We start from the raw sequence: 57,671 nt of genomic DNA, 5'->3' as shown, positions 1-57,671 counted from the left end.
AGGAGCACATCACTCAGGTGTGATCGGGAAGGCACCACGGTTTCGAGGACGAGGTCAAAGTTGCCGCTGAGCAGGGCCACGAACCGGACGTCGGGGCGCAGCGCCAAGGCGCGGGCCACGGAATCCGCGGCACCCACGGCACAACTCACCTGCATCAGGACGGGAAATCCAAGGCCACACCGCAGCGGATCTGGCATGGCAGTCACCCGGACGCTGCCAGAAGCGAAGAGCCGCTTTGCGCGTCGCGAAACTGTCGACTCGGAGACTCCCATGGCGGTAGAGATCTGTTGCCACGACGCGCGAGGGGCGACCTGCAGCGCGGCCACCAGCTGGCGGTCGACCTGGTCGAGCACCTCTCCGGGACGCGCAGCGATCGGTGAGTGTGCCCGACTCCCCGTGGGCGATCCGGTGACCATGTCACGCAGCGTGTCAGAACCCTGCCGCCGGCGCAAGGCCCGGATGACGGAAAGGTGCGGAAGCATGCACGTAGACGGCGGAATCATGCATCGAGGGTTGCCAAGTGACCGGAAGCCTGCCACCCTCGGCTGAGACCTACACATGGTCCTAGACCGTGGAAAGGCGGACTCCCATGGCTGTCTCGCAGAACCTGTCAGCGCCGAAGCGCCCCTGGCTGCTCGTTGCGGGGGACACCGTGCTCATGCGTCCGAGCCGCTGCGAGCCCCGGCTTCGAGAGTTGATCCGGTCAGCCGACACAGCCTTTGCCAACCTCGAGGCCCCTCTGACCTCCCGGGGTGTCCCGGCTGAGAAGGCCGCGACACACCGGGCCGACCCCGACTGCGCACAGTGGTTGCTGGACCTGGGGTTCACGGCTGTGACCTTGGCCAACAATCACGCCCTGGACTACGGTCCTGCCGGGCTCGAGGACACGATCCAGGCACTGCGGCAGGCCGGCATCGCCCACGTGGGTGCTGGAGCATCCTCGCAGGAGGCCTTGGCGCCGCTCGTGACGCAAACGAGTTCAGGTTCGGTGGCAGTCATCGGCCTCTGCGCTGCGCTACCGCCGGGATTCGCGGCTACCGACACGCGACCCGGAGTTGCACCCCTGCGGGTCCTGCAACAGGTGTCAGTTGACCCAGCACTGGCGGCCGAGCAACCAGGCATGGCTCCCTTTGTCCACACGTCAGTACATCCCCCGGACCTGCTCGCTGCCTGCGAGTCCGTGAGGAGGGCCCGCGAAAGTGCGGATGTGGTGATCGTCGCTGTCCACTGGGGCATCCCGCACGGCTTTGCAGCGCCGTCCTACGGCCCACTCGCCGAGTACCAGCAACCGGTGGGGCGAGCGTTGATTGACGCTGGAGCCACCCTGGTGATCGGGCACCACCCACACCTGGTGCAACACGTTGAGAGGTATGCGGGGGGATTGATCGCTTACTCGGTTGGGAACTTCATGTTCCACAACTGGGACCGCTTCAGTGGCCAGGGACCTGACCAAAGCGCCGCGAGCACACCGGCGGGCGCCGAGACTGGCCTGTTTCCCCTCCAAATTCCTAGCGCCCCGTACCGGAGCTCGTTCGGGGCGGCCGAGACGCTGGACTCGGTCGTCGTCCTACTCACGTCCCCCAGCGAGGGTCCTGTGTCGGTCCAGTTCGTGCCCACCACCATGACGAATGGAGATCCTGTGATACCTACGGCCAATCAATGTCAGGCCATCCTCGACCGACTCGATCGGGGCTCCTCCACAACTTCAGGAGACCTAGCGCTACGACTGCGCACGGACCTGGTCCCAGGTGCGGTCGTGGGGGAGGTTCGCCTCAATGGATAACGCGACAACAGGCGGTTTGACCTTCTACGCTGCCGCCGGCACGTTTGACGCCCACGAGAAGGGAATGCAACACGGCTCCGGACTGCTCGTCTCCAACGGTCAGATCGTCGCTGTAGGGTCTCCTGGGAACGTCTGCCCACCAGATGCCCAGGTGGTAGACCTGGGGAGCACATTTATCGTGCCCGGCTTTTTCGACGCCCACACGCACATCACAATCCGACCTGGCGAAGGAGACCAGCACGGGCAGATGGCTCAGCCGCCAGCTTGGCAGGCGATACGGGGCGTGGCCAACTTGCAGGCAATGCTCAAATCTGGCGTCACAACCGCACGGATTATGACTGAGGAAGCGGATATTGATTTCCACTTCAAGGCAGCTGTTGCAAACGGCGAGGTGGCCGGGCCAACGCTACGCGTGGCGGGTCGAGGACTGAGCCCGCCGGGCAAGCACGGAGGAGCTGTGGCCGGTGTTCAAGGGCGGGCGGACCTCAGTGCCGCTGTCGCGGCCAACGCCGCCAAGGGTGCCGACCACATCAAGATCTTCACGACCGGGGGGGTCTCCTCAACGGACACCTCCCTGGATGAGTCCAACTACTCCGCAGAAGAGATCGCGGCCATCGTGGACACGGCTGCCGAACACAGCCTGACCGTCTCGGCACATGCTCACGGCGGCCCGGGGGTCGACCTCGCGGTGGCAAACGGCATTCATTCGATCGAGCATGGTGCGTTGCTCACGGCAGACAGCGTCCGCAGGATAGTGGAAGCCGGCGTCTGGATTGTCCTGACCAATACGATCCTGTTCCATCCCAATGGGATCGAACAGGGCGATGCGCAAGACCCGCGCATCTTGGCAAAGGTGCAGCAGGCCCGAGCGTCAATGGAAAGGGCCATCGAACTCATCCGAGCGGAAGGTGCTCGAGTGGCACTGGGCACGGACTCCATGCACGGGCTGTTCGGCTATGAGCTCCAGTGGCTCACTGAACACGGGTACACCGTAGAAGAGGCGCTCCTGGCGGCGACTCGCAGCGCCGCCGAGCTCGCCGGTGTCGACAACATCGGGCGTCTTGCCCCCGGTTCACAGGCCGATTTCTCCGTTCTTGACCGCGACCCCTTCGAGCACATCTCAGCGGTCTATGACATCCGTGCCGTCTACCGCGCCGGCCGCCAAGTGGTCGCTCCAGACGGCTACACCCGCCCTGCCCCTCTCTCGGCAACACTCCCTGAAGGAGAGCCCAATGAATGAAGCGGCACCATCGACCGCACCGTCCGTACCCTCAGCAGCCGCGCAGCGAGATGTTCGCTACCTCGTTCCCGGGCCGATGCACCTGACAGACCTGGGTAGCAGGGAGCTCGATAGGCGTGAGCAGAAGCTTCAGGACTGGGCACTTCCCGGCACACGGGTAACCGTCAAAGCCGTGGACGCCGGGCCGGCATCGATCGAGTCCATGTACGAGGAATACCTCAGCATCCCTGCCATGGCCCAGCTGGCTGTGAACGCACAACAAGATGGTGCCCACGCTGCCATCATCGGATGCTTCGGAGACCCCGGTCTCGATGGTCTCCGGGAGGTAACGGACATGCTGGTCGTCGGGCCAGCTGCAGCATCCATTGCCATGGCCACCACCTTGGGCCATCGGTTCGGCATCGTGACCGTCACAGACAGCATCATTCCTGCCCTCAGGCGCCTCACGTGGGAGGCGGGTGCGTTGGACTCCTTGGCCTCGATCCGCTCTATCAAGACTTCCGTCATTGACCTCAACAAGGACCACGACGCTGGGGTCCACAAGATGATGGAGGAGGGACGTCGGAGCGTCGAGGACGACGGCGCCGACACCTTGATCCTCGGTTGCATGAGCATGGGCTTCCTGGATGTCGCCGAGCAGATGACCGAGTCCCTTGGTGTGCCGGTCATCAATCCGTCGCGGGTCGCCCTTCACATGGCAGAAGCGACGCTCGCCCTCGGCCTCACGCACAGTCGGCGAGCGTTCATGGAGCCGCCCAAAATCACGGCCGGCAAGCACTTGAGCGAGCTCTACTTGCAGGGTGAGCGGCTGTGAACGGCAACAGGTCTCCGCGACGAGGCCGCAGAACTGTCACTGCCAGCCTGCTAGGCGCCATTCTGGCGGTGGCGCTGCCCTTGGCTGCGTCCGCTGACGCCACGCTGGACACGGCACAGACCCAGGTGGTGCTGGACGCGAGCGGGTCTGCCCAGGTCGAGATCAACTACCGCATCACCGGTTCGGCAGATGGAGAGACGGCTCAGACAGTCAGCTTCTCCTCGTTGAACTTCGATGGCGCGGTAGTCGATGACCTACGGGTCACAGCAGCGGGAACGCCGTTGCAGTTCGAGTCCGAGCTCGTGAACGCCAAGACGACCACTGTGGTCACCTTGCCTGAGGCTCTGGAGCCAGGGCAGGACCAGGACCTCGTGTTGGCTTACGTGGTCCCGAGCGCAGGCTCCATCGACGGCGAAGAACTGACCACGAACGTGCCGATCTTGGCCATGGACAATCCTGCGGCTTCCTCTGCGCCCGGTACGTTTACGGCCACAGTTGAGATGCCCGCGGGCCACTCCCGGGTGGAGGGGTTTCCCTCCAACACCTCGGACGTGACGGAGGCAGGCGAAGCCACAGTGCTGCACTACAGCCTGCCCGCTGTGCCCGCTGTTCTGCGCACTGTGAGCACCGAAGGCGAGCCATCGTGGTGGACAACGGAAGCGCTCATGGAGACACTCCTCGGTTTGTCCATCATTGCTGGGATCGTCGCACTCTACTTCGGCTTCGTGCGCCCGCATCGTCGGAATGCCACAGGAACCGACCAACACAGCCCGCAGGCTGACACTTCTCGCGGGTCAATCCACGCTGACAAGAACCGAGGTCTGTGATGTCAATTTTCGATGCAGGTTTCATTATGTGGGGCTACTTCCTATTCTATGCGCTCCTGACCGCGGCTTACTTGGTCTGGATGGTGAAGAAGAACAAGACCGAACGCCCCCGCGCTGGTCGCGACATTTCGGTGGGCGGTGACCAGTCATGACCGAGACTCTCGTAATCGGCGCGTATCTCGTGCTCACGCTCGGCTTGGGATATTTGGGTCTGCGCCTGACCAGGAATGACCAAGATTTCTACATCGCTGGAGGCAAGCTGGGGTGGGCTGTTGGCGGTGCCAGTATCGCCGCCACCCAAATGAGCTCTGGTCTCTTCATTGGGACCATCGGCGTCATCTACGCCGTCGGTTGGTCTTTTGCTTGGGTGGTGTTCGTCTTCCCGCTGGCGTACTGGCTCATGGTGGCAGTCATTGCTCCGAGGTTCACCAGGGAGCGCAAGGTATCCCTCCCCGACTTCATCGCCACCCGGTACTACAGCAGTGCAGCCCGGGTCATTGCGGCCATCATTATCCTGATTGCCTTCGTCGTCTACATCTCTGCCCAGGTGATCGCTGGCGGACTCATCGGTAACGCATTGTTCGGGATCCCAGTCCAGACCGGAATGATTGGGTTCATGCTCATCGTGCTGGCATACACCGCCATCGGTGGGATGGTCGCCGTGGTCTACACGGACTTCCTTCAGATGATGATCATGATCGCCGGCGCCGCCCTGGCCATCCCGATCGTCCTGTCCCACACCGGCGGATTCGGTTCGATGCTAACCCTGGTGGACAGTGCCGCCCCCATCACCTTTACCTGGGAGGGTATAGCGCCTTCTTTGCTGATCACCCTCGGACTGGCCTTCTTCCTTGGGGCTGTCGCACGTCCAGAGCAGTTGGTGCGCTTCTACGCCATGAAGGACATGGCCACGATCCGAAAAGGGGTTGGCTTCGTCATCGTCCTGGTAGGGGTGGCGCACTCGCTGGTCTTCATCCTTGCTCTGGGAACCCGAGTGCTGTTCCCGTCCCTGAGCACTGGGGACAGTGCCATGCCAGTCCTAGCCGTCAACGCCTTGCCGCTCTTCCTGGGCACACTGCTCCTTGTCGCAGTGGCGTCGGCCATGATGTCGACCATCTCGTCAGTGCTCCTCGTGGCAGGAACCGCCCTGTCACACGACATCTACGGCACCGTTCGACCCCACAGCTCACCAGCGCGGCGACTGATGATCGGTCGTATCGGCACAGTTGTCGTCGGGCTGGTCCCGCTGGCCATGGTCCTATCGGGCTTCGGCGCAGGTGAGCTCGTGCAGTTCATCGTCGCGCTGTTCAGCGCCCTCATGGGAGCAGTGTTCCTGGTCCCCGTGGTGGCAGGCGTGCTCTGGCGGCGTGCCACGCGTGAAGGGGCCATCACCTCAATGGTGGGAGGACTGCTGGGGACCGTCGGATGGAGGCTCTTCGGGGACACCGCCACGATCGATCCTGTGGTGCCCGGCTTCCTCGCGTCACTGGGGCTCATGATCGTCGTCAGCCTCCTGACCCCCGCCCCACCACTGGCAGCAACAGCCCCGTTCTTCGACACTCCCACCGATGCGCGCCCCGCGGCAACCGAGCGGACCGAGACCGGGGTAAGCAATGAGTAAAGCGGCAGCATTGAACGTTTCCATCGAGAGAATCCAGAGAGACATCGAACACCTCGCCACGCTGGGACAGACCCCATCCGGAGGCGTGAGCCGCACCAGCTTTTCCTCAGCAGACAAGCAGATGCGACAGTGGCTCCACGGCCAGTGTCAAGAGCACGGCCTAACAATGCGAACGGACGGGATCGGGAACATCTTCATTCGGGCCGAAGGTATGAATGTGCCTAAGGCGGCCCCCGTCTGTGCTGGATCGCACCTAGACAGTGTCCCCGAAGGCGGTCGATACGACGGGATCGTTGGATCCGTGGCAGCGCTCGAAGTGCTCCGCGTCCTCGGCCAAGCCGCACCGGCCCTGCAACGGCCCGTAGAAGTCGTGATCTTCGCCGACGAAGAAGGCAATTACCACCACCTGCTCGGCTCGACCGCGCTGGTCGATAACTTTACCTGGGAGGAACTCCAGCAACTTCGTGGACGGGAGGGAGATCTGCTCGTGGATGCGCTCTCGGCTATGGACTGGGACCCACGCCACGCCACACGCACGGCACTATCATCTCACGATGTGCACGCCTTCGTGGAACTGCACATTGAACAGGGGCCCGTCCTGGAAGAGAGCCATACGGACATAGGTATCGTGACGTCGATCGTCGGTCTCGCCGGTGGACAACTGGACTTCGTAGGAAGTCAGGACCACGCCGGGACAACCCCGATGCGCCTGCGGCGCGATCCCATGCAGGCGGCCGGCTCCTTCCTGGGGCAATTGGCACGCATCGCTTCCGGAACTAGTAGCACCGCCGTCCTGACCTGTGGCCTCATGGAGATCGAACCAGGCGGCACGAACGTCGTTCCAAGGCTTGCGCGCCTGCACCTTGACTTCCGCGACCCCGACCCGGACGTCCTGTCCCAGCTCGAGCAACGCATCATTGACTGCGCTTCTAATGCAGCGAACCAGTACGGCGTTGAGGCCAGTTTCCGGCGGATGAGCGTAACTGCCCCCGTCCCTCTTGACCCGCATATACGAGCTTTGCTTCGAGAGGTTGCTCTTGGGCGCAACCTCAGCGTGACCGACATCCCATCCGGGGCGGGCCACGACGCACAAAACATGGCCCGGCTCACGCCAACAGCCATGATCTTTATCCCCAGCGCGGGAGGCAAGAGCCATAGCCCACAAGAACACAGCAGCTGGCAGGACATCGAACATGGTGCGAACGTGCTACTAGATGGGGTAGTACGTCTTGCGCAGGCCTGATCGGAGTGCTTGTGCCGCCGCGACCATCTCGGTCTCGGCCTTCGGGACGTGCGCCTGTGACACCGGTGGCGATCACCACGGCGTTGGACGCGGCCATCGAGGCCTCGAAGCGCGGGTGAAGATAGGTCGCGTCCAGGTACACGTACGCGGATGCGGCGTGGTCCAGCCGGTGGGTGCGGAACGTTCCGGCCGACTCATCCGGGCCCGCGAAGGTCCTGGACACCTCGGACTTGCAGGTCCGGGTGCCACCCAGCGCGACGACCAGGTCGTCGACGGAGCGGGTGGACACCCCCGGACGTAGGCCTCCATCACCGCCGCGACAACGCGCAGTCGACACGGACACATCCCCACCCTTGGTGGTGGGCAGTTTCGACCGGACCCGTTGTGTCGGGGGTCCGTTTGGCGGCCCGCTCGTGCCGGGCGGCGCCAATCGCCTCGGTAGTCTCGGTCTCGATCAGCTCCTGCAGCACCATGCGCACGCGCAACTCCACTACGGGACTTCTACGGTTGATCAGATCCGCGCAGAAGCAAGGTGCTTCGCTGGGGTCCGGAATACCCGTTTGCTCGGCAGGCCAGGGATCCGCGGGCGTCAGCGCCCTCGCGGCCTCGCCAATCCTCAAGGCCATGCGAAAGGCTTCCACAACCAGTCTCGGGATGCCGGGAGCTCACTCCGATGTGTTCCCTGACGCGACCAAGACGTCTCCCAACGCCGAGCCCGTAGAGATGCCGGGGCATGTCACATCGCGTGTGCAGCGCCCCATGGGGTCGCAGGCACGCCTGGGCACCGCATCGACGAGGGCCTCGCGTGGGTTTGTGCGTAGGTGAACGAGGCGACTCAACTGGGCCAACGGGTGCCGTGAGTGTGCACGACTGGCGCGCCAGCGTGACCGAGGTCACACCTAGACCTGTTGTTCGGACCGGCTCCACGCGCTATTGTCTACGACAAACGTTTCCGACAAACGTTTCCGACAAACGATTCCACAGGCGAAGGGCGGATCATGACAGAACGTTTGGCTATAGAGGAGATTGAGGTGCACGTCCTGCAGGTTCCGCTGCAGAAGACCTTCTGGATGTCCACCGAGGCGTACACCACCGCTGGCCAGGTGTTCGTGACGCTCCGAACGGCTGAGGGCCTCGTCGGCTACGGTCAGGCCCACGGCAACCCGTTGGACGAGATCGCGAAGGTCATCCGGGAGGACCTGTCGCCAATCCTGCTGGGATCGAGCGCTTGGGACGTACGAGCACTCTGGCAGCGCATGTTCGAGACCACCTTCCGCCGTACAAAGGCGGTCACCACCGGTCAGCCTCACTTTGGCAACCGGGGTAGGTATCAAATGATGGCTGCAATCGCCGCGGTCGACATCGCGATGTGGGATCTTCGCGCCAAGGCAGCCGACGTGCCGCTGCACCGTCTCCTTGGCACGGATCGGAATACGGTGCCCGCCTATGCCTCCGGGGGCTATTACCCTAGCGCGGATCGTGACGAACTGGGAATCGACGGCCTGATCAACGAGATCGGCTCCTATGTCGAGGCTGGTTTCGACACGGCGAAGATGAAGGTCGGCCGTGTACCGGCTAACGACGTCAAGCGTGTCGCCGCCGTTCGGGACACCTTCCCGGACATCAGGTTGCTCGTTGATGCCAACGGCGCGTGGACGTTCACGGAGGCAGCGCTCGCCGCTCGAGGGTTCTCCGAGTTGGGGGTGGCTTGGCTGGAGGAGCCGTTGGCCTGGTTCGCCAACGCTGCAGATCTGGGTCGTCTAGCCGAGATCAGCCCGGTCCCGTTGGCCGGCGGGGAGCAGGAACCGCATAAGTGGTCGTGCGTGCCGCTCGTGGAGCAAGGCGGCTTGCGCTACCTCCAACTGGACTGCACCAGGGCTGGCGGCATCACCGAGTGGCTCGAGGCGGCGGCTTTCGCGACGCAGAAGGACGTGGGCCTGGCTCCCCACCACGACCCGCAGATTCACGCGCACCTTCTTGCTGCTTGCGGCGATGACGTGATCCAGGAGACCTTCCCCAACCCGGTGCGGGACCCCCTGTGGGATGAGTTCTTCCTAAGCAAGCCCACCTTGCGAGACGGCGTGGTGCATCTCCCCGCCGCGCCGGGCCTGGGGTTCGAACCAGACCCAGCGATGCTCCGCAGGTGGAGCGTGGCCTCTTGGACCTGCTCCAGCGACGCCGGTGAGGTGCAGGTGCGCGAGGGCGCTAGCCAGTTCGCCGTTCAGTGACCGGGTTCGTCCTGGGCACACCCACGGATGTTGTTCATCGCCGATAGGGACCGCCTCAAAGCGGTCGCAGACAACTCAAGGAAGAGAGAAAGCGAATGCGCACAAAGACAACTACAGGTTCTGCCCGCCAGTTGCGGACTGCCCTGATCGCTGCACCGCTCCTGCTGGCTGTCGCCGCTTGTGGCGGGATCGACCCCGACACGGAAACCGCTGATGGCAGCGAGGACACGGGCGGTCAGGAAGGCGCCGCGTCGGGTGAAGCCATCACTACTGGGTGGGGACCGAGCAACGGACAGTGGTACCTGTACGGTGCGCAATCCATGTCGATCGTTGCGGAGGCATCTGGCCTGGATATCACCGTACGAGAGAGCGCCGGCAGCGAGGAGAACGCCATCCGCATGGACCGGGGTGAGCTGGATGTGGGCATGCTGGACGCTAACGGTGCGGATGAAGCGCTCGGAGAGGACCACGACCTGACCACTCTGTTCCCACTGTCAGTTGTCGTATGGCAGATGGTCGTGGGTGAGGACACCGACATTCAGACCTTGGAGGACCTCGACGGCGCAGCGTTCAACCCGGGGCCTGTGGGTGGTGCCAGCGCGATGGTGACCGTCGAAGTGTTCGAAGAGGGTCTGGGCCTAGACGTCGACTGGTTCGAGGCCACCGCTCCCGATGCCCAGTCTGCCTACCAGGGACGGCAGATCGAAGGGTTTGCCCTCCGGGGAGCTGGCGTGCAGGCCGACGGCGCCGTCCTGGAGGTCGACTCCGCCCGACCCGTACGGCTGCTCTCCTTCACCGAAGAGCAGATGGATGCCGCTGTTGAGGTCAATCCCGACCTTTCTCCGGCCACGATTCCGGCCTCCACCTACGACACCGAAGAGGACATCCTGGCCATCGGTTATTGGGGCGTCGTGGTGGGTGCCTCGGTCGACTTTGACGAAGACCAAGCCTATCAGATGACGAAGTCATTCTGGGAGGAGCTTGACACCATTGGTGAGCAGTTGCCGCAGGTGGAAGGGATGACTCCCGAGGATGCCGTTAACGAGGCCCTCATGCCGCTGCATCCCGGTGCCGTGCGTTACTACGAAGAAATGGGTATCGACGTTCCGGACGAAATCAAGGTGCAAGGATAACCCGTGGCGGTGACCCGGGTTCTCCGTGAGCTCTCGCCGATAGTGGCAGAGAGGAGGCGGTTGTGAGGGCAACGACCGAAGAGCAAGAGAGACAGAGAGCTGTCCCTCAAGGGGAGGTGGCTGCAGCGGCTGATTTGCATGCGCACTCTCGGCCCCAATGGCGCATCATCGCGTTGGCTGTCGTCGGTGTGGCGACCGTGGTATTCCATTTCTACACAGCCGGTGCCGGCCCGCTCACGAGTTTCCGGCAGACTTCGGTGCACGTCTTGGCAGCCACGACGATGTGCCTACTGAACAACTGGGATGGCAAGGGAGTTCCAGGCACCCCACGGGCCCGCGTGGCTGGGGCGCTGGCCGTGGCCCATCTGGCAGTCATCATCACGGGTACCGTGTACGTCCTCGCCAACTTTCAGCGCATTGCTTTCGAGTTCGGCTATGCGCGGCCCACGACCGTGGACATTGTACTGGGCACGCTTGTGCTCATGACATTGTTTGCTGCGGCTCGTCGCAGTATTGGATGGGCGTTTCCTATCATCACCGGCATACTCTTCGCTTACGGGCTCTGGGGACATAACGCGCCTGGTGTACTTTCGCACGCAGGGTCGTCCTACACCGACCTGATCGCGGACGGCTTCATTAGTCCACTCGGAATCTTTGGAGCTATCACCGCCACCGCGGCCACTGATATCGCCATCTTCATCATTCTCGGCGGGTTGCTCATGGCCACCGGCGGCGGTGATGGGTTCCTCAAACTGGCCCTTGTCATCGCCGGTCGCCGCCGCGGCGGACCCGGCAAGGTCGTTGTAGTCTCGAGCGCCCTGTTCGGAATGATCAACGGCAGCGCTGTGGCGAACACTGCCAGCACGGGGTCGATCACGATCCCAATGATGAAGCGCTACGGCTTTAAGCCTCGATTTGCCGCTGCCATCGAGGCGGCGGCCTCCACGGGAGGCCAGTGGACACCACCGATCATGGGCGCGGTCGTCTTCCTCATGGCTCAGCTCCTGAGCATTCCATTTTATCAACTAGCGGCGGCAGCCATCATTCCCGCCGTGATCTTTTATATCGCGTTCTTCACTACGGTGCATACCGAAGCGAACAAGTACGGCTTAGTCGGCATCCCCCGTGACCAGATACCCCGCATCAAGGAGTTCTGGGACGAGTTGGTCATCCTTTTCCCGCCAGTTATTGTCCTTATTTACATGATCGTCGAGCGCTATCCAGTCCGCATGGCTGGGTTCAGCGCCGTGGTCACCCTGCTGATTTCAGCCACGCTCGTTCAGTTGCTCTGGAAGCGAACCTCACTACGTTCCTACGGCGGTATGCTCGTCACCGGCTGTGTGCAGGCTGCGAGCACTATCGGCGTGATTGGTGTTCTTGTTGCTGGCTCACAAGTTATCGTGGCCGTCGTCGGGACCACCGCCCTGGGGCTGAGTCTTGGCCAGCTAATATTCCAGTTCGCCACCGTGTCTCTCTTCGGCGCCCTCGTGATGGCCGCAATTATCAACATCGTGCTGGGTCTGAGTTTGCCTACGGTGCCCTCCTACCTGATCGCAATTGCCATAACGAGTGCGGCACTCCAGAATCTGGGCATGGAACCCATCGCGGTCCATTTCTTCGCGTTGTACTACGCGACCCTGGGCGGGCTCACACCACCGATTGGGGCGACCGCGTTCGTGGCCGCGGCTATCGCCGGGACCGGGTGGCTTGGTGTCTCGCTGACTGCGATGCGCCTGTGCGCAATTGCGTTCGTGATGCCATTCATATTCGCCGTCCGCCCGGAGTTGCTACTGGTTGGCGAGCCTATGGCGATCGCCGAAGTGGCAATCTCCACGACTGCTGGGGCCGTGGCACTGAGTGTAGCGATGACCGGCTACGGGTCCCGGCGGTTGCGAAGCTGGGAAATTGTCCTGCTCGGCTCCGGGGCGCTGGCCCTGCTCCTGCCTGGGACATTCACGAATGTAATCGGCGCTCTTGTCGTCGCTGCAATAATCGCACTGCACTTCATCATCCGAGACGTTCCCGCATCGACCGTTGAGGATCAGCCGCCCGAACCGGGACCCGGTAAATTGCCTCGCGGGACACGTGTACATGTAAACGAGAAGAAAGGAATGGCATGAAGCTGGAGACACTGGAAACTATCCCCGTCGTTGCCAAACTGCCGAAGGTCTTCCAAGGCTCGTACTACAAGATGGACAGCCGGGCCACTCTTGTAACCCGAATCAGAACGGATGACGGCGTCACGGCCGAGGTCTACAACGGTGACGAGGTCAACACCCAGCACGAGATCGCACGCATCATGCAAGAAGAACTGTGGCCGCGCATCGTCGGCATGGACCCGCTACAGATCCAGGCGGTCCGCGCGGCGATGCTGCCGGTCACCTTCGACATCCTCCGGGACCGTAACCTGGTCACGATGGCGATCGGAGCGATCGACACCGCCCTTTGGGACATCGTGGGCAAGGTCGCTGGACTGCCGCTGGCCCAACTGTGGGGCGGCTACACCGACCGGCTTCCGGTGATCGGCATCGGGGGGTACTACAGCGATGACATCGGCGACCTCGCCCGCGAGGTCGAGGACTACCTCGAGTTGGGCATCAACGGTTCGAAGATGAAAGTCGGCTCGGAGTCCCCAACCCAGGACGCCGAACGCTTCCTGGCCATGCGCCGCGCAGGGGGAGAGGACTTCGTTCTGATGGCCGATGCCAATCAAGGTTACGAGCCACAGGACGCCGTCGCGTTCGCCGACGCCGTCTCAGACCACGGACTGCGCTGGTTCGAGGAACCAGTGCGCTGGTACAACGACCGCCGCTGGATGCGGGACGTGCGGTTCAAGGCAAGTGTCCCGGTCGCCGCCGGGCAGAGCGAACACTCCCGGGCCGGAGCCAGGGACCTGATGTTGGAGGGGGCCATCGACGTATGCAACTACGATGCCTCTTGGTCCGGTGGCCCTACCGAGTGGCTGGCCGTAGCAGGGACTGCACGCTCGTTCGGAGTTCAGATGGCCCACCACGAGGAGCCTCACATCGCCATCCATCTTCTGGCATCTCAGCCACACGGCACCTTCGTGGAGTGCTTCCACCCCGACCGTGACCCCATCTTCTGGCAGATGCTCGCCAACCGGCCTGAGCTAGACGGCAGCGGATACCCCGTGCCCTCCGGGGCCGGCTTCGGTCTTGAGTTGGACTGGGACTGGATCGGGAGTCACCGCGTGGATCGCTAGAGTCCAGTGCCAGGTGGCATGCTCTTCCCACTGACCAGGTCAAATGAGGAGGTGCTATGGGAGGCATCCGGGACGTGGCTCGCCATGCGGGCGTGGCCCCGTCCTCGGTGACGCGAGTACTCAATGGGTACCCCAACATCAGCGAGGACTTGCGAGCACGAGTCATGGCCGCCATCGAAGCGTGCGACTACAAACCCGATGCGGTGGCTTCCGGACTACGGCGAGGCGTGACGCGCACCATCGGCATCGTGGTCAGCGACATCGTCAACCCGCTGTTCGCCGAAATCGTCGAGGGACTGGAAGAACGCTTACGAGAGGACGGCTACTGGTTCGTGCTCGCCCACTCCCACGGCGATCCCGAGCATGACGTCGAGAGCATCCGCCTACTCCAGCAGCGCCGCGTCGACGGCCTTGTCCTTTCGGTCGCCGACGAAACGCAGCCCGCCCTCCTCGACATCTTGTCACGACTGCGTCTGCCGGTAGTGCTACTCGACCGGGAGATCGAGGGGTGGACCGAGGCGAGTGCGGTCCTATCGGACCACCGGCCGGGCGTGGCTCAGGTAACCGGCGACCTCTTGGATGCTGGCCACACCAGAGTGGCGCTGATTAGCGGATCAGCAGAAACGCGACCCGGGAGAGAGCGCTTGGCAGGCTTCCGCGAGGCGTTCATGGCCCGAGGCCTATCCCCAGACTCTGACATAGTGCAGACCGGTGCCATGTCAGTGCGCGCCGGCCAGGACGCCGCAAGAGAGGTCCTGTCGCGTCACCCAAGACCTACTGCCATCATCACCGGCGCAAACCTGCAACTGGTCGGTGTGCTCAAGACGATGCAAGAGCTCGGTCTGAGGGTCGGCAAAGACGTGGCTTTGGCCGCTTGTGACGACGTCCCCATCGCCTCCCTCTACGCCCCGCCCATCACCGTCGTCGCTCGGGACACTAGACAACTCGGCCGCGAGGCAGCAGACCTCCTTCTAGAACGATTGGGCGATCCCGCCAGACCTGCACGGACGATCCACTTGCCTACGCACGTGCTGACACGGGCATCCACACAAACGTTGGGAGCACCTGAAGCCGGGCCGACTACTCCGGTCGCCCCGCAGCAACCCTAGCCTTGACCCCTTCGATGGAAACCAGTCAAGCGGCGTGGGGCGGCAGCCGTGGGCTAGTCCTCCGGCTACGGAGGATTTGACCGAAGGGCGCTGTGGCGCCGCTAGCGGTGTACCGACGACAGGCGCGGGCCGGCGTGGAGTACCCCAGTGGGGCTCTTCGTCGGCCGACCTGCCTCAGAGCTCGCGTACTTTGTGACATACGCCGCGTGCTGGCCGAGCGTGACGTCCCCGTCCGAGAGTAGGGGTGAGCTGAAGCTCGATGGGGGACACTTGGCCATATGCGCTAGCTACCCGCAGGCTGTCTCGACATCGGCACTAGCCTGGTCGGGATAGATCTGAGGCGGTGCGAGGGTCAGCACAGCCCCCGGGGCCAGGGGGACACCGGGGGTTGTGCTGACGTGTGCTCAGGCCTGGTGGGCAGCTTCCCACTGGTTGATCAGGTCCTGGGGGAGTCGGCCTCGCTTGGGGTAGTCGATGCCTTGCTCGTCCAGCCATGACTTGATGGCCTTGGTCTGGGAGGGGTCACGGCGGGCGCTGCTGCCTGCTCCGGGCTGGCGACGACCACCTACACGACGTCCAGCGTTCACGTACTTCTGGATCGTGTCGGCGAACTCGTCGGCCTCCTGCTGGGAGAGGTCGATCTCGTACTCCGCTCCGAGGAAGGCGAACTTGACGGTCTGGCCGTCCTCGCCGAGCTCGGTCCCGGACAGGTCCGAGACAAGGATGGTCTGTACCTTTTGCGCCACTGTGGCTCCTACAGGGTTGGGGGGAAAGGGACGCCCGATCCTACGCGGTCGTGAACTATCCAAGGACACACGTTGAGGCTCAGCGCCGGAGTGCGCCCGGAATGGTGACGGCGGGCGGAGGGTTGGACAGCACAACCATGTCGAACCCCCGGCCCCGGCCCCTGGGGTGATTCGGTAGAGGCCGCTGCACTTCTTGGCCAGGAGGAGGCTGCCCTGCGTGCTCGACTGTCGCGATTGACTGCGGACATGAGTTCCCTCATCGAGGCGTCGCGTGACTCCAATGCTGATGACGAGCACGACCCCGAGGGCCAGACGATTGCCTTCGAGCGGGCCCAGCTGGCGGCGATCACTGATCAGGCTCGGGAGCACTTGGGCGAGGTGGAGGCTACGCTCGACCGCGTCGTGGAGGGGACGTATGGGATCTGCCAGGTCTGCCGCGAACCGATTGACCCGGCACGGCTACAGGCAAGACCGACCGCACGGACCTGCGTCCGGCACGCTCCTGCCAGAGGGCCGTGCCACGCCATGACCGACTTGCCGACACCGGGTGAACCGACCCACGAGCCATGAAGCCGTCCAGGGTTCCTCACCCAGCGCGGCAAAGTAGTGCGTCGGCCATGATGAGGCGCGAGCACGTCCGTGGTCGGGCTCTCCTCCAGTCTTGGCGTGCGGAGCATGCCTGGCACGAGGTCGCTCGCAAGGACCGTGTGAGAGGCTGCGGCAGCACCAAGATTAGGACCCAAGACCACCCTTGCTACGTTGATCATGCTTGGGCGGACTGCAAAGGAGCGCCCCGAGAATGTGCTCGCCTAGGTCGACCGTCCCAGCACCCGCACCGGCTCGAGCGGAAGGTGAACGGCTGCCCTGCCGCGCAGGGTGACGATCGATCAGGCCGACAGGGAGGTGGACCGATGACGCTGACATTTGCGCAGATCCTGGACAGCGCAAGGATCGACCCTGCGGATGCTTTGGTGATCCGGCACGCCTATGTACGGGAGCACAGGGACGGGATCCATGGCGACTCTTCCGATTCGGAGATCATGGCCTACACGAGGCGCCAATCGGCCGACAACCGCGCGTTTGTGTCCCCGCCCAAGATCTGGGTAGTACTGCTGCCCGAAGGTGGGGACCGGGCTCGCCTGTAGGCGGTGGTTCGTAACCATGGTGAGGCGTCGAATGACGGACAAAGGCGCACCTTCCATCTGGAGCGGTCGGAGCTCCTGAGCGACCTCCGATCGCGCCTGGTCATCGGGTGGGCGTCGCCGCGCACCTGGGCCCTCAAGGCTACGACGGCAGCGCGATATCCGGTGCTGGAGATCGTCGACGCCGCACCCGTCTACTTCCCCGGGTTCGACGCACTCACCCTTGACTACCCTCAACTGCTAGCGATGGTCCGTGAGCACCGTTACGCCACATGGCGGACCGCTCTGTCATCGGTCATCGGCATCTACCTCATCACTGACACCCGTGACGGTCGGCACTACGTAGGTAAAGCCGACGGCTCGGACAGTTTGCTACAGCGCTGGGCCGCCTATGCGTCGAACGGCCATGGAGGCAACGTGGAGCTCCGGGGCCGGGACCCAGCGAGCTTCCGCTTCTCCGTTCTGCGCATCTTCGACCCCTCTACGCCAACCCGTGAGATCAACACGGCGGAGGGCCACTTCAAGCACGCGCTGGATTCTCGCCGGCACGGACTCAACCGCAACTGACGACTTCGCCGACCGCATGCCGGCCGCTGACAACCTCTGAAGATGAATGCCAGAACCACCGTGCATCGGACAGATGCGACCTCTCCAGCCCTCGAGCGCGCAACGCCGGGATCAGCAGGCGCCGCGCTGACCTGGCCTAGAGTGGAATGGGTGCGCAGCTCCGAAAGAGAGGAGGCGCTCGTGGCCGCGATCTCGTTCACCCTCGCGGGTCAGCAGTTCGAGTTGTCGGACGCCGACGTGCGAACGCGCGTCGCGAAGCATCATCCTGACCAGATCCGCCAGTACTGGGTCGACATCGACGGCATCCAATGGCCCGTCAAGCAAGTGCTGTCGCTGGCCACCGGCCTGGCCAAAAGTGAATTCCAGTCGCAGAGCGCCCAACGCTTGCTCGCAAAGCTGGGCTTCACCATCGGAAAGGGCAACGACGTGGTCGCTGTCCCGGCTGGTAAAACTCGGCCTTCCCCGAAGGGGACTACCTCGCCAGATCGGGTTCGGGCACCGGCGGTAGCCGACGTAGTGCTGGTCGGCTGCGTCAAGAGCAAACGCGCGAGCGGGGCACCGGCCCAGGACCTCTACACCTCGGACTACTTCGCGAAGATGCGCGTCTACGCTGAGAGCACGGGCAAACCCTGGTACATCCTCTCCGCCGAGCACGGCCTGGTTGCTCCCGACGAATGGCTGGAGCCGTACGACTGCTACCTCGCCACGAGGGGCCCCGCCTATCAGGCGGACTGGGGCCGCAAGGTGGCGCGACAGCTGGAGCAGGCCCTCGGCCCGCTCCGGGGCCGAATCTTCGACATCCACGCTGGTTCGACGTACATCAAGGCCGTCGACGCCGCTGTGAGTCCAAAGGGTGCCGTCATCATCGACCAGCTCAAAGGGTTGTCAATTGGACAGCGCCTCTCCTGGTACCTCCACCGGCCAACCGCGTCCACCGGCGACGCGGCTGAGATCGTCGCGCAGCTCTCTGACCACTCACGGGCGAGGGCGCTCGATGACGTCCTGAAGACGGCTGGCAATGGCCTGCGATCTCCTGGCATGTACAGCTGGTGGGTCGACGACGCCGGGGCAAGCGACCTATCCGCGGGCCTCGAACACGAGATCGCTCCGGGCCTCATCTACGCCGGACTCGCCGGAGCAACGCGCAAGAGCGGCGCGACCTCATCGAACACCCTCTGGGGACGCATAACCACCATGCACCTCGGCAAGAAGAACGAGTTCTCCACTCTGCGTCGAAGCCTCGGCTCCATCCTGGCCCACGCGAATGGACAACCGACCATCGACGAAGCAAGACTCACGCTCTGGATGCATGCCCACCTTCGCGTCGTGCTCATCCCGGTGGCGAATGCGCACACGCTCGATGACCTTGAGACCAACATCCTCAGCGAGCTGGATCCACCGTTGAACCTCGCGAAGGTTGCCCGGACTCCGCTCCGACAGCGGCTCTCGGCGCTGCGAAAGCAATACGCACAATGACGCCGGAGCCGGCCGGACATGATACGACTTCGCCCCCTCGGGTCCCACCCCCTCGTGGGACGTCGCCAGCGGCGTGAGTTGCCACGCGCGACGCGGCAGTACAGGATAATTCGCGGGCCCACCGTGGGGCCTCGGAAGCTAAGCGCGGGGACGAGCGCGTCCCGGCCGCCGAACCCGGAAGTTGTCTCGCCGCGCTTGGTGGGGCAGTGGCCTGAGCTAACCGTGGTGCCATGTGGTCGACGAGCTCAGCCCTCCGGCTTCGCGTCACCCGATTCAGAGGGTTCATTCATCAGCGCCCACAGCTCGCGGTCTTGCGCTTCGTACCCCGGCCGACCAACAGTCTCGAATGGATGTTCCGGCAGAACGAACGCGTACCCGGAGTTGTTCAGCTTCTCGCCCCTCGTCCCTTCACGCATCGACTCGACGATGCGCTCGACGATCTCCGGGTCGACGCTGCGCATGTGGCGGCGCGTGCTCTCGATCTCTTCCTCGGACGCCGGGGGCACGTCCTGCTGCCGCTGCAGCTGACTCTTGCCCTCGATGTGCTCACCCAGGCGCAGCTGCCAGCCGATCTGGTGCACGTGTCCGATAACGGCACGGACGGCCTCCGCATCGGCCGTCTCCTGCGGCGTGACCGGCTCGCCCGCCGCCGTCACGTCAACGTAGAACCCGCGCTGCTTGAGCACGTTGTGCTCGCGTTTCCACTCCTGAATGGTGCCCAGTACCCGGGCGTTCTCCTCGCGGTCCGGCATCTCGGCGTCGAACCAATACTCCTCGCTCACTAGGAAGGCGTGCACCGCCTCGAGCTTGAGGACGTGCTGCCCCCACAGTTCCCTGAGGCCCTGATCCACGAATGATTCACCCTCGGGTGCATCCGCCATGCGGACCCGCCGCTCATGGAGGGCGATCGCCTTCCCCGACTCCTCCATGCCCAGGATGGCCAGCGACCGCGCGAGCGGCACATTGTCCCTTTCAAGCATCGCCAGCGCCGCCTGCAGAAGCCGGTCGGCGTTCGCGAGGAGGGCGTCCTGCAGCGCGATGACCTGGGCGGGCGAAAGGTCTGCGGGGAGATGCTGCTTGCGGGCCATGCGATCAGTCTGACGCGGACCACCGACCGTCGGGGTCCCGGGGCCCAGCGTCAGCAGCTTTGTGAGGATCAGGCCCCTAGCTAGTGCGCGGCCACACTGAGTCCAGTGCGGCAGTAGCGGTCGTTTCGGGGACCCGGCAGTCGCTCGGGTTCGGAGCCTGGCGTCCAGCCGTCGACGGTCAGGTCGATCAGTCGCATGCCTGGCTCCGGCGCTGCGTTTGCTGCCGCGGAGGGCAATGTCGGCGGCCTGACGTTGGCCTTCGCCCCCGAGCGTCAGGCGTGGCGGAACGAGGGAAGCGATACTTGCTGGGTGGAGCACACTGAGGACGGGCAGCCATTCCTGATAGTCCCGGTTGGTGACTCTGCAGACAGCCGACTCTTCATCGAGCTCTCGAGCTACGGATCAGACCTTGCCGAGGCCCGCCACGCCCTCCACCTGGCGATCCGGGGCTTTGAGGAGGAATCGGATCTCGCTGATGCCAGTCGGCATCTGGTGGGGCTTGCTGTGGTCGCCTACTGTCGCGCGGTCTTGCACTCGAACGTTCGCGGCCGGCTGACCGACCACGTGGCCGTTCCCGATGGCTTCGTCCGCGTGCACGATCTAGTCAAGACGTACAGGAACGCGACGGTTGCTCACTCGCAGTCCGAACTCGCCGTCACGTATGCGGTCGGCGTGCTCGAAACGGACACCCTGAGAGTCCGAGACGTGACAGGACCCACGGTGCTTGTTCCGCTGCCGAACCGCGTTGTCCGCGACTTCCTGGAATTGATCGATGTCATGGAGCGTCGACTCGACCTGATCATCGAGCCTGTTCGTCATCGGTTGATGAAGAAGCTGGGCGAGTTGGACCGTCGCCGGGTGGAGGCGGCTGTACGGCCAGAGATCACGGAGAAGTGGGCGCACGAGTTCAACCCGAGGACCAAGCGACCGCGCTACCCCTCCGGCCACACTCTCTACTGGGATGTCGCCGATTACGAAGCCGTAGACGAATGACTCAGGGGGTTCGATCCGAACCCAGGCGGCGGCCGAGTGACCCGCTCCCGGACCTATCGACCCGTGCAAGCCGGCCTTGCTGTGAGGTGTTCATGAGGATCAAGGGCGCCAAGTTGTCGATCGTCTGGCGACCTCGAAGACCGCGTCGATCTCGCGAGCGCTCAACTGTGCTGGCAGCCCATGCAGGTACTGACTAATGCGCTTGCGTCGGACCACTACTACGCGCCCGTCCTCGGGCTGCTTCTTGACGGTGAAGCCCTTATGCGCACCCATTACAGCGATGACACCAAGGGCCACGACGGGGAACCCGGCCTGCTGGGTCAGCAGTCTCGACGCTCGGCGCGCCTCGTGACGGCTGTTGCGGATGTAGGGCACGCGCTGCCCATTGACCATGAACGTGTCACCACCCACCCACACTGAGGTGTGCGGATGGTGTTTGGCGTTCACGGTGAATACCCCGGCAGGTCCAATGACGACGTGATCGATGTCGGAGCCTCGATCCCCGACGGGCACGGCGTGAAGGAGACGCCACTGCGGACCGAGTCTGCCGAGCTGCTCAGCAACGGCCTGTTCGCCGTCGGCGCCGATACGCCATGCACGCTCATCCGTCCTTGCTCCGACGAGGCGGGACAGGCCGTGTCGGAACCACCCTTGTGCTTCGCGTTCGGCAAGTGCTCGTTCCCGGGCGGCAGCTCCGGCTTGGGCCGCGCTGAGGTCCTCCCAAGTTGGCGGGCCATGGGGAGGTTCTGGATCAGGGATCTCAACACTCGTCTCCGAGGGGGTCGGGGCCGGTGTGACGGGTAGCGCAGCAGCTCTGCCAGACTCGATCGAAGCAAGGTGCTGGGCGAGCGCCTTCTCCAGCAATGGCAGGTTGGACAAGTCGTCCGAGTGATACTGCCCCGTCTTGAGGTCGAGATACCCAAGAGCCGTCCCGCCTGGTGTCTGGGCGTATAGCCGCTCCTGCCCGTAGCGAGCCCACCGTCGAACAGTCCAATCGGTCATGTCGTCTGCCTCCCTCCGACGGACGCATCCTGACACCGCCGGGCCGGCCGTGCCTGCCGACCTCCACTCCCCAGCACCTGGAGTAGGTGCAAAGACAGCGGCGTGTGCGTGCGCGCGCCCTTGACGCCTACAGGCCAGCTTCGCCTCGGGGATACCTTGCCATCTGGGCCGCCGCTGACTGTCTCTGCCGTACGATCAGTCCATGCCCGACCGCGAACCCGATGGCTGGCTGGACAATGTTGCGCTGCTCGGGTCCGATGAGCCGGTGAAAGTTGTTCTTGAAGAACGTCGGGGTAACGAACTGATTCTTCGTCAGGTCGATCCAGGTGAGCCGACTCCGCCCCGTATCCCTATGTTCAACGGCGACCGATTGGTCGTGATGACAGCAGTCAGTCATATCGGCATTCATTCCAGTGGCGAGGTAGGCGCCATAGCGGACCTCATTCATTCGATGCGTGTCGTTCCAGTTCGACGCGAGGGATCGACCGTTTACGGGCGATCCCTACGGCTAGGCGAGGCGGACGACGGCCAGCGCATTCACATCCGTCCGGGTGACACTATTGCCTTTGAGGCCGGCGCCATAGTCGCTGAGCTCGACGCGATCGATGCTCGCGAAGATCCTACACAGTCTGGATACGTACCTCTATCGGGTGTGTTGTCGGCTTGGTTTCACATCGGTTCTAGTGATTGGCCGGCTGAACTGGTGCGATACGCGCTCGCCGCAGCCAGACGGCTTGACATGACCAATGAACTGCTGATTGAGGTGCAGTCGCTCGAAGACGAGGTAAACGCTGACCCACAGATGCCGGGTCCGCAGGTGAGGCGGCGCCTGTTCAACGTCCTTGGCTCCGTGGAGCTCGCGGTCATCTCCCTGGGTCGCGGTGTGTCCATGATTCTGGACCTTCCGAGGAAGTTCGGGATCGAGTGCGACTTGCCGGAGTCCCTGCTTACCGTCCAGCCCGCGCTCAACGCAATCCGCAACGCGTATGAGCACATCGAGGACCGAGCTCTTGGCACCGTCCACGGAACACCCTCTGAGGACGCGCTGACCATCTTCGGCTACGAGCGTCTGCTTAGCGAAGACGTCATCACCTATGGGACTCACACCCTCGACCTCGCAGGGGAAGTGCCGGGCCTGCTCGCCGAGGCTCGCGTGACGCTGAAGGGAATGGTATCGACGGCAGTGCCGCCGAGAGTCACCCTAGCCGAGTGAGTACCACCTGGCTGCAGGCGGGCGTGCAGGCAGCGGGCGACCCAGGGACTATCGCGTCCTCCGTCCGCGGCACGAGTCGGACGAGCGTAGCCGTCCTCAGGCAGAAGAGTCGGGCGCGCCCAAGGCCACCGTCCCCACCCGGCAACTGTGGGCTCGGCCATAGGGCGTCGCGCAGTGCAGCCGGGAGTCGGGATCTCAGGCCCCAGATCGCCTAATGAGCTCCGCGACCGCTTCGGCAAGATCGCCCAAGTCCTGTACGACCGTCTTGGAGAAGGCCTTCGGGTCGGAGCCCTCCTTGCTTTGGAAGTTCCGCGCACGGTCGGCAATGGCCTGAACTCGGGCTAGGTGCTCCACCAACTCGCTCACCCCGCCACTGTAGATGTGCCGTGGTACGGAACTTTCGACGTCTACGGCATCGGCGTGCCGCACGCTCCCCGCGGCAAATGAGTGTGTTCTGCGCTCGTCTTCTTGCAGCACCGGTATCAGTGCTGGGGAGACTCGGGGTCGGTGAGCTCTACTGTCTGCCCGTCGGGGTCTCGAACGACGAATGACCAGTAGCCGACCCAGAAGGGTTCGGGTCTGAGCGTCTCCACGCCGGCGCTCTTGAGCTTCGCGACGGCGGATCTGAAGGCGGCTGGTGCCAGCGCGATGGAGATGGATCTGACGTGTTCGGTTTTCGGTGCCCCCGACAGTTGGCCGTGGCTCCAGCCGGGTTGGAAGGCCCAGCTCTGAGGTCGGGTCAACGAGTCGGCACGCCGAAACGACAGCTGCACGCAGTCGTGCTGGAACGCGATGTCCTCCGGTCCATCCCAGATCAGGGTGAGTCCCACCTGTCCTCCGTAGAACTCGCGGGTGGCGCTGATGTCGGTGCAGTACTCGTACGCGAACCAGGTGGCCATGTCGGCGACGGTATCGCGCTGCGTCGTCCCAGCCCCGCCCCCGCGTATGCAGCGTGAACCACGTCTTGACCGCACCGGATGACGAGGTCGGCCACGTCGCTGATCCTCAACCAAAGCGGCGGCGGCTGAGGGGTGCGGCACTCTCAGCGGGGTTGGAGCTTGCCTTGCGTCAGGTGGTGGCGGTGAGCTGGTGATGCGTTTCGTACAGTCGCCAGAATGCCTGCGTCGGCAGCGGATCGGTGTCCAGTGAGCTCTCGAAGTAGGTCAGGTGGGTGATCCATCCGGGCAGGTATGAGCCGGTCAGGTCATCGAGCTCGGTGTGTCGCAGGTGCAGCAGGCACTGTTCCTCAGCGTCCTGCTCATCCGCGACGGGCTCCACGGTGACCAGGAGGCGCGATGGTGGTTCGTCCGGGAAGTCCCACGTCATGCCCAACGTCCGGTCATCGTCGAGGGTGTCCACGACGCTGGTGCACAGGTAGCCGTCTCCGTGGTCGACGACGAGGGTGTCTCCGGTGGAGAACCCGCCCCGGCGTGCGTGACCGAGCCACTCGGGCAAGTGCCGCTCGCTGGTCAGGTGCCGCCACACCTCGGGCGTGCTGCGGGCCAGTTTCCACGTGATGCTCACGGCTTCGGTGTCTCGGGTGTACCCAACCAACGGCATGACACCATCCTCACCGATCCGTCGAAGGGCGGAAGCAACCGACAGGCGGCATGAGGGTGAAACGGCTTGCCTCGTCTTCGGAACCCTCGTTCGCGATGCGGACCCGCGAGGGGGTGTCCTGCTCTACCGGTCTGCGGTAGACCCGGTCAGCCATTCCACGATGCGCTCGGCGGACTGCTCGGGAGTCAGCCGGCTGGTGTCCACCCTGAGATACCGGTGCTGGACGAGCAAACGCATGCCCGGGAGGTTGTCCCGCTCAGGCTGGAGGTCGGTGTTCATGACGTGGCGTTCCATGTCGCGCACATTCGAGTCAGACCAGGCGAGGTCACGCTTGGATCGTTTCTCCGTCAGCCGGTGCTCGGTGCGGTTGCGCTCGAGCCGCGTCTGCAGATCCGCGGCCAGTTCCACAAACGAGACGACGGCCCCTCTGTTCACGTAGGCGGCGATCTGCTGGGACAGCTCCTCGACGTCCCCTTCTAGCTCGAGCCCCCACACGTAGGTCAGGACGAGGTCTGTTCCGGAAGCCGCCGCCTCTTGGACGACCTGGAGCCGCATCTCGCGGAGCAGGCGCACGAACGGCGGCGTGCCGTAGTCGAAGACCTCCAGCAGCGGCTCGATCATGGCGTGGTTGTGGAAGAGGCGGAAACTGCTGCGCTCGGCGACCCTACGGCCGATGGTCATCTTGCCTACCGCCGGCGGCCCGAAGATCACGACAAGCTGCACCAGCACAGCCTGGCACGTCACTCCTGGCCAGTGAGCGCGCGACTCGCGTCGCGGTCGGCGGCAAAGTCGGGCGGGTACGCCTGCTCAGTCCCGTTCGTCTCTGACGTCTGCGAAGTCGGAGACCTCCCACCGCAAGATGGCAACGGCTTGGTCCGTCTCAGCGTGCCATCGGTGACGGCTCTCCGGCGCATCCCATCCGCGCTCAGGGATGTGGTGGGTCTCCCAGAACTCGTAACAGGACCGGAGTCGCTCCGTGAGCTCTGGTGACAATCCGTAGTCGCTCGGTTCCATGGCGTACTTGTCGGTTCCGTCCTCCCACAGCGGCCACACGTGCCCGTAGTCGAACATGAACCGGACCACTCGAGCCATGCCACATTCTTGCGCACAGCGGCATGAGCGTGCTGACGGTGGTGGGGCAAGGGAACCCCACTAGGACGCCACACCCGGTCCCCAGCCCCGCGGCCGCGGGGCCTCGGCAGGAAGGTCCAGCGGCACCGGAGGTCGGACATTCCCCGTGGTCGGGTCAGGTCAACCATCTTCCCTGTTGGCCGCCGCAAGCCGGGCCGCGGCGAGGAGTGTGTTGCGGTCGTGCAGCGTCGTCCGGTCGCGCCCGTGGGTGGCGCCGAGGGCTTCCTCGGCTGCGTCGATGGCTCCCCAGTTCTCGAGCAGGACCGGGTGCAGCCCCTGCCTCGTCAGCACAGTGAGCAGGTCCTCCGGCTGCCGGCAGGGTGCGAGTGCTCCGGCGGCGACATCTTCAAGGAGGCTCGCGACGGTCTCTTTCGCGTCGTGCTTGTTGGTGCCCACCACCCCGCTCGGGCCCCGTTTGATCCATCCCGCCACGTACTCGCCGGTCGAGGGCCGGCCGTCGCGCAGCACCCGCCCTGCGGTGTGGGTCACCGTCTGCGTGCGCTCGTCGACTGGCAGACCCGGCAGGGAGGTTCCGCGGTAACCGACCGACCGGACCACCAGGTCGGCCGGCAGCACCTCAAGCTCGCCGGTGTCCACCGCCCGCCCGTCAGCGCCCGCGGCCGTTCGCTCCAGCTCCAGCGCACGCACCCGGTCCGGTCCGAGGAGGCGTACCGGCCGCCAGCGGAAACGCAGGCTCAGCCGGACGGCTCCCGGGGAGGGCTCATGCTCGACCCAGCCGCGCAGTGCTGCCAGGTTACGGGCCACGGCCGACTCGGCGGCGGCCTGCTCCTCCGCCGCCCCCAACGGTTCCAGGTCGTGCGGGTCCACCAGCACGACCGCGGACTGCAGCCGGCCTAGTTCGCGCAGCTCCTGGGTGGTGAAGCTGGCCAGGGCCGGACCCCGTCGTCCGATGACGGTGACCTGCTCGACCGGGGCGTCTGCGAGCGCATCAAGCACATGCTGCGGCATCTCTGTGAGCTGGAGTTCTTCGGGTGCCCGGGCGAGCACCCGAGCGACGTCGAGGGCGACGTTGCCCACGCCGATGACCACCACCGAACGTGCATGGGACAGTGCCTCCTCCACGGTGGCGCGGTCGGCGTCAGGATGTCCGCAGTACCAAGAGACGAGGTCGAGGGCGGTCAGGCTCCCGGGCAGCTCCTCCCCGTCGATACCGAGCCGTCCGGCATCGGCGGCGCCGTATGTGTAGATCACCGCGTCCACATGAGCGCGCAGCAGTGCCAGGGGGAGGTCGACGCCGACCTCGACGTTGCCGAAGAACCGTACCCGCGGGTGATCCAGGGTGCGTTGTAGCGTGGCCCGCAAACCCCTCATCTTCAGGTGGTCGGGGGCGATGCCGTACCGCACCAGCCCGAAGGGCGTCGGCAACCGGTCGATGATGTCGACTGCGACAGGGACGGCGTCCTGCTCGGCCAGCGCCTCGGCCGCATAGACCCCGGCCGGACCCGCGCCGACGATCGCCACCCGCAGGGGACTGTCCGCGGGCGAGACCACGAGGTCACGCGCAACCGCCACGATGGCATCCTCGCCCATCCGGTGCGCCGGGTCATCTCGCGCGGCACCGTACGCGCGTCAAGTAGCTCAACCCCACCCGACAGCATCGAGCGCCACGGTCGCCGTCGAAGCCAAGACCATTGGCGTCACAGTTGGACGCTAGGCGTCCCCTTGGCAGAGGCGCGCGTCTGGTCCTCATGCGGCACCGGCGTGCGCCCACAACTCCAGGCGCAGTTGTATGCGTCCGCTGGTCAGGCAGATGCGGTGGCGGTGGCGGCGCTGGCCCGGACGTGTGGCTGAGGATTGTTGGCTAGCCTGGACAGCACGAGCCAGACCCGCAGGTGTGTGGTCCGTGGTGTTCGCTCACTGACGAGGAGAACCAAATGCCCACAGAGTCACTGAAAGCGCTCGTACAGCAGCACCTCAAGACCGCCTTGACCGCGTCCAGCGGACGTAGCGCCCACACGATCTACGGCGGTCACGAGAACGTGCTCCGACAGACCCTGATCGCCCTCCGGGCAGGTAGCAGCCTCGACGAGCATGAGAGCCCTGGCGAGGCCACCCTTCAGGTGCTGCACGGGCGTATCACTCTGGTGGCAGGAGAGGACCGGTGGAACGGCTCACCCGGTGATCTCATCCCCATCCCCGACTCTCGCCATGCGCTCGAGGCGGTTGACGACTCCGTGGTCCTCCTCACGGTCGGGATGCGCGAGTCGTAGCAGGCCCCAGGAGTGGACCGCACGAAAGGTGGTCCACGGCTCCGTCAGTTGTCGACGCGTGCAGACCATCGCCGCACCGCATGATCACTGACGAGGCGATTTGGGAACCGCACTGCTCGCGGCATTTCCGGATGCTCCCAAAGTGGCAAGGCAGGGTGCCCATCAGCACCGCAGATGGTCTCCCCTAGCTGCGAGGCGCCGCAGTTCTTCCTCCGATCCGCAGGGTGATGACCACAGTCCTGGTGCGACCAGACTCCCGCCGGGTAGCAGGAGCATCAGCCATTTCCCGAGTCCCGCCGAGGACGCCTGACACCGCAGCCCCTGAAGTAAGCGAAGTTCCTGAGCCAGATCTGCGCGTATCGAATCACTACGGTTGAACGGGCGGGACCGGCCCATTCTTGCCTATTAACCGCTGTGCCTCCGTCCGCACGGACTGAGATGGATGTTTCCGGGCAAGTTCATCAATCAATCCGTAGAGCCTGGCGGGGATCGTCGACGGTTCATAAGCGAGCGCTCGGAGAACCAGCAGCGGCGCCATCACTCCATCTTCGCCAAGGAGTTCAACCACTCGTTCCATCGCCACGGAGGTGAGAGGCGTCTCTCTCGAAGCGAGTACCGTTAACGCGCGCCCAGCGTGAGCACGCACCTCTACAATCTCGTCCCTGGAGAGGGGGAGCGCGAAAGCCGTGAGGTACGGATCGCTTTGCCGTGCCGCCAGAAGCGCAATCGTGTAAGCCGCCTCCCGCCGCGCATCAGCACTTCGCTGGCCGGCGAGTCGTGCGATTGCGTCGTAGACCGTCGAGCGATCAAGCAATTCGTGCGCCGCCAAGAACCGTAGACCTGAAGGGAATGGGGATATTCCAACGTCGTCCCAATCGAGTCGTGGCGCCAGTATGGTCCCAGTCCCCGCTGCCTTTACCCGTTCTTTGACGCTCTCCGGCAAAACGACGTCCGCGCTAGCTAACCGATCAAGCGCTGTTTGCTTTTCGCGGACAGGAATACGGGGATCGAAGAGGAAGTCAATCAACGTTGGCCACAATTCAGGAACGCTAGCGAACACCACCAAACCGGCGGCCACGTCCGCCACTTCAATGGATCCGACCGTGAACATTCCACGGGCGGCTTCTTGCCTTTTCTTCTCAAGCGTGGACGCCAGGACCGCCGCAGCGTGCGCAGCAAAAGATAAATCGTGGCTCGTGCCGCGGATCACAGAATTAAGCGCTCGAGCGATCTCTACGATTCCTGGATCATTAAGCTCAGGGGCCGTCATTCCCAAGGCGTCACGAACATACGCCATGGTCTCAGGAAACTCGTGTTCGCGGCCATCCAAGGCAACGAGCCACTCCTGTGCCCGTGCCGCGGAAACCTCCTCCCAGTCTAGTTCGGCGGCGGCCCTTCGCATTCCCGCATCGGCAAGTTCTACGTCTTCCTCAACCGCTAGGAGCTCTGCGAGTAGCAACGACGCAGCAGAGTCGCTTGCGCCTGCTACTTTCCCAAGCGCCGCAGCAGCCTTCCATGCTGCTTCCCGGCGAAGTATCGGCAGCTGCCAATTACCAGGGAGGTCACCGGGCGTGCCCTTCCCCAAGGCCTTACGGATGGCATCCAGGCCCAGCTGTGCCTCGGCGGGCGCAAGCAACTCCGCAGCAGACCTCAGCACTTGAAATTCGGTGGTACGGAGCAGATTCGATTTTGTGCGCCGGCCAAGCACCTGCCTTGCGTCCCGCCCTAAAGAAGCGAGCGGGCCAGATCTTTTCAGATGGCGTAGCGCCAACTCCAGCTCGTCCTTGCCAGCCCCTTGGCGCAGCAACCGGATCGCGTCGGCTACCGAATCTTCGTCGTTCCGTTGAACCAGCCGCAGGAGCGCCAACTCGCGTCTTGCGATATAGACGTCACCGTGGCCGAGGAGTTCCAGTTGTAGCACCACTCGGAACAAGTCTGGTTCTTCCGGAGCGCCGAAGAGGTGCCGCGGTGCCTCGCCATACATGCCACGGTAAACGTTTGCCACATATTTTGAATACGTCCACGCGCGGGCCCCGTCGGTGCGTTGACGGATAGTGGGTAGCGGAGCACGTACCCGCTCAAGCCTCGATGGGATACTAGCCTTTTGGCGGAAAGCAGACTCGGTGGAGGGTACCAAGCTTGCGGCCGCGTCCTGCAGCGAATACCACATGTCACTCAATGTTTTTACTGAAGACCACGACACCCCTGGGCTAGTCGGGAAGCTTTGACATTGATCGGGGTTGAAGCGGCCGAGCGTTCTCGTGGCCTCCTCCACCTCGGGGAGGTACGCCATGCCAGCATCACGCTTTCGAAGGGCCATCTGCTGTAGTATGGCCGATCGAAGAAGCGCCGTATCGGCGGTGTCTGCCATTGACGTGCGTGCAAGCTGTTCCTTGAGTACGCGAAAACACGTGTCGTAGTCGTCCAGTTCAGCCGCTGCCGCACACGTCGCTAGCGCCAATGCGGCTGCCCTAGCAGGATCGGAAGGCGGGTGCACCGACAACGTGTGGGACAATTCCGCTGTTGCTGGGGCGATGGATTCCGGATGGTGAGAGCGAACGACAGCAGCGATGAAGGCATCAGTGTCCTCAGTTACGTCTAAGCCACTTGACATAGCAAAGGGGCTGCCCAGAATTGCGCTAGCAAGACGCGCGTGAGGCTGGCTGTCGAACTTCTGATCGGGGAAGTTCGGGTGCGGCGCAACGTCACGCGGTTGTAGAACGGCGGCTAGCCAAGCGAGGTCCATGGCATCTCCTATTCCTCGATACGCATTGTGTCGATGGCGTCCGTCGCTTGACGCGGGCGCATTGGCAGGGTGTTTCGGCGCGGGTCCCGGTTGCGCAGGGATTCCAGAAATCGAGCAAGATTATCACGCAATGCGGATAGGTTGGGTGCTCCCGATACGTACCATGCTCCAGTAATATCCTCACCTGCGATGTACTCGTTCAGGACCTCTGTCGCCAAGGCATGAGTTTCGCCGACTGAGTTTAGGGAGACCGTTAATGTCGGCCACTTGTCGCACTCTGATCGTGCTACCGCCAAACTCTTTCTGACTCCCGCGGTCATTCCAGCGACCAGATCCGCCGCATGAATGGCAATGACGGCGTCTACCGGCGCGATGGGATCCTCCCTATGATCTTGCATAAGCAGCCCCCCACTGGTCGCGCCCGCCCTAACCTCGTTGTATACATGCTCCCAGTCCATGCCAGAGGAGTCCGTCAAAAAGCGGGTGATTAATGCGCTTCGCGAGGGTTGATTTATGATAACGGTTCGGTTTTCTGAATGCATCGACTCGCGGTCGGCCTGTTGCAACACTTCCAGTCGGGCGTGGATGACGTCCTCGTCGAGTATTCGCAAGAGGGCCTCGTCCCCCTCTTGGGGCTTGACTATTTCTCCATGTCCGCCAGCCAATGGCAATCTCTGTCTCACCGGGATTCCCACCAAAGCGCTGAAGGCTTGAACAATGCGGTCGTCTATCCCCACGACGGCGTAGGCCGGAAGTACGACGAGTCCGGGCGACTCGGCGATGTTGGCCCGTTCAACGTTCTCCTTATAATACCGCTCAGTGGCCGCATCATAAGGAGAGAAGGCCGTGAGAAGAGATAACTCCCCGATCAACGCGGTCAGTATACGGGGGGCAAGAGTGGTGCCCGCGCGAGGTGAGGCGACGAGGACGAGCGCTGCAAGCGACGATGGCTTGCGGGAATGCGCTCTAGCGGTCAATATCTCTTTGGCGACCGCCTCAACTACTTTGCCTCCGAGGCTGTGGCCGACAAGGAAGATATGTTTGTAGTCCTTCTCGAGGTCCTCTAAATGCCGCCGCAGTTGTTGCACCCATAGGTCGAAGGCTGCACGCGCGCCGCTCATGAGTCGCCGCGGGCCACTGCGATAGTCGAAGATTCCGACATCGTACCCTCTGGCGAAGACGTCGTGCGGGACGTTTGCCCACGTCTTGTAGCCGTGACCGCCAAATCCGTGCACGAAAACGACCACAACTTCTCTGCGAGTTTCGCGAAAGGCGTGCAGATTGAAGCGGTCCGCATCAAACTCCTGCTCGGTGAATTGGTCCTGCCTGCATCGCTTCACCATGCAGTCCCTGTGGTGGAGGGCACGCCGTTGAAGTGCCCGTCGGGATATCGGGTCGTGGCCGGAGGCTGAGGCACGGGTTCGCAGTCTTCCTGTAGCATCGTCCGCACGTGGGAATCCACGATGTCCACAACTGACCCCCTCTCGCATCCGGCGTGGTCGAGACGCCTTCGGACCGACGCGCCCTGTTGACCGGACTTTACACGCCGGCAGCTCCGGGCGTGCGAGCCTCAACCGAGGAAAGGTAGTGAGTGCGGATGACGGCTCTAGATCGCTGTTCCAGTGGGCACTGTCTGAGGGAACTCTCGCCGGTGGAAGTGGCCTTGAGCGCAGGGTGGGGCATCGCAGTCACCGTCCTCTAACCGGCGAGTTCAACTCCACGGCGGGAGGCTGGGTGGTGTCTGTGCTGATGCAAAGCCACTTTGCCGAGTGGTCAGTGGAGCCATCGTCCGCTCATCGGCAGAGTCGTGATGTACCGCCCTTGGGCGACGCCGGTCTAGGGCAGGGGTCCTTCGCCACGCTCAGACAGGGTGTCCTCGGCCCATCGCTCGTCTTCTGGTCGTCGCACTGGTCTATGGCGGGGAGGGTCGGTGCTGTCTTTGGACCCGTGAGTGGGTGACGATGCGCGCGTCGGAGCGGCAGGGGTGGCCACGGCCGTAGCCGGTGGCAGCAGTCGTGGCCGGCCCGCGGCGTGGGCGGTCGCGGCGAGGACGAGAAGGAGAAGGTCGTCGTCTAGGCCGGAGAGGTTGTTGGAAAGGTCTACCGGGTGCTCGCGTGAGCCCATCGAGACTGCGACGTTCAGGATCCGTCGTTCGCCCCCGGAGAAGGCGCCCAGCTCGTTGTGGAGTCGGTTCCAGTCGACACGACAGAGTGAGAAGGACGGTCCGAGGCGCTGGATCCATGGTTGTGACTCGCGGGCGAAGCGTCCGCCCTTGGCGCGGATGAGGAGCTCGACGGCTGCCTCGGTGGGGTAGTCGCCTTCGGCCCATGCTCTGAGCTCGCGTACGGGGATGGTCATGACGCTCACACCTCTCGTATCTCGGTCTGCTGAGTCACCGCGGGACGCCTCCCGAACGGTCCTGCCCAAGAGCGACGATGCGGTGGTCTTCGTCGCGTGGCAGGGGCCTGCTGCCCGTCTGGACGTGCGGGGTGCTCTGCGCAGCCGTCGGTGCAGTGACGGCGAGGCGGTAGCGCAGCGCCTGTGCTGGGCGGGAGGTCACCAGTGGCTCAGTGGCGACGCTGGCCCGGGCGAGGGTCTCGACGTCGTGGCCCTCGTCGTGCAGGTGCTGCATGGTGGCGGCCAGGGCTGGCCAGTCCTGTTGGGCCGTGAGACGGGGGTCGAGCCGGTCGGCGATGGGAGCCCAACGCTGCTCGGGGGTCTGCCGGGCGGCCGTCTCGAGCCGGGCGCGGACCTCGCGTAGGTTCTCCAGCTGGTGCGTGGCCACGGTGTGGGGGTCGTCGTGCCAGGCGCGGACGGCCTGGTGCAGGGCCCGGCGGGTGGTGCCGCTGTCGGTGCCGAGCCGGTCGGCGATCTCGGTGCAGGCGCGGTCCCACGTGGCGGGGGTGGCGGTCGCCAGAACTTGGACGGCCGGGTGGAGTGCCTGGTCGGCCGGCAAGTTGGTCAGCCGCTCTTCGAGCAGGACCTCGGACAGGGGGGAAGCGCCCAGGAGCGCGCTGGTCACGGCGTCGGCGCCCTGGTCGTGGAGCAGGTCTGCGGGGTCGGTGCCCTCGGGCAAGGACGCGACGAAGGTGGGGACGTTGTGCTGGGCGAGCAACCAGTGAGCCCGTTCGGCCGCCAGGCGGCCGGCGGTGTCGGCGTCGGTGGCGAAGATGACGGGGCTTCCGAGCTGGGCCAGCTGTCTCGCCTGCTCGGGGGTGAGTGCGGTGCCCAACGGAGCGAGGCCGACGTACGTGCCACGGGTGGCGAGGGTGATGGCGTGGGCGTCCACCGGGCCTTCGACGAGCACGGGGGTGGCCCCGGCCTTGAGTAGGCCGGTGTCGGCGCCGTAGAGCTGGTTGCCCTTGGCGAACAGGGGAGTGGTGGGGGTGTTGAGGTACTTCGGTCCCGCGTGCGGGGCGTCGGAATCGATGGCGGGGTTGCGGCGGCCGACGAACCCGAGCACCTGCCCGCTGATGTGGTCGGTGATGGGGAAGACGGCCCGGTCGCGGAACCGGTCGATGGGGCGGCCGTCCCGTGTGGTGGTGGCCAGTCCGGTGGTCTGCAGCTCGGTGTCGGTGACGCCTTGGGCGCGCAGGTGGTCCAGCAGCCGGGTCCACCCGGGCGGGGCGTACCCGGGGCGGACATGCGGGTGGCCGGCGACGTCCTGGCCGAACCGGTCGGTCAGGTAGTCGCGGACCCAGCCACCGGTCGCCAGCTGCTGCTCGTAGTAGCCCAGGGCCATCGCGTTGACCTGCGCTAGACGCTGCACCGGGACCGGCGACTCCCACGCCTGCACAGCGCGGTCGTAGGCCCGGTCCAGGTCGGCGTCCGTCGGCTCCAACGGTCCCATGAGCGCGCGGTACTGCGCGGCCAGGCCAAGGCCCGCCTCCACCTGAGCCGCGTCCAGGTCATCATGCTGATCAGCGGGGCCGCTGGCGGGGGCAGCGGTAACGGTGTCGAGATACTGGCGGTAGTCCTCATCGGTGGCCTGCACCGAGACCGGGTGCGGGTCGACGGCGGCCGCCCGCAGCTCGAGGTCCTCCTCGTGGGGACCGACTTCCTGATGCAGGTGGGTCGGGTCGTCCATGAGGGTGCTGATGGTCCAGGTCATGGCCGCGGCGTCGTCGACATCGGCCCCGGCGGCGGGGGCGGTAGCCACCAGGTCGTCCAGGGACCAGCCGCGCTGCAGGGCGTGGTCGACGGTGGTGACCAGCGCCGGCCACCAGGTGCTGGTCTGCATCGCCTGGGCCCGGTCGTCCCCGAGCCGCTCTGCCAGGGTCGGCACCCATGCGGTCGACAGGAGCTGGCCGGCACCGGTGGCGGTGTCCACCGCCGGGGCCAGGTGTCCGGCGACGCGCCACCAGAGCGCTGCCGCGGCGTGGTCGTCCGGCAGGGCCCGGGTGCCGGCAGCGTCCCGGAGCAGGGTGGCGGCGTCGATCCCGGCCCGGGTCGCCGCGGCCAACCGTTCGGCCAGCACCGGGGCGAAGGCGTCCTTGACCGACCCCGGCGCGACCTGGGCCAGCAGCGGTCCCCACTCGGCCAGGGCGAGGGAGCGGCGGCCCTGGATCTGGGACCGCAGCTGGCGCTGGTAGATGGCTGCTGCCGTGGAGACCTGTTGCGGGCCGGTGGGTCGCAGGTCAGTCGGGTCGACCTGGTTGGCGGCCCGCCACACGGCGACAGCTGCCAGCACGTCGTCGGCGGGGCGGGCGGTGCCCTGGGCCGCCCACGCGGGGGCGGGCGCGGTGACCGCGTGCTCGGCGACCTCCTGGGCGAGGTCGGTGACGCGGCGGGCGCGGGCGGCCAGGTAGGGGCCCCAGGTCGGGTCACTGGCCAGGGTGGTGGGGATGCCGGGGATCCACGGCAGCGGACCGGGGGCGGTGTTGCGCATCCCGGTGTCGTCCAGGCGCCAGTCGAGCACAGCGGCGGGGTCGGCGGCGGTGTCGACCTCCCGCGCCGTGACCGCACCGGTCAGCACCTGCACCGGGTCCTGTCCACCGGCGGCGATGAGGGTCAGGTGCGCCCGCAGGGTCGGCCACGCCGCCGCGTTCGTCATGCCGGGAACCACCTGCTCGGCGGCCTCGTTGAGCTCCTGGAGTCCCTCGGTGCCGACCGTGGTGGCGGCGGCGGTGTAGAGCGCGTCGACGTACCGGGCGGTGGACTCACCGAGCAGGACGGCTGGGTCGTCGGCCTCGCGCAGCAGGGTGGAGGCCGAGGCCGGTGCCTTGTCGCGGGCCAGGATACCCTCGAGCAGGTCGGTGGCGGTGCGCGGGCTGACCGTGTGCGGCTTGGTGGCGTCGTGCTCGTCCCCGGTGCCGACGACCTCCAGGTAGACGTGGTTGGCGTCCCGGCCGCGGGTCATCATCGTGTAGAGCTGCTGGCGCGACTCGTCCCCGGTGGCCAGGCCGTGGGTGACGTCGACCGACACCCCTTGGGCGGTGTGCACGGTGGAGGCGTACCCGAGCTCGACGTTGGCGACGACGTAGTCGGCCGGCAGGGCGATCTTGCGGGCGGTGCGGGTGTGCTGCACGACCAGGGCCCCGGCGTCGTCGGTGTCCAGCACGGTCCACCGGTCACCGTTCTTGACCCAGTCGGTCGGTGCCGTCTGCAGGCGGCGGTCGTTGCGGCGGGTGATGATCACGTCCCCGATGGAGGCGTGGTTGCCGTCGGAGAGGGCGACCTCGTCGGCGGGTCGGGGTGCTCTGTCAAGGCGGTGGTCGCGGGCACGCTGGTTGAGCTCGGCGACGAGCTCCCGGGTGGGGGCGAGCATGATCGCGTCCTTGCCGCGGGCCCGGTCGGCGGACCAGGCACCGAAGACTTCTTCGGTCATGGTGGCCAGGTCACCGACGTGGACCCGGCCGGCGTCGAGGTAGAACCCCAGCGCGGAGGGTCGTCCGTCGCGCAGCTCCAACGAGGCCGCGCCCTCGGCGGCCCCGGAGAAGCGCATCAGCTCGGTCAGGTGCAGAGCCCCGTGGTTGGCGCGAATGTCGCGCAGCACCCCTCCAGCACCGACCGCCGCCAGCTGCTGGTCGTCCCCGACCAGGCGCACCGACGCGCCCCGGGAGGTGATGAACTGCACCGCCTTGTCCAGGGACAGGGTGTCGACCATCCCGGCCTCGTCGATCACGACCAGGGTCGACTCGTTGATGGCAGCGGCCCACTGTGGCAGGTGGTCGGGGTCGTGCTCCAGGTGCCAGACCAGCTTGGCGAGGGTGTCGGCGTGGGTGTTTGCGTTCTCTCGCAGGACCGCGGCGGCCGCAGCGGACGGGGCGAGCCCGACAACGGTGCCGCCGGAGGACTCCCACGCCCGGGCCAAGGCCCGCATGGCCGTCGTCTTGCCCGACCCGGCCGGGGCGATCGCCAGCTGCACCCGCGCCCCGGAGGTCGCCATGCCCTTGACCAGTGCCGCCTGGCCGGCGTTGAGAGCCACCTCGTTGGCCACCTGTTCCAGCAGGGCCACGTCCACATCCTGCTCGCACGCTCGCCGTCCGTCCGTGACGCCGGCAGCCGCGACCAGCCGCTGCTCGGCCTCCAGGACCGCGGTAGAGGTGAACAGGGCGGATCCGGCGACGGTGTAGACGCTGACCCCGTTGGCCCGGCGCAGCGGCTCCGGGTCGGTGATCGTGTCGGCCTTGGCCGGGGTCATGGCCTTGCTGCGTGCCAGCGCCGCCTGCGTGAGCTGCTCGACCAGGTCTTCGACTCGGTCTTGGGGGACGTCGGCGGCGCGGACGCGACGTTGGGCCTCGGCGCGCACATGCCACACCTGCCAGGTAGACCGGGACGTTTGCACGGTGTCCACCACGCGTGCTGCGGTCCGCTCCACCCACTGCTCGTCGACGCTCTGACCGAGCCCGTGGGTGCGGGCCCCGGACAGGGCCGCGTCCACCATCGAGGACAGCGCGTCCTGGCCCCCGAGGACGGCCAGCGCCTCAGCCCGCCAGGTCTGGCGCTGCTGCGCCTCGGAGCGAGGTTCGTGCTTGGCGTCGCGCGTCTCCAGGGTCGCCTGCTGCGCCAGCTGGATCGACTCCACCGGGGTCGGCGGCCGGCCGTGCTGGGCCTGGAACGCGCGGGCCAGCTCGCTGCGCCGCGCTTGGATGCTGGCCCGCCGGGTCGACCAGGCCTGGTTGAGCCGGTCATCGACACCGACGATCTCGCGCACCGGCCGCTTACGTGACTCTGGCCCCGTGGCAGGGGTCCTCGGGGCAAAGGTGAGGCCCAGCGGTCGCAGATGCTTCTCCAGGGCCGTGTTGTAGGTCTCCGAGGCGGAGACGGTCGCCTTGTGCAACAGCCGGCTGTCGATCGACAGCCACCGTCCGTCGCTGGCGGTCTGGACCTTGTTGGCGACCGCGACGTGCGTGTGCAGGTCCGGGTCCCCAGCCCGGGAGTCACGGTGGGTGAACGCCGCGGCGACCATGCCGCGCACGTCCACCTGCTGCACGCCGTCCTTACCGGTGCGGGTGAACAGGGCGTGCTTCTCGATGTAGCCCAGGGCGTCCCGGACCGCAGCCTGGTGGGCGGCCTCGATCTGCAGGGCCAGGGGACGGTCGGCGACCGCCCACAGGGTCGAGACCGACTTCACGGGTGAGAAGGTCAGGTCGAACCCGGCGACCGCGGTGGTCCGCGGCCGGGACTGCTTGGCGATGAGCCCGGCCAGCTCCCGCTCGTCGAACGGGTCGCGTCCGTGCTCGGTGCGGAACATCTCCAGGGCGACCTGGGTGCGGATGCTCGCGCGCTCCTCGACGGAGATCGGATGGTCCAGGGGCAGCCCGCGAGCCTTGTTGTGCTGCTCGAACCGGCGCGCCACCTCGATGCGGAACGGGGTGACGTCATCGCGTCCCTCGTACACCCGGAAGGGCCGGCCCAGTGTGAGTCCGGAGCCGTCTCCAAGCGGGTGCTCCCCGGTGCCGAACAGGCGGGTCATGTGCTCGGCGGTGACCTCCTCGCCAGCGGCCAAACCTTCGAGGCCAGCCATGCCGGCACCGACCCACTCACCGGCAGCCTCGCCCTTGGCGGTGTAGTAGCCGCCCAGCCCGCTGTGGCCGACCTCGGTGGCGTCCTGCCGGGCGACCTGCCGGGTCAGGTAGTCATACCCCGACCCGGCCGTCAGCCGGTGGATCGTCATCGCCATACCTACCAAAGCGGAGATCCGAGACTCAGGGACTCACTTCCGGACAATTTTCTGGTCGCGATCTGGCCACATCTCGACCCTGGGACCGGTCACTGCGCGAGGTGGGGACGCACGGGTTCTTGTGGTGCGGTTCTGGGGAGGGGTCCGGGAATGCCAGAGGTGTGTGGCACATGAGCCTGGCGGTTTCGGTCAGGTCCAGGGTCGGTGAGTCTGTACGGGCGGTGCTCAGCTCAGGGTCGGTGAGCGTGCGCGGGTCGTGGTCGGCTCAGCCAGTCCGAGCGGTGACCGGGTGGTCGGGTGAGTCCCTGGGGCGTCTTCGTCCGCTTTAGGAGGTGTCAGCAGTTCTTCCTAGAGCAAGGAGTCGTCGTGGATCAGTTGGTGAGGCAGCAGGCGCGGGCGCGCGCTCGGCAGGCTCGGGCGAAGGTGCGCCAGGAGCAGGCGAAGCGGGAACGGCGATTGGGGAAGTGGGCCGAGAAGGTGCTCGTGGCGCTGGCTGAACGGGACGCCGCGGTGAGCAACTGCGAGCAACGAGCCGGGCGTGCGCTGCGGTCCTTGATTGAGGACGAAGGGCTGAGCACGCAGGAGGCGTTGGCGTGGTGCGGGGATGACACGCTGACGGGTCGGGAGGTCTACCGGCTCATCAGGGGCGTCGCGGACGACAACCAGGACGACGACGCCGGCGAGGACAAGGACGAGGACCCGCACACGATGACCTGGGCTCGGTAGGGCCGCCTTGGAGCACGTCGAGTGGAGGACGGCGGCGGTCAAGAGCGCGCCTGACGGCCAAGGGCAACCTGGGCGCAGTTGCGCCGCTGGCGGGAGAAGGTAGTGAGCTTCGAGAGTCCGGAGTGCCGGTGGTGGCGGGCCGAACAGCGGGCTCGGTCACGGACGGTGCTTCTTCACCGGGGCACCATCATCGTGCACCGGCTGGCCCTCGGGCTGGTGCGCGGGGCACAGGTGCTGGACCGGGTGTGCGTGCTCAGTCACTGCTGCGACAACCAATGTGTCAGCGCGTCAACCCTTGCAAGCACGTGGTGCCTGCCTTGTGCGCGGACGCGAATGGGCTGCACGGCGCGAGCTGGGCGGGACACCACTGAGTGACTCTCCCTGTCGCGGTCCGGCCGGGATCTCCTGATCAGGTCGCCAAGACCGCCAGCATCTTGACCGGGCGGTTCACTCACCTGACCGTCGCACCCAAGTCAGACCGTAGGCTCTAGCATCGAGGTCGCTTGCATGCTCTCGCGAGCGCTACGTCCGGGCGAAGGGTCGGCGTCCTGGCCTGCTCTACGTGTCGCGACGGCTGAGACTGCAGCCACCTCGGACCGCCATGTCGGACCTGGATAGCTTCGCGCGGCGTGCCCGCCCCAGGGATGAGGGTGGGCGGCGGTAGCCTGGCGTAATGCTCAGACCCGTGGACAGCGCCCGCCCTCGAGCCGCCGAGTTCTTCGCAGGGATAGGGCTGGTCCGCCTTGGGATGGAGGCTGCCGGGATCGACGTTGTGTTCGCTAACGACATCGAGCCCGACAAGTACCAGATGTACGTGCAGCACTTCGGGCCGGAAGCCGCCGAGCACTTCATTCTCGGAGACATCGGCCAGGTCTTCGGCGCGGACATGCCCGAGCTGGACATTGCCTGGGCGTCCTTTCCCTGCACGGATCTGTCCCTGGCCGGCAATCGCAAGGGACTGGTTGGCGGTGCCAGCAGCACCTTCTGGGACTTCACCCGAATCCTGCACGAGATGGGTGATGGCCGGCCCCCGGTCGTTGCCCTGGAGAACGTGGTCGGCTTCGCCACTTCGCACGGCGGGGCAGACTTGATCGCCGCGATCCGTGAACTTAACTCGCTGGGCTACTCCGTGGACGTGCTCACCCTGGACGCCCGGCGTTTCGTCGCCCAGTCTCGACCACGGCTATTCCTAGTTGGTGCCCTGGAACCGCCCGAGGACATGCTCGACCCTAGCAACGAGCTGCGCCCCGACTGGCTACAGACCCCCTACGGCGACCCCACTCTGCGCATGCACCGGGCAGAGCTGCCCTCACCCCCGACGCCGAAGACCGCCGGCTTCGGCGAAGTGGTGCAGACCCGTGGGGTGGAATGGTGGGACCCGGAGCGCACCACCCGCTTCCTAGACTCACTCTCGCCCTACCAGGCGGATCGGCTGGAGGCCCTGCGCCAAGGTCGGGTCCCCTCGTGGCGCACTGCCTATCGACGGACCCGCAATGGCGTGGCCGTCTGGGAGATCCGCCCGGACGATATCGCTGGCTGCTTGCGCACCGCTCGTGGCGGGTCATCCAAGCAAGCGGTGGTCAAGGCCGGCCGCGGTGCCGTGCAGGTGCGTTGGATGACCCCTCTGGAGTACGCCCGGCTGATGGGTGCCGGGGAATACGACCTCGCAGGGCTGCGCGCCAACCAGGTGTACTTCGGCTTCGGTGACGCGGTGTGCGTGCCTGCCGTGCAGTGGCTAGCCGAGCACTACCTGCTGCCCTTGGTCAAGGGTCAGCTCCACCCTGGCGAACAGCCGGTGGCTGGCCGGGAGATCCGGGCGGTCTGAGGTATGTCGAGCCGGTCCCGTCCGACCACCTATCAGGGCCGGGTCTCCAAGCCTTCACGCGCTGACCTGCCAGCACCTATCGTCCAAGAGTTTCGCCGGTTGCTCAAGGAGTCACTGGACGCGACTGACGCCCAGGGGCGTGCCTGGTCCAACGCCAAGTGGGGCGTTTATGCCTTCTACGACTACGACGGTGAGCCGATATATGTCGGCCAGACCAACGAGAGGCTGCGGACCAGAGTGCGTCGGCACTTGACCAACCAGCGCACCGATGCCGTGGCCATGAGGATTCTGGACGTCTTCGAGGTCGCCGAGATGGAACTGTGGCCGCTATGGGAAATGGAGGGGTCCCGGGCATCGGACCCGACGGCTAAGGCGCACTTGAACGCGATCGAGTACAGCGCCTACCTGCAAGCTATCACGGGCAGCAAATTCAAAGCCATTCTTAACGAGAAGATTCCGCCGTTGTCGAAGCGGGTGGACCTGCCGTCCTCTCGGCGCTTTGATCTGGTCTCGGACGAGACTCGGATCGAACGTGGCCACCCAGACGTGCGCATAGCGCGTAGGGCCGAAACCATCTCCAGGCTCGCAGCTGTGGCCCACGAACGTGGCGAAGTCTCTGACGGGCTGCGTCGGGTGCTCGTGATCCAGGCAGTGCGCTTGGCCTACCTGTCTGCTGTACGCCTGGCTAGCGCCGAGGGCAGGCCAGAGCCCGACCCTGCGTCTATATCTGTCGCTGGCCTCGTCGGCAGCGTTCTTTACGAGCACTCCGACCCCACTGGCGCCCACGGGCACAGGGACGCCGATGAAGGGGACTAGTCCCCTGGCGACCGAGTCGGTGTCTGCGGCGATCTTGGAGCAGATTAGCGTCTGGTACGAGGGACAACGGCAGACGCGCACGGGCACGGTCAACACCAACGTGATGACCGTCGGGCTGATCCTCGCCGAGCACATGGAACGTGGAATCCCTATGGAGAAAGACGACTATCTGGCGAAGTCCCAGGTAAAGGGCCTCGGTGGCCCAAAGGTGAAGGCCATCCTCGGCAAGCACAACGAATTTCGGCCCTTCACCAGGGAGGGTGGGCGCACCTCCCGTAAGACGTATGACTTGGCCAAGGGACTGGCGGGTGTCATCTCACATGCTGCGCAGAGCGCGGGCTACAACCAGCTCGACACGCAGGCGCAGGAGCGGGTTCGTCACCAGATCCAGGCATGGTTCGTCAGTAGGGTCCAGCAGGACTTCTTTGCCCGCAAGCGGATTGTTGCCGAGATCGATCCGAGGAAGCCAGTGAGAGTCGCACTGACCTCGTTGCTCGAGTATGCGCGAGGGCAGGGTGGTAACCTGGCCGGGGCCTTATGCCAGCACCTCGTCGGGGCCAAGTTGGCGCTGCGCTTCCCAGACCTGCAGATCGAGAACCATGGCTACACGACAGCCGATGTGCAGACGGCTCGTGCGGGGGACTTCACCATTGGGGATACCGCCGTCCACGTGACAACAGCACCTACCGAGGCGCTTCTAGGCAAGTGTCATGACAATTTGCAGAATGGCTATCGCGTACTGATTCTCACTCCTGACGACCGGATGATGGCTGCGCGCCAACTCGCGGCGAACACCGGGCTCGCGGACAGAGTTTCGGTCCAAGCGATCGAGGACTACGTTGGCAATAACATCGAGGAGTTGGCTGGCATGCGCTCGACTGCTGTTCAGGCGGGCTTGCGGGAGTTGGTGCAGACCTACAACCAACGGGTCAAGGCGGTGGAGTCCGACCCGGCGATGCTGATCCAGATCCCCGCTAACCTCTGACGGACCCTAACCGCGAAGGAGCCCGAGTCATGCGCTGCTCTGCGCTCCTTTCCCGTCCCATGGCCTCACGTCCGGTGCACTGCCACCACACAGCAACCGTCAGGCTCCTGGGAGCCTGCTTACTCCTTCCGGGGCGAACCGCAGCTCGTAGGCTGGTGATGGACGAAGCCATGGTCAGGCGGTCGAACCTCGATGTGCCGGTGGCAGACCGCGCCGTAATTGGGTCACGGTCTTAGCTCGGAGTGCACCACTCGCTCGCCGACGGCGACAGCGTCTACCACGCGTCGACGCGGCTGAACCCCAGGGTGGCTCAGATGGGTCGCTGTTCGTGAGTTGTGGCTGGCAGCACGTACTGGAGTCAGCGTGGAGTCGCTACGAGGGGGACGGGGACGCTAGCCAGCTACGCTGGCACCGTGGCGCTAGGCTCATGGGCATCATCGGAAGCAGTGCGCGCCTCCATGCGTGCCAATCGCTCCCGCGACACGACTCCCGAGATCGCCCTGCGGCGCGCTCTCCATCGACGCGGCTTGCGCTACCGCGTCAACATGCGTCCCATCAAGGCTGTACGTCGCACCGCTGACGTAGTGTTCCCACGATGCAAGATCGCCGTCTTCGTGGACGGTTGCTTCTGGCACGGATGTCCTGATCACTATCGGGCACCATCCACAAACGAGGGATACTGGGCAGCCAAGTTGTCACGTAATGTCGCCCGAGACGCCCAGGTGAACGGCCTGCTAAGAGACCATGGTTGGACTGTGGTCAGGGTCTGGGAGCACGAGCCTCTAGAGCAGGCGGTTGCTCGTGTCGTGCTTGCCGTGCGCTCCGTCAGCGGAAACGACGTTGCTTCCGCAAGCGCGCCTTAGTGGCGCGCGACTTCGCGTTGTGCGCATCACGACATTCTTCACATCGACAACCGACGTCGTAGCGGTAGGACGTGCCGTGGTTCACGTCTGGGCCTGACAGAGAGCCGGTCTCCCGAACCTTCTTCATGTAACGCATATGGTTCTCGCGGTGGGCTTCGCGGCAGGCGTCGCAGCGGCAGCCGAGGTTGCCGTATCCGTTGATAGTGCCATGTCGCGGATCATCGGGCGCGAGTGGCTCAGTGTTGCGAGTCACGACATTGAGCATACGGCGCCTCTCCATGCTGGTCGGTCACCGGGTTGCGGGCTTCGACTCCGAGGACCGCTGGGCCCCACGGCACGACCGCTCGGTCATCGCACCCCGATGAAGACCGCCGGCCAGAACCCCTCCGCGGGGACCAGCGGCACCGCGCAACGGACCGTCTCCAGTGGTGGGTACGTCGGCGTGCTCGCCTCCAAGTTCTACGCCGGTTACAAGCGACGCGGCGACAAAGTCGTAGTCATCTGGGCCGCGACCACGGTCATCCTCACTGACGCCAGCGGAACGCTCATCGCCACCTCCGCCAAGCCTACCGAATTCGGCGGCTGGCACGGACCCACCCGGGCGCGGCCGTCCACGAAGTCCTGAGACATGCCCGCGTCCACGAAGTCCTGAGACATGCCCGTGTCCATGATGTCCCGAGACAGAACCGTCCACGATGACCTGAGACATCACACGCCGACGACCTCTACACCATCATCCGTGAAGAGCCGTGAAAGCCTGTTGCCCCCAGCATCCTCTGCGGCGTGGTGCCGAGCGAGGTCCACCCCGAACGTATAGAGTCAAGTAGCCCCACATGCGGAGGGAACATGGAACCAGCACTAACGTCAGCAGCTTTCACGGCGCTGAAGGCGCTCGGGAACGTCTTCGTGGCTGGTCACAGGCGGAAGATCGCGCTCGACGAACTGCAGCGCCGGTACGTCGAGTTGATGGCGGCCCAGGCACAGGCGCAGGTGTCTTCGGCGGTTGCACACCAACGCCTACTGTTCCTGGAGAACGTCATAGCAAGCCTGATCGCGAGCGGGCACTTCTACCGCGAGGACAACTTTCTCCGCCTCGATGCTGAATTCGATTCCCGACAAGCGGGCGAGCTCATCTTTGGCGTGGTGAAGGAATGCGATGAGCGTGTCGAAGACAAGACTCAAACGGAGACGCCGATAGTAGTAGGGTCCGAGAAGTCGCCGACACCTGCCACGGCCGCGGAACTTTACTTTGGCGGTTTTCGTGAGGAACTGAAAGAAAGGCGTCGTCGTGCTGGAGCGTGAATCTAGTGTCTGTCCAAGATTCTTTCGTGTAGTCCATCAGCACCTCCTCACCAATTTTCTCGACATGGATGCCCGTCCGCCAATTCTTGGAATTTTTGGTCCCGCAGGCGAGGGAAAGACATTTCAAGTCGAGAGGTCGATCGAGGACTGCCAAACGGAGATTCTTTGGATCAATGCCGGTGACCTCGAAAGTGACAATGCTGGGCAGCCAGCCCGCGTTATCGTTGACACGTTGCGGCAGGCATCAGCCGAGATTAGGGCTGGCAGACCGGTGGCGGTGGTACTGCATGACATTGATACGACGCTGGGAGAGTGGAAAGACAACACTGGGACGGTGAATCATCAGCATGTTCTTGCCGAGTTGATGCACTTCGCTGATCGACCCAATAACTCTCGGTTCGGGGGCGTGAGAGTTCCCGTTTTGGTGACGGGTAACGACGCCAAGAAGATGTACGAACCATTGACAAGGGCGCGCCGAATGGCGCTATTCCACTGGATACCCACCGCAAGCGAGAAGGTCGCCGTCCTGCGACGCATGCTCGCTCCTGTGACTGCCCAAGACGTGTCCGTCGCGCTCGTTGAAACCTATCCAGCATACCCGGTTGCCTTTTTTGCGGATCTGGTGGGCCTCGCCAAGGAAGAACTGTCTAGGCGTCACCCCCTCGCCCGCATCAAAGACATGCGACAGTTGCTGACTCCCGATGTTCGAGAGCGCATCGTGTCCACGGTTTCCCAGGGAGGGTTGCTGACGGGCGAAGAGTTAATGGGGCTGGCGAGGACCGCAGCCGAGCAACGTCAAGGCTCGTTGGAGAACTTCTTGAAAGATGCGTCTCAATGAGTCCGAGGGTACGCACGCACACGCATTCGTGGACGCGATTGACGGCTCTTAGCTTTCATTCGAAGCGTTTCATGGAGTTGGCAGGGATATCTCGCGACCGGGCGACGACCATATCGGGGGCCATTGAGAGAAAGCTGCTGAGTGCTGTAGGGGTATACGCCGTCGATCACACGTCGAAGCGAGTGGTGGAGCAGGAGTTCGCTATCGACTGGGGCGAACATCAATCGCTCACGAGGTCCGTGCCGACCATTGACGCCTCGCAGCCAGGCTGGGAAAACGACCTGGCGGTCGAGGTAACAGCCGCATGTGAACGGTTCCGCGCCACCGTTGATGCGATGCAGCTAAGCACCAGTTTTTGGGTTACGTTTGTCGGCGACATCCGACGCGATCCCGATAAACATAGGAAGCATTGTCGAGAACTTGGTTTGAAGTATCGCGGTTCGGTCCCCGCTTGGCGGGGTGAATACACAGAGATGTCTGTGAGTGTATCCGGATTGAGTGAGGCAACCATACGTATGCGGGTTTACGATGGGTAGGCCCCGGGCAATGGTTCGAGCCCGGCGCTATCTAACCTCGTTCGTTCTTCATGACTTCAAACTTGGCGACAGAGTGGCAAGGCCGCTATCGAAAGGCTTGGGCTGCCACCTCTACCTGACTCGTGCCCCTTTCGGCTGATTCGACGCTCTGCATGACGTTGGTGCTGTTCAGGGGATCGTGGTCGGGGTGGGCAACACACTAATCAGGGTCGGTACGGTCTCTGCTCGTGGTGTTTGTGCCCAAGGTCCGGACGAAGTCCGGGGCCACGGCGGTGCAGATCGCCGAGCGCGAGGGTGGTCGGGTCAAGGTCCTCGAGCATCTCGGGTCCGCGCGTACCGATGCAGAGCCGTCGGCGTTGTTGGAGGCTGCCCGTGCCAAGATCTATCCCGGTCAGGGCGGGCTGGACCTGACCGGTGTGGAGATCGCCGGCGGCCGCGCGCAGACCGTCGGTGTCCCGTCGTACTGAGCACCGCCGTCGCCGCGGGTGAAGCTTCCGGGACGACTGGGGGCACACAGTGCGGCTGCGGATACCGCAGCCGCACTGCACGGTCCCGGGCGTAGTCGTCGTCGAAGCTGGCGGTCAGCAGGTCGGCGTAGACCCCTGCCAGGCCGGTTTGGAGCAGGTACCGGTCCCCGACCTGCTCGCGGGCACGTTCCCAGGACCGGATGGCCCACCAGGTTCCCAGTACCACGGTCATGACGGCGGTGGAGGCGTACATGACGGGGTCCTCGGTGGCGCCCAACCAGACTCCCACCCCGGCGTTGATCACCAGGCACGCCACCATCAAACGGTGGGACAGGAAGGTCGCGGCGATGCCCCACATGATGAGGATGAACGTCAACCAGACCTTCCATGGGGCCAGTAGGACCATCACTCCCGGGTCGTGACGGGTCAGACCGGCGCGCAGCACGCCCAGCTCGTGCGTGATGACCGAGGCCGCTGCTCGTGGCGCCAGGTGACCTGAGCGGACCGCTTCGACCAGGCCGCGGCTGACCACCACGGCCCGCCGCCCCACTGCGGTGGCGTCCACCTGCCGTCCGGGCCTGACCAGCAGGAGGACCTGGTCAGGCGGCACGCCCTGGCGCAGCAGGATCTCGGCCACCGTCGCCAACGTGTGCCGTTGGTGCAGCCTGGGCGCACGAGCACGCAGCACGAGGTGGGCCAGCAACCTCTCACCCTTCCGGGTGTTGGCGGCCGCGGCCAGGAACGGCAGGACCATCAGCAGCACGGCCGGCCCGTACCGGCCTAGCGCCAGCTCGCCAACAACCAACCACAAGGCAGCGCTCATCAGGGCCGGAACGACCAGCGCTCTCGCTCGCGCCCGTCCTGCTCTGCGGATCGTCATCGGCCTCACCTCGGTGGTTTGTCGCTCCTTCTGAGCGACCAGTCCGGGAGTCGTGAGACCCCAGTGACCGTGCCCCCGCTTTGGGAGTCATGACCAGCGTGCAGGAGCCCACCGACAGGCGGTGGCCGCTTGTCCACAGGCACTCCTGCTCCACCACCGGCCCTCCCCAGAGACGGGCATCGCCGCAGTCAACCGCGTCGGCGGCAGTACTCAGGTGATGACCTCCACAGAAAGGAAGAGCTCGATGACACCACAAGAGAAGCGCCGACCCAGAGCCGGCATACCTGCCGCCGCTCAGGTGCTCGTGCAGATGCACCAGCTGCTGTGGAAGGCGAGCACCGAGGCCGCCGGCCGGGCCAGCGCGACCCGCGACTTGGACTCGGTCGCGTTGGCGAGCAACCTGACCTACGCCTGCGACCAGGTGCTCCACCTGGTGCCAGCCACGTACCGGGACGCGCTCTTGGAACGACCCGGCATCGCTGGCAGTGACCCGGTCGAGCTGGCCCGGCGGGCTGAAGAACTCAGTCGGACAATGCCCATCCAGCAGTCCCTACCAGGGATCGACTCGGTCGTCACGCTGCTCAGGGACACGGTCCGGGACTTCTCATGAGCAAGCGACGGAAGCCCACCATCTACCCGTCCAGCGTCGGTGAGCTCATCGACCGGACGAACCTGCTGGCCCGTGACCTCCTCTATGAGGCGCCCCACCGGGACGGGCGGGCCATGCTGCGGGGCTGGGGTGAGGCCGTGGAAGGTGCCAGCGAGGTGTGGCACCGGCTCCCGCAGCGCTCGGACGCCGCCGCGACCGGGATGCACGTCATCGACCAGCTGGAGCGGTCGGCCCGGACCTTGCACCGCTCAGCCGGCGGCGCGAGCGAGGTGGACCCCACCCTCCAAGAGATCGGCCAGTCCTTCGCGCACGCTGCGGAACTGATCAGCGGCAGCGGCGTCCTGGAACGAAGGGAACCCTCACGATGGACCGATGCGCAACTGCGGGACGCCTTCGCCGCGCGCGTCAACATCATGCACACGCTGTACGTCACGTCCCACGCCGTCTCCGTGGGCCTGGCCCAGAACGCGCTCGCAGAGCGCTTCGATGCCCGCCTGCGGGTCCACCACGTCTCGGCTGACGAGCTACGCCACCGCGTGCTGGACGTCGAGCAGGTCGCTCACTCCTACATCTCTGGGCACTACCCGCACGCGTTGGAGGGCAGACAACGCGAACCCGTGGACGACACCCGGATCCCGGCAGCCATCGCCCAATGGGACGTGCAGGCCCAACGTGCCCTGGTCCGGGAACCGACGACGCAAGCGATGACCCGGGTGGCCGGATCCGCCTTCGCAGCCACGGTCCACGCTGCGCGGCTGTGGCGGGCAGCCGTCGAGACAGGGCACGTCGACCGGCGGGCGTTCGACCATGAGCTCGCTCCTGCTCTAGAGACGATGATCGAGACGTGGGACCACACCCACACGCTGCTGCGTCAACTCAGCCACCGTCTCGACACGAGCCCACCAGCCCTGAGCAGGGCCGGGTGGGAGCTGCCCACGGCGATGCGCGAGGTCACCGGGGGCACGGCCGGGCCCGCCACCTTCGAGGACATCGACCGCCGGATCGAGATGTCGTCCATGGTGCGGTCCTTACACCGGTTAAACGCCACCTTGGCCGGAGTCGCCAGCGTATTCAGAGAGACCGCACGTAGCGCGCCGCTGCTCGTGGACGCCCAAACAGCCAACATCCTCCTGAAGTCGACCGACGACCGACACGCCCTGCCGCACGAGCAGTCAGTCGTCGCACCCCGAGACATGATCCACAAGCGGGCCATCCCGATCCCGGACAGGCTCCGTGCCGCCACGGAGGACGCAGCCGCCCAGGTCGCGGCGGCCTCGCGCGCATCACTACGAGCCACCCTGTCAGCCGGCGACGGCACGCGGGACACAGCGAGCATCCCACCCCCCGCAGCCCGCGAAACCAGGGACAGGCACAGGCTGTCCACGGACCACAAACATGAGGCCCTCAACGCAGCAGGACGTTCAGCGACGGGGAGCGACGTGAGCACGCACTGGTAACCTCAGCGAAAGGGCACGACACGGTGTGGCGTACTCACCCTCCCGGTCGCGGTGCTCGCAGGATGCGCGAGACCATGCCGACACTGAGGCCAACGGTTTCGCAAACGCGACTGCCCGGAATCCCGGCCTGAGCAGCGGCTCGGACCGCCGCATCCCGAGTGAGACGGGCCCGAGCGGCACTCTCCTCGGCGTGGCGGAGCTCGGCTGCGGCTAGTTCGAGCCGCTCAAGGAGACGCTGCTCGTGCAGAGCTGTGGCAGTGATCTCCCGCATGAGCGCAGGGTAGCCAAGCGAAGCCAAGCGGCGACCAACTATCCACAGTGGAACTGCAGAGGTGCCAGGGCTGACGAGCACGGCTGGATGTTCTCAGCGACACGGCGACGTTGGAGAGGATCGAGGGCCAGCTGGCCACGTACGCAGCGGCCATCTGCGACCGACCTGCGTTCCGCGACCAGAAGCTGCTCAAGCTCGGTGCCATCACCGGCACTGTTTGTGCTCCGGCGCATGCCACGGGATGTGGTCGCCCTGGCCATGTCACCTGTACCGAGGAGTCACCACGAACACGGTCTCTAGCACGGGCGGCCGACAAGCACCCGGCTTGCTCCGCTAAGGAAACCCCAAGCGTCTCATCGGACACTGTGTACTCCGTACTCCGGCGGGTGCGTCGCCCCGAGACTGTCCGATGGAGGTCTCAGAGGCTCTCCGCGGTGTCGGTGGCACGTGAAAACTGACCCCGTGACGGCAGGGCGGTTTCCAGGCACTGTCGCAACGCTTCCCTACAGTCCGGAGCGTGAGGTCATTGACTCGTCGTAGGAAGAAGGGGCCCGGGGCAGTGGAGTCCAGCAGAGTGGTGTACGACGTGGTGAGTGTCCCAGCGGGGTAGACGTGGGGCGGTCACCGCGTGATCCTTCGAGGAATCTCCTACAACCCACTCGAAGAGAGGCACTGCGATGACCGCCAGGTCCAGTATCGACCCCGAGCAGTTCTTGCACGAGCAGCTGGCCCAGGCCAGTCCCGATCTGATGCGTCAGATGCTCACGACGTTCATCAACGCGTTGCTGTCGGCGCAGGCCGACACGGTGTGCGGGGCCCAGTACGGAGCCCGCGACGAGGCCCGGACCAACCGTCGCAACGGGTACCGGCACCGGGACCTGGACACCCGGGTCGGCACGGTGGATGTCGCGATCCCCAAGCTGCGGGAGGGGTCGTTCTTCCCGGACTGGTTGCTGCAACGGCGCCGGCGCGCGGAGGCGGCGCTGACCACGGTGGTGGCGACCTGCTACCTGCTGGGGGTGTCCACCCGGCGGATGGACAAGCTCGTGCAGACCTTGGGGATCACCGGCCTGTCCAAGTCCCAGGTCTCGGTGATGGCCCAGGACCTCGACGAGCACGTCAAGCAGTTCCGGAGCCGCCGGCTGACCGAGGGCCCGTACACGTTCATCGCCGCGGACGCCCTGGTGCTCAAGGTCCGTGAGGGAGGACGGGTGGTCAAGGTCGCCGCCCTCGTCGCGACCGGTGTCAACGCCGAGGGATACCGCGAGGTCCTTGGCCTGCAGGTCGCTACCGGGGAGACGGGCGCGTCCTGGCTGGCGTTCTTCCGTGACCTCGTGGCCCGCGGCCTGGACGGTGTCGCCCTGGTGACCTCGGACGCCCACGCCGGTCTGGTCGAGGCGATCGGCGCGACGCTGCCCGGGGCCGGCTGGCAACGCTGCCGCACCCACTACGCGGCGAACCTGATGGCCACCACCCCCAAGTCGTCCTGGCCATGGGTCAAAGCGCTGTTGCACTCGGTCTACGACCAACCCGACGCCGGCGCCGTGCACGCCCAGTTCGACCGTGTCCTGGACACCCTGGCCGACAAGCTGCCCGCCGTGGCCGAGCACCTGGACGCCGGCCGTGGCGACATCCTGGCCTTCACCACCTTTCCCAAGGAGGTGTGGCGCCAGATCTGGTCGAACAACCCCAACGAACGACTGAACCGGGAGATCCGCCGGCGCACCGACGTCGTGGGCATCTTCCCCAACCGGGAGGCGATCATCCGCCTCGTGGGCGCCGTGCTCGCCGAGCAGCACGACGAATGGGCCGAGCAACGCCGCTACCTCGGCCTGGAAGTCCTCACCCGCTGCCGCACCGCCCTACACACCACCACGGAGGCCGACCCCACACCCATCAGCGCCTGATCACCAACAACGACGGATCACCGTCGTACACCACCACCGTGGACTTGACCGCCGGGGCGGCGTCCGTTGTCGGCCAAGCGTGCCCGATTCGTCCAGCTGCGCGAGCGAGGGTGGAGCATCTCCGCTGCTGCCCGCGAGGTGGGTGTCTCACGCACCGCCGGTCACAACTGGGCTCGCGGTGCAAAGGTGTATCGCGGCGGTCGGGTCGTGGGGTTCGTGCCGGCTCTGGACCGGTTGGCCGTGCACCAGGTCAGCGCGCGGTACCTGTCCCAGGACGAACGGGTCCGCATCGCCGACCTGCAGCACTCCGGCCTCGGGGTGCGCGCGATCGCCCAGGAGGTCGGGCGGGCGCCGTCGACGATCTCGCGCGAGCTGCGCCGCAACGCGACCAAGGGTGCGGGCTACCGGCCGTTCGAGGCGCACCGCACGGCCACCTCCCGCCGGAGCCGCCAGCACCATCGCCGCATCGAGACGAACCCGCGGCTGCGACGCCTGGTCGGCGAGCTGCTCGCTCAGCGGTGGAGCCCCCAGCAGATCAGCCGCCACCTCAGGACACGGTTCCCCGGCCAGCGTGGCATGCAGCTGTGCCACGAGAGCATCTACCAGGCCATTTACCAGCCAGGATCCGCGCTGATGCGGCCCTCCCCGTTGGCGCCGCACCGCCGTTCCCCGCTGCGGACCGGGCGTGAGCACCGGCGGGCTCAGCAACGCACCGAACGACGCCGCCCGCGGTTCGAGCAACCCATGCTCACCATCCACCAACGACCCTTCGAGCCCACCGACCGGGCCGAGGCCGGCCACTGGGAAGGCGACCTCATCATCGGCCGGGACCAGCGATCGGCGATCGGCACCCTGGTCGAGCGTCAGACCCGGATGGTGCGGCTGCTGCACCTGCCTTTGCGCGATGCCGACGCCCTGCACCAGGCGCTGACAGCCCGGCTCGTCGACCTGCCACCAGGGTTGCTGCGCTCGATCACCTGGGACCAGGGCACCGAGATGACCCGGCACCTGTCCATCACCCGATCGCTGGGAGCAGCCGTGTACTTCTGCGACTCCCACTCGCCCTGGCAACACGGCTCCAACGAGAACACCAACGGCCTGCTGTGCGACTACTTCCCCAAGGGAACCGACCTGGGGACCCACCCGGCTGAGCACCCCCTCGCGGTCGAGAACGAACTCAACAACCCGCATGGACAACTACTTGTGTATCTCGTCATCGGATCGGAGAAGACCAGAAACGGGTCTACGAGTCGCTCATCCCCAGACTGAGGGCCTCTCTTCCAGTGGCCGGTCGCGGAGCAAAAGAAACTCGACGAGGTCATTGGGCGTCCCGTAGTAGAACCTCTCTTCTACCTTCCTGGTGATGGCGTCGTCCAATGCTAATCGCGCGACCTCGAGGAACCGCTCAATCAGGACCGCAGAGAGGTGCTCATGTGCTCTCTGATTGACCACCGCACCTCGCCCCTGGGAAGAGGTGCGCCGGAGACGAGGTGACCGCTCAAGTGTTAAGACTGTCCGTGGAACGTCAACCAGCCACCCGTCGACGACGAATGCGCAGGTCCTGGGGCCATAATCCACTGTATCGATGTAGACTCTTCCCCGCTCTCCCCGGAGGGTCATGTCCGGAAAAGCTCTCACAAGAGCCGAGCGCGTATTTTCCAAGAGGTCAAAGAAGTTGCGCAAGTTGGGGGGTTTGACCACCAACACACCGCGGACCGCCTGGCGAATCTCTTCACCCCCAGTCCTGTTCACCACTTGCGAGCCACTGGCAAGCACTGGACGCAGGAAATTCTCATAGTACCCTGCTGCCAAACCATTAGCGGCGGAAATGTCCGGTATTGGCGCACCGTAAAAGTCGGTATACGGATTGCCGGCGTCGAAACGCTTGCTGCGATCATGCAGCCACGTTCCGATGGCTAGACGGAACTCTTCTGATCGTATCTCTTGTTCCGCAAAGTCCACTCGGGCATGACGATAGTCGCGCAGGTAAAACATCTGACTTGCATCCGTTTCGGATCCGAGGAGTATTGTCCATATGCCCAGGGCGTGTGCGAACGCTACTTCGTAGATCACTGCTGGCCGAACGTCGGTTAGGTCCGCGATTACAAGATCTGAATCATCGATAGCATCGAATACATTGGTGCGGATGCTGTTCGGCCGAAACAGTTCGTGCGGACGCAATATCGTGATTTGGTCACCGTCACCTTCCCTGTTGAGAGTCAAGCTTCTCACTGTCCCTCCGCCGGTTAGAGAGACTGCCCCTTCGGTCGGTGACCTGTAACCAAACGTCTGAAGTTCGGCGACCACTCCAGCGATCATTTTGTCGAAGTGATCGGGTCCCTCGAGTGGCATGGGGCCTATGAGGAAAATTGTCCATCGCATGTTGCTCCTCGGAAAACTGGGGCTTGCCAGAATCGAAACTTGGCATATCGTTGTCCAACCAGTGATGGTAGGTGTCGCTTAACCGTTTGTTGCTACTGCGGCAACGACGCCGAATACGTACGCCAGACCGAAGAGCAGGGGAACCCAGATTTCGAGGTGAGTCATAGCCCAGTATGTCGACTTATCCTGTTTTTCGCCTCGCAATGCTTTCCACTCGCCATTCCACCATGGTGATGCCGGTAGCCGCATTTCTAGGGCTCCTATTACCGCAAACTTGCCCGAGTTTAGTTGCCTATAGGAGCGAACGAGCCAAAACCAAGCTAGACACAGCCCGAGTGCAAGGACGAGGACCGGCAGCAGAAGCCACGACGACACGCCTAGCGGTGGGTCCTTCCAAAACACAGCGAAGAGGGTCAGGACCGCGCTGTGCAGTGTCAAGAAGAAAGTGTTAGCAAGTCCTCGCCGGATAGAGATGCGATCAGCCATCTCAACGTAGAGCTTATATTGCTCCATGATTGCTGATTGGTAGGCCCCGAACTCTGCATAATAGGCTTTGGCAACTTCCTCGTCGTTCCAAAGCGTAAGAGTGACGGCATCTGGTTTCGCTGGCTTCGAGACCTGAAAATACTTCTTCCAAAGTGGCATAAGGCCATTTTTGCACCAAAGATCCTTGGGCGCCATCCTTGCGTCCTCGCAGACCGACCTGTGCGTGATCGCTGCGCCCGCGGCTGGCCAGGGCGTCGTCAAGTGATCCTCGATGAGCACGAGGTCTGGCGCAGTCACCCGGAGTGTGTGGGGGCGCTTGCTGTTCTACGCACCCAGGCGGGGTTGGGCATCGTAGGGTCAGCGGACACGGCAGACCTCGAAGTGCAATCCGGGAGGCGCTGCGGTCAAGTCCCGGGTAGTGGTGGGCGACGTCAAGGCGTGGAAGCAACAGCGCTGGTCAGGAGTGCGTCGTAGGCCTCTCGTGGGGTGCGCCAGTTCAGGCACTTGCGGGGGATCTCGTTGAGCTCTTCAGCGATGGCGGTCAGGTAGGGCTGGTGGTCGGTGATCGGGGTCGACTTCGGCAGGTAGCGACGGATCATCCGGTTCGTGTTCTCGTTGCTGCCCCGTTCCCAGGGTGAGTGCGGGTGGGCGAAGTAGATCGCCATCTGGGTCGCGGTGGTGACGTGGGCGTGCCGGGCCAGCTCGCTGCCCTGGTCCCAGGTCAACGACTTGGCGAACATCGCCGGCAGCACAGTGGTGTGCTCGATCAGCGCATCGGCGACCCCGTCGGCGGTCCTGCCCAACGGCAACGCCAGGATCGCGGTGAACCTGGTGGTCCGCTCGACCAGGGTCGCCGCAGCGGTCGCGCCGGCCTTGCCGATGATCAGGTCTCCCTCCCAGTGCCCGGGGACCTTGCGGTCGGCGACCTCCTCGGGCCGGTCCTCGATCGAGACCATCCCGATGATCGGCCCAGAGCGCTTACCAGCAGCTTTGCGGGGTTTGCGGCGGACCCGGCCGGAGTCCAGGCGGATGCCGTGGGCGATCAGCTCGGCCCGGGGCAGGGCGTACACGTAGGAGTACACAGCGGGATGGCTCACCCTCCTACCTTCCCCCGGGGTGGAGCCTGCGACCACACCCAGCCTCGGGTCGTCGGCCTCCGCTGCCAGCCGGCCGGCGATCGCCCGCGGGGACCGACCCAACCGCAGATCGGCCAGCACCCGCGCTTCCAGCACCGGGTCACCGGCGACCTTCCCGGTCTGCGGGCGGGCCCGGGCACGTTCGGCCTGCACGTCCGCGTGCACCAACCGGTAGCCCTGCGTCTTGGTGGAGTTCCGGGCCACCTCACGGGAGACCACCGAGGGGCACCGGCCGATGTGGACCGCGATCGCCCGGATCGACCACCCCGCCTTCAACCCCGTGGAGATCTCCACCCGATCAGCCACCGTCACCATGCGTCGACGATCCACCCACCCTCCTCCTGGCCAGCCCCCACCAGCCAGGGGTGTTGCTACGACGCTATGCCACTGCCGTGTAGCGCTGCGGTCCTTCGACAGGTAGGTCAGGCGGTCAGCGCGGGTAGGGCATCAGCTCCGGTCTCGGGTTCGGTGGTGGGCACGATGTTGATGCGACAGCGGGCCAGGAGGGCCAGGCCCAGGTAGCGGCGTCCTTCAGCCCATTCGTCGGTCTGTTCGGCCAGTACGGCCCCGACGAGGCGGACGATGGCCTTACGGGTGGGGAAGATGCCGACGGCGTCGGTGCGGCGGCGGATTTCCTTGTTGAGGCGCTCGGCGGGGTTGTCGGACCAGATCTGGGTCCAGACGTCCTTGGGGAAGGCGGTGAAGGCCAGGATGTCCGCACGGGCCCCGGCGAGGTGCTCGGCGACAGCGGGCAGCATGTCGGTGACGTAGTCGATGAGCCGGTCGAACTGGGCCTGCACTGCGGGTGCGTCGGGCTGGTCGTACACGCTGTGGAGCATCGCCTTGACCGCCGGCCACATCGACTCCGGGGTCACGGACATCAGGTTGGCCGCGCAGTGGGTACGGCAGCGCTGCCAGGACGCCCCGGGCAGGTTCGCCGCGA

46 protein-coding genes and 3 pseudogenes (2 of these 49 running past the window's edge) are annotated in these 57,671 nt (G+C 65.0%); 31 read left to right on the top strand and 18 right to left on the bottom strand.

Going from position 1 to position 57,671, the window contains the following annotated elements; genetic code table 11:
• Positions 1-416, bottom strand: the beginning of a protein-coding gene (locus LVO85_RS01235; protein ID WP_232745587.1) for an Lrp/AsnC family transcriptional regulator. Its footprint begins 598 nt before the window's first position; 416 of the gene's 1,014 nt are visible here — the first part of the coding sequence; it begins with the start codon at positions 414-416; its stop codon lies beyond the left edge, outside the window.
• Between the two features lie 173 nt (positions 417-589).
• Here LVO85_RS01235 and LVO85_RS17150 point away from each other — a divergent pair, with 173 nt between their 5' ends.
• The 6 genes from LVO85_RS17150 (at position 590) to LVO85_RS01210 (ending at position 7,528) form a co-directional block, all read left to right on the top strand.
• Complete coding sequence (locus tag LVO85_RS17150; protein WP_408637658.1) at positions 590-1,783, top strand: CapA family protein; 1,194 nt, start codon at positions 590-592, stop codon at positions 1,781-1,783.
• The gene (locus LVO85_RS01230) at positions 1,776-3,023 is read left to right on the top strand and encodes an amidohydrolase family protein (RefSeq protein WP_232745586.1); all 1,248 of its coding nucleotides are present in this window, start codon (positions 1,776-1,778) and stop codon (positions 3,021-3,023) included. The genes LVO85_RS17150 and LVO85_RS01230 overlap by 8 nt, the downstream gene beginning before the upstream one ends.
• Positions 3,016-3,837, top strand: a complete 822-nt coding sequence (locus tag LVO85_RS01225) for an aspartate/glutamate racemase family protein (protein WP_232745585.1) — start codon at positions 3,016-3,018, stop codon at positions 3,835-3,837. Before LVO85_RS01230 ends, LVO85_RS01225 begins: the two co-directional genes overlap by 8 nt.
• A complete protein-coding gene (locus LVO85_RS01220; protein ID WP_232745584.1) occupies positions 3,834-4,664 on the top strand; it encodes a hypothetical protein in 831 nt (276 codons plus the stop codon). Before LVO85_RS01225 ends, LVO85_RS01220 begins: the two co-directional genes overlap by 4 nt.
• A 148-nt stretch (positions 4,665-4,812) precedes the next feature.
• The gene (locus LVO85_RS01215) at positions 4,813-6,285 is read left to right on the top strand and encodes a sodium:solute symporter family protein (RefSeq protein ID WP_232745583.1); all 1,473 of its coding nucleotides are present in this window, start codon (positions 4,813-4,815) and stop codon (positions 6,283-6,285) included.
• Positions 6,278-7,528 (top strand): M20 family metallo-hydrolase, encoded by a 1,251-nt coding sequence (locus LVO85_RS01210; protein ID WP_232745582.1) that lies wholly within the window; start codon positions 6,278-6,280, stop codon positions 7,526-7,528. The genes LVO85_RS01215 and LVO85_RS01210 overlap by 8 nt, the downstream gene beginning before the upstream one ends.
• On the opposite strand, the gene LVO85_RS01205 is transcribed toward LVO85_RS01210, so the two are convergent.
• Entirely contained in the window at positions 7,413-7,817 is a 405-nt protein-coding gene (locus LVO85_RS01205) for a transposase (protein WP_408637657.1), read from the bottom strand. The genes LVO85_RS01210 and LVO85_RS01205 overlap by 116 nt on opposite strands.
• Before the next feature lie 742 nt (positions 7,818-8,559).
• Between LVO85_RS01205 and LVO85_RS01200 the strand changes: the two genes are divergently transcribed.
• From LVO85_RS01200 to LVO85_RS01180, 5 genes are all read left to right on the top strand, one after another.
• Positions 8,560-9,756: a mandelate racemase/muconate lactonizing enzyme family protein gene (locus LVO85_RS01200; protein ID WP_232745581.1), complete on the top strand. Its 1,197-nt coding sequence runs from the start codon at positions 8,560-8,562 to the stop codon at positions 9,754-9,756.
• A gap of 95 nt (positions 9,757-9,851) precedes the next feature.
• Positions 9,852-10,889, top strand: a complete 1,038-nt coding sequence (locus tag LVO85_RS01195) for a TAXI family TRAP transporter solute-binding subunit (protein WP_232745580.1) — start codon at positions 9,852-9,854, stop codon at positions 10,887-10,889.
• Positions 10,890-10,951: 62 nt separating this feature from the next.
• A complete protein-coding gene (locus LVO85_RS01190; protein ID WP_232745579.1) occupies positions 10,952-13,009 on the top strand; it encodes a TRAP transporter permease in 2,058 nt (685 codons plus the stop codon).
• Positions 13,006-14,112 carry a mandelate racemase/muconate lactonizing enzyme family protein gene (locus tag LVO85_RS01185; RefSeq protein WP_232745578.1) on the top strand — a complete coding sequence of 369 codons (1,107 nt, stop codon included), beginning with the start codon at positions 13,006-13,008 and terminating at the stop codon, positions 14,110-14,112. Before LVO85_RS01190 ends, LVO85_RS01185 begins: the two co-directional genes overlap by 4 nt.
• Before the next feature lie 56 nt (positions 14,113-14,168).
• Positions 14,169-15,221: a LacI family DNA-binding transcriptional regulator gene (locus LVO85_RS01180; RefSeq protein ID WP_269812801.1), complete on the top strand. Its 1,053-nt coding sequence runs from the start codon at positions 14,169-14,171 to the stop codon at positions 15,219-15,221.
• Positions 15,222-15,625: 404 nt separating this feature from the next.
• Here LVO85_RS01180 and LVO85_RS01175 read toward each other — a convergent pair whose 3' ends face one another.
• A complete protein-coding gene (locus LVO85_RS01175; protein ID WP_232745576.1) occupies positions 15,626-15,967 on the bottom strand; it encodes a histone-like nucleoid-structuring protein Lsr2 in 342 nt (113 codons plus the stop codon).
• Between the two features lie 246 nt (positions 15,968-16,213).
• Here LVO85_RS01175 and LVO85_RS01170 point away from each other — a divergent pair, with 246 nt between their 5' ends.
• The 4 genes from LVO85_RS01170 to LVO85_RS01155 all read left to right on the top strand — a co-directional run bounded on the left by LVO85_RS01170 (position 16,214) and on the right by LVO85_RS01155 (position 19,152).
• Positions 16,214-16,537, top strand: a complete 324-nt coding sequence (locus tag LVO85_RS01170; RefSeq protein WP_232745575.1) for a TraR/DksA family transcriptional regulator — start codon at positions 16,214-16,216, stop codon at positions 16,535-16,537.
• Positions 16,538-16,878: 341 nt separating this feature from the next.
• On the top strand, positions 16,879-17,112 hold the full coding sequence (locus LVO85_RS01165) for a hypothetical protein (protein ID WP_232745574.1): 234 nt from the start codon (positions 16,879-16,881) through the stop codon (positions 17,110-17,112).
• 3 nt (positions 17,113-17,115) lie between these two features.
• Positions 17,116-17,676 (top strand): GIY-YIG nuclease family protein, encoded by a 561-nt coding sequence (locus tag LVO85_RS16900; RefSeq protein WP_232745573.1) that lies wholly within the window; start codon positions 17,116-17,118, stop codon positions 17,674-17,676.
• A gap of 150 nt (positions 17,677-17,826) precedes the next feature.
• Positions 17,827-19,152 carry a DUF6884 domain-containing protein gene (locus LVO85_RS01155; RefSeq protein WP_232745572.1) on the top strand — a complete coding sequence of 442 codons (1,326 nt, stop codon included), beginning with the start codon at positions 17,827-17,829 and terminating at the stop codon, positions 19,150-19,152.
• 245 nt (positions 19,153-19,397) lie between these two features.
• Here LVO85_RS01155 and LVO85_RS01150 read toward each other — a convergent pair whose 3' ends face one another.
• Positions 19,398-20,240 carry an AbiV family abortive infection protein gene (locus LVO85_RS01150; RefSeq protein ID WP_232745571.1) on the bottom strand — a complete coding sequence of 281 codons (843 nt, stop codon included), beginning with the start codon at positions 20,238-20,240 and terminating at the stop codon, positions 19,398-19,400.
• A gap of 309 nt (positions 20,241-20,549) precedes the next feature.
• On the opposite strand from LVO85_RS01150, the gene LVO85_RS01145 reads away from it, so the two are divergent.
• Positions 20,550-21,233, top strand: coding sequence for a hypothetical protein (locus LVO85_RS01145; RefSeq protein WP_232745570.1), 684 nt, complete (start codon positions 20,550-20,552; stop codon positions 21,231-21,233).
• Between the two features lie 99 nt (positions 21,234-21,332).
• On the opposite strand, the gene LVO85_RS01140 is transcribed toward LVO85_RS01145, so the two are convergent.
• Positions 21,333-22,235 (bottom strand): nuclease-related domain-containing protein, encoded by a 903-nt coding sequence (locus LVO85_RS01140; RefSeq protein WP_232745569.1) that lies wholly within the window; start codon positions 22,233-22,235, stop codon positions 21,333-21,335.
• A 202-nt stretch (positions 22,236-22,437) separates the two neighbouring features.
• Here LVO85_RS01140 and LVO85_RS01135 point away from each other — a divergent pair, with 202 nt between their 5' ends.
• The gene (locus LVO85_RS01135; RefSeq protein ID WP_232745568.1) at positions 22,438-23,448 is read left to right on the top strand and encodes a hypothetical protein; all 1,011 of its coding nucleotides are present in this window, start codon (positions 22,438-22,440) and stop codon (positions 23,446-23,448) included.
• A gap of 195 nt (positions 23,449-23,643) precedes the next feature.
• Here LVO85_RS01135 and LVO85_RS01130 read toward each other — a convergent pair whose 3' ends face one another.
• The 5 genes from LVO85_RS01130 to LVO85_RS01110 form a co-directional block, all read right to left on the bottom strand.
• Positions 23,644-23,814: a hypothetical protein gene (locus LVO85_RS01130; protein WP_232745567.1), complete on the bottom strand. Its 171-nt coding sequence runs from the start codon at positions 23,812-23,814 to the stop codon at positions 23,644-23,646.
• Between the two features lie 116 nt (positions 23,815-23,930).
• Complete coding sequence (locus tag LVO85_RS01125) at positions 23,931-24,347, bottom strand: VOC family protein (protein WP_232745566.1); 417 nt, start codon at positions 24,345-24,347, stop codon at positions 23,931-23,933.
• Positions 24,348-24,516: 169 nt separating this feature from the next.
• Entirely contained in the window at positions 24,517-24,972 is a 456-nt protein-coding gene (locus tag LVO85_RS01120; protein ID WP_232745565.1) for an SRPBCC domain-containing protein, read from the bottom strand.
• Positions 24,973-25,131: 159 nt separating this feature from the next.
• Positions 25,132-25,731: a DEAD/DEAH box helicase family protein gene (locus LVO85_RS01115; RefSeq protein ID WP_232745564.1), complete on the bottom strand. Its 600-nt coding sequence runs from the start codon at positions 25,729-25,731 to the stop codon at positions 25,132-25,134.
• A gap of 528 nt (positions 25,732-26,259) precedes the next feature.
• Positions 26,260-27,672, bottom strand: a complete 1,413-nt coding sequence (locus LVO85_RS01110; protein WP_232745563.1) for an FAD-dependent oxidoreductase — start codon at positions 27,670-27,672, stop codon at positions 26,260-26,262.
• 362 nt (positions 27,673-28,034) lie between these two features.
• Here LVO85_RS01110 and LVO85_RS01105 point away from each other — a divergent pair, with 362 nt between their 5' ends.
• Positions 28,035-28,370: a cupin domain-containing protein gene (locus LVO85_RS01105; protein ID WP_232745562.1), complete on the top strand. Its 336-nt coding sequence runs from the start codon at positions 28,035-28,037 to the stop codon at positions 28,368-28,370.
• A 367-nt stretch (positions 28,371-28,737) separates the two neighbouring features.
• Here the strand turns inward: LVO85_RS01105 and LVO85_RS01100 are convergent, their stop codons facing one another.
• From LVO85_RS01100 to mobF, 3 genes and pseudogenes are all read right to left on the bottom strand, one after another.
• Positions 28,738-31,116 carry a hypothetical protein gene (locus tag LVO85_RS01100; protein ID WP_232745561.1) on the bottom strand — a complete coding sequence of 793 codons (2,379 nt, stop codon included), beginning with the start codon at positions 31,114-31,116 and terminating at the stop codon, positions 28,738-28,740.
• Positions 31,117-31,922: 806 nt separating this feature from the next.
• A pseudogene (locus LVO85_RS17145) lies at positions 31,923-32,459 on the bottom strand (alpha/beta fold hydrolase); the annotation flags it as partial.
• A gap of 1,049 nt (positions 32,460-33,508) precedes the next feature.
• A complete protein-coding gene (gene mobF / locus LVO85_RS01090; protein WP_232745559.1) occupies positions 33,509-39,235 on the bottom strand; it encodes a MobF family relaxase in 5,727 nt (1,908 codons plus the stop codon).
• A gap of 372 nt (positions 39,236-39,607) precedes the next feature.
• On the opposite strand from mobF, the gene LVO85_RS01085 reads away from it, so the two are divergent.
• The 5 genes from LVO85_RS01085 (at position 39,608) to LVO85_RS01065 (ending at position 44,456) form a co-directional block, all read left to right on the top strand.
• Positions 39,608-39,967, top strand: a complete 360-nt coding sequence (locus LVO85_RS01085) for a hypothetical protein (RefSeq protein ID WP_232745558.1) — start codon at positions 39,608-39,610, stop codon at positions 39,965-39,967.
• Between the two features lie 685 nt (positions 39,968-40,652).
• The gene (locus LVO85_RS01080; protein ID WP_232745557.1) at positions 40,653-41,792 is read left to right on the top strand and encodes a DNA cytosine methyltransferase; all 1,140 of its coding nucleotides are present in this window, start codon (positions 40,653-40,655) and stop codon (positions 41,790-41,792) included.
• A 99-nt stretch (positions 41,793-41,891) separates the two neighbouring features.
• Positions 41,892-42,608 (top strand): GIY-YIG nuclease family protein, encoded by a 717-nt coding sequence (locus LVO85_RS01075; RefSeq protein ID WP_232745556.1) that lies wholly within the window; start codon positions 41,892-41,894, stop codon positions 42,606-42,608.
• Between the two features lie 19 nt (positions 42,609-42,627).
• The gene (locus LVO85_RS01070; protein WP_232745555.1) at positions 42,628-43,593 is read left to right on the top strand and encodes a DUF4928 family protein; all 966 of its coding nucleotides are present in this window, start codon (positions 42,628-42,630) and stop codon (positions 43,591-43,593) included.
• 335 nt (positions 43,594-43,928) lie between these two features.
• A complete protein-coding gene (locus LVO85_RS01065; RefSeq protein ID WP_332875389.1) occupies positions 43,929-44,456 on the top strand; it encodes a very short patch repair endonuclease in 528 nt (175 codons plus the stop codon).
• Here the strand turns inward: LVO85_RS01065 and LVO85_RS01060 are convergent.
• Entirely contained in the window at positions 44,419-44,709 is a 291-nt protein-coding gene (locus LVO85_RS01060) for a hypothetical protein (protein WP_232746195.1), read from the bottom strand. The two genes, LVO85_RS01065 and LVO85_RS01060, sit on opposite strands and share 38 nt — an antisense overlap.
• A gap of 108 nt (positions 44,710-44,817) precedes the next feature.
• Between LVO85_RS01060 and LVO85_RS01055 the strand changes: the two genes are divergently transcribed.
• From LVO85_RS01055 to LVO85_RS01020, 8 genes and pseudogenes are all read left to right on the top strand, one after another.
• Positions 44,818-45,081 carry a hypothetical protein gene (locus tag LVO85_RS01055; RefSeq protein WP_232745553.1) on the top strand — a complete coding sequence of 88 codons (264 nt, stop codon included), beginning with the start codon at positions 44,818-44,820 and terminating at the stop codon, positions 45,079-45,081.
• 158 nt (positions 45,082-45,239) lie between these two features.
• Positions 45,240-45,758: a hypothetical protein gene (locus tag LVO85_RS01050; protein ID WP_232745552.1), complete on the top strand. Its 519-nt coding sequence runs from the start codon at positions 45,240-45,242 to the stop codon at positions 45,756-45,758.
• Positions 45,745-46,596 (top strand): AAA family ATPase, encoded by an 852-nt coding sequence (locus LVO85_RS01045; RefSeq protein WP_232745551.1) that lies wholly within the window; start codon positions 45,745-45,747, stop codon positions 46,594-46,596. Before LVO85_RS01050 ends, LVO85_RS01045 begins: the two co-directional genes overlap by 14 nt.
• Before the next feature lie 763 nt (positions 46,597-47,359).
• Positions 47,360-47,584, top strand: a pseudogene (locus LVO85_RS17250) (IS1634 family transposase); the annotation flags it as partial.
• A 1,139-nt stretch (positions 47,585-48,723) separates the two neighbouring features.
• Positions 48,724-49,089, top strand: coding sequence for a hypothetical protein (locus LVO85_RS01035; RefSeq protein WP_232745549.1), 366 nt, complete (start codon positions 48,724-48,726; stop codon positions 49,087-49,089).
• Positions 49,086-50,546, top strand: a complete 1,461-nt coding sequence (locus LVO85_RS01030) for a hypothetical protein (RefSeq protein ID WP_232745548.1) — start codon at positions 49,086-49,088, stop codon at positions 50,544-50,546. Before LVO85_RS01035 ends, LVO85_RS01030 begins: the two co-directional genes overlap by 4 nt.
• A 948-nt stretch (positions 50,547-51,494) precedes the next feature.
• Positions 51,495-52,724: an IS256 family transposase gene (locus LVO85_RS01025; protein WP_232745547.1), complete on the top strand. Its 1,230-nt coding sequence runs from the start codon at positions 51,495-51,497 to the stop codon at positions 52,722-52,724.
• Positions 52,725-52,790: 66 nt separating this feature from the next.
• Positions 52,791-53,993 (top strand): IS30 family transposase, encoded by a 1,203-nt coding sequence (locus tag LVO85_RS01020; protein WP_456299702.1) that lies wholly within the window; start codon positions 52,791-52,793, stop codon positions 53,991-53,993.
• On the opposite strand, the gene LVO85_RS01015 is transcribed toward LVO85_RS01020, so the two are convergent.
• The 4 genes and pseudogenes from LVO85_RS01015 to LVO85_RS01000 form a co-directional block, all read right to left on the bottom strand.
• Complete coding sequence (locus LVO85_RS01015; protein ID WP_232745545.1) at positions 53,979-55,076, bottom strand: STING domain-containing protein; 1,098 nt, start codon at positions 55,074-55,076, stop codon at positions 53,979-53,981. The two genes, LVO85_RS01020 and LVO85_RS01015, sit on opposite strands and share 15 nt — an antisense overlap.
• Before the next feature lie 108 nt (positions 55,077-55,184).
• Positions 55,185-55,889 carry a RipA family octameric membrane protein gene (locus LVO85_RS01010; RefSeq protein WP_232745544.1) on the bottom strand — a complete coding sequence of 235 codons (705 nt, stop codon included), beginning with the start codon at positions 55,887-55,889 and terminating at the stop codon, positions 55,185-55,187.
• 134 nt (positions 55,890-56,023) lie between these two features.
• Entirely contained in the window at positions 56,024-57,043 is a 1,020-nt protein-coding gene (locus LVO85_RS01005; RefSeq protein WP_269812888.1) for an IS30 family transposase, read from the bottom strand.
• A 107-nt stretch (positions 57,044-57,150) separates the two neighbouring features.
• Positions 57,151-57,671, bottom strand: a pseudogene (locus LVO85_RS01000) (IS256 family transposase) (it continues 729 nt past the right edge of the window).

It is taken from the genome of Ornithinimicrobium sediminis, from assembly GCF_021272345.1.
GTDB lineage: Bacteria > Actinomycetota > Actinomycetes > Actinomycetales > Dermatophilaceae > Ornithinicoccus > Ornithinicoccus sediminis_B.
The sequence above is the reverse complement of the archived record's forward strand: the minus strand, read 5'-3'. Positions and strand labels throughout refer to the sequence as shown.

Bases quoted from the DNA above. Each gene is read 5' to 3' on its own strand.
- LVO85_RS01185 (WP_232745578.1), top strand. From the start codon at position 13,006: ATGAAGCTGGAGACACTGGAAACTATCCCCGTCGTTGCCAAACTGCCG.
- LVO85_RS01125 (WP_232745566.1), bottom strand. From the start codon at position 24,347: ATGGCCACCTGGTTCGCGTACGAGTACTGCACCGACATCAGCGCCACC.
- LVO85_RS01180 (WP_269812801.1), top strand. From the start codon at position 14,169: ATGGGAGGCATCCGGGACGTGGCTCGCCATGCGGGCGTGGCCCCGTCC.
- mobF (WP_232745559.1), bottom strand. From the start codon at position 39,235: ATGACGATCCACCGGCTGACGGCCGGGTCGGGGTATGACTACCTGACC.
- LVO85_RS01230 (WP_232745586.1), top strand. From the start codon at position 1,776: ATGGATAACGCGACAACAGGCGGTTTGACCTTCTACGCTGCCGCCGGC.
- LVO85_RS01025 (WP_232745547.1), top strand. From the start codon at position 51,495: ATGACCGCCAGGTCCAGTATCGACCCCGAGCAGTTCTTGCACGAGCAG.
- LVO85_RS01150 (WP_232745571.1), bottom strand. From the start codon at position 20,240: ATGGCCCGCAAGCAGCATCTCCCCGCAGACCTTTCGCCCGCCCAGGTC.
- LVO85_RS01210 (WP_232745582.1), top strand. From the start codon at position 6,278: ATGAGTAAAGCGGCAGCATTGAACGTTTCCATCGAGAGAATCCAGAGA.
- LVO85_RS01225 (WP_232745585.1), top strand. From the start codon at position 3,016: ATGAATGAAGCGGCACCATCGACCGCACCGTCCGTACCCTCAGCAGCC.
- LVO85_RS01170 (WP_232745575.1), top strand. From the start codon at position 16,214: ATGAGTTCCCTCATCGAGGCGTCGCGTGACTCCAATGCTGATGACGAG.
- LVO85_RS01015 (WP_232745545.1), bottom strand. From the start codon at position 55,076: ATGCCACTCGAGGGACCCGATCACTTCGACAAAATGATCGCTGGAGTG.
- LVO85_RS01055 (WP_232745553.1), top strand. From the start codon at position 44,818: ATGAAGACCGCCGGCCAGAACCCCTCCGCGGGGACCAGCGGCACCGCG.
- LVO85_RS01005 (WP_269812888.1), bottom strand. From the start codon at position 57,043: ATGGTGACGGTGGCTGATCGGGTGGAGATCTCCACGGGGTTGAAGGCG.
- LVO85_RS01035 (WP_232745549.1), top strand. From the start codon at position 48,724: ATGACACCACAAGAGAAGCGCCGACCCAGAGCCGGCATACCTGCCGCC.
- LVO85_RS01215 (WP_232745583.1), top strand. From the start codon at position 4,813: ATGACCGAGACTCTCGTAATCGGCGCGTATCTCGTGCTCACGCTCGGC.
- LVO85_RS01140 (WP_232745569.1), bottom strand. From the start codon at position 22,235: ATGACCGATTGGACTGTTCGACGGTGGGCTCGCTACGGGCAGGAGCGG.
- LVO85_RS01135 (WP_232745568.1), top strand. From the start codon at position 22,438: ATGCCCGACCGCGAACCCGATGGCTGGCTGGACAATGTTGCGCTGCTC.
- LVO85_RS01195 (WP_232745580.1), top strand. From the start codon at position 9,852: ATGCGCACAAAGACAACTACAGGTTCTGCCCGCCAGTTGCGGACTGCC.
- LVO85_RS01105 (WP_232745562.1), top strand. From the start codon at position 28,035: ATGCCCACAGAGTCACTGAAAGCGCTCGTACAGCAGCACCTCAAGACC.
- LVO85_RS01165 (WP_232745574.1), top strand. From the start codon at position 16,879: ATGACGCTGACATTTGCGCAGATCCTGGACAGCGCAAGGATCGACCCT.
- LVO85_RS01030 (WP_232745548.1), top strand. From the start codon at position 49,086: ATGAGCAAGCGACGGAAGCCCACCATCTACCCGTCCAGCGTCGGTGAG.
- LVO85_RS17150 (WP_408637658.1), top strand. From the start codon at position 590: ATGGCTGTCTCGCAGAACCTGTCAGCGCCGAAGCGCCCCTGGCTGCTC.
- LVO85_RS01100 (WP_232745561.1), bottom strand. From the start codon at position 31,116: ATGGACCTCGCTTGGCTAGCCGCCGTTCTACAACCGCGTGACGTTGCG.